Genomic DNA, 57,671 nt, shown 5'->3' with positions numbered 1-57,671 from the left:
TTTACTTACAACTGATCCCGCTGATTATCTCCGTAATGAATTGCAACCAGGACAGATCATTACATTTAAACCGGTAGTAGAAGGGCTCTCATAAAAGGGAGCTTCTTTTCTTTTATAGAGAACAAAAAGATAAAAATAAAGGAATTTTTATCATTATGTAGAACAGAATAATGTTAGAGGTGGTATGTTTTGCCTAAATGGTTGACACAGTTAACTCCTGAGTTAAGACATGAACTATTCGGCATTACGATGGTTACAGGAGGAATTTTAGCGTTAATCAGCCTGATAGGCCTAAACGTTGGCCCACTCGGGCTATTTATAGCAAAAATTCTCAAATATACGTTTGGAATTGGCGCCGTAGTCGTACCTGTAGTGCTTTTTGTCATTGGATTAAAGTACATTGTAGCAAAAAATTCAATTCGATATTCTGTTAAGTTTTGGGGGTTATTGCTATTCTATTTGGTTGCTTTAGCTATTTATCATCATATTAGAGTTCCGGTTGGATATGAAATTATGCCTGAGAGTTTGATTGCGGGCGGTGGCTTAACCGGCGGCATGATCCTTTTTTCATTGCGTAAACTATTGGGGGTACATGGCACGATTATTGTGCTCTCAGCCTTATTGCTTTGCGCAATATTGATGACTACAACATGGTCGCTGGCAGAAACAATTTTAATGGCTAAAAAAAGGACAGTGGATAGTTTAACTTCGGCAAGAGAAGCTATTGCTGCGTCGACAGAGACAATCTTCTCAGAGCAGGAAGAACGGCACCAACCGGTGTTTTATGATCAACAGCGTGATGATAAGCCTGAATTCACTGTTCAGAGACATAAAATAGAAAATAGTACAGCTGATTTTGGTTCAACGGTTGAACAAGCTTCCGCACAGACTTTTACGGTAGAAAATGAGACGCCTGCTGCCGATGCTAATTCTGATTATGGATTGCCGCCAGTGTCATTATTGAAAAAACCAAGCCGGCCTCGGCTGAACAAGGTTTCAAAAGAGGTTGCCGATAATAAGCACATACTTGAACAAACTCTTGACAGCTTTGGGGTTAGTGCCCGCGTTATTAATACTTGTCAAGGTCCGACGGTTACCCGTTATGAGTTAGAACCAGCGGCGGGTGTAAAAGTCAGCAAAATAGTCAATCTGTCTGACGACTTAGCGCTGAAACTAGCATCATCAGGGGTCAGGATTGAGGCTCCTATTCCCGGAAAGGCAGCTATTGGGATAGAGGTGCCCAATAAAGAATTATCTGGTGTTGCGTTACGGGAAGTTATAGAAACTGATGAGTTTCAACGCACTTCTTCCTGTTTAACAGTTGCTTTAGGCAAAGATATTGCAGGACAGCCAATCGTTACTGACCTTGCGAAAATGCCGCATTTACTAGTAGCCGGTGCTACTGGTTCCGGGAAAAGTGTTTGCATTAATACTTTGATTACCAGTATTCTATTTAAGGCTCGCCCCGATGAAGTAAAATTAGTACTGATTGACCCCAAAATGGTAGAATTGTCTAATTATAATGGTATTCCCCATCTATTAACGCCTGTAGTAACTGATTCGAAAAAAGCGGCTTCGGCCTTAAATTGGGCAGTACAAGAGATGGAACGCCGTTATGAAGTTTTTGCTACTGCGGGAGTACGTGATATTTCCCGCTATAATGACCTTAATCAGGATGGACGGCTGCCTTTGATTGTAATTATTATTGATGAGCTTGCCGATTTAATGATGGTAGCTCCTGTTGACGTCGAGGATGCTATTTGCCGACTGGCACAAAAGGCAAGAGCAGCGGGATTACATTTAGTTCTTGCTACCCAGCGTCCCTCCGTTGATGTCATTACCGGAACAATCAAGGCTAATGTGCCTTCGCGTATTTCTTTTGCAGTTTCATCGCAGATTGATTCACGTACTATTTTAGATATGGCTGGAGCTGAAAAACTGTTAGGAAAGGGTGATATGCTGTTTTATCCTGTCGGTGCGGCTAAACCTCTTAGGGTACAAGGAGCCTTTATTTCCGATAATGAGGTTGAAGACTTAGTCAGCTATATTAAAGAACAGGCCGAACCGGAATATAATGATGGGGTAACTACAGTTGAAAGCGGACATACTGCAGGCAAGGAGCAACAAGCTCATTTTGAGGATGAATTACTGGAAGAAGCTGTACGCATGGTTTTAGAAACGGGGCAAGCATCGGTCTCAATGCTTCAGCGAAAGTTTCGGGTGGGCTATACAAGGGCTGCGCGTTTGATTGATACCATGGAAGAAATGAAAATTGTAGGTCCTAATGTTGGTAGTAAGGCGCGAGAGATAATTATGACATCCGAGCAAGTTTATTCAAGGTATTTCAACAATAAATAGCTGTTAGGCCTATAGCATTTATTGACAGGGTAAAATAAGTAGTGGTGATTTTTATTGTAAATATAATTCGAGTTGAAGACGCAGTAGAGTTGGATAAAACGGTTTTTATAGATGTACGTTCACCAGTGGAATATGACGGCGGTCATATTCCCGGTGCCGTGAATATTCCGTTATTTAGCAATGACGAACGGGCCCAAGTGGGAACACTTTATAAGCAAGTTAGTGTCGAAGATGCTAAACAGATGGGACTTTCATTTGCTTCCACAAAGTTGCCGGCTATGATTGAACAAATTCGCCGGCTTTATAAGGAAAAACAAAATATTGTAGTATATTGCTGGCGAGGAGGTATGCGTTCTAAAGCCGTAGTGAGTGTGCTGGAAATGATGGGAGTACCGTCTCTTCAACTTTTAAACGGCTATAAGGCCTATCGTCAATATGTCTTAGACAGATTAAAACAATATGAAGTTAAACCGACAATTATAGTTCTTTGCGGTTCCACCGGAACTGGGAAAACCATGATTATCAGGCAGCTTGCTAAACGCAATTTTTCCGCAATTGATTTGGAGCATTTGGCTAATCACAGAGGATCAGTTTTTGGTCAAATTGGTTTAGGTAAGTCGGCAACAGCTCAAAATTTTGATGCAATGTTACTGCAGGAACTTGATAGGCTAAATAATCAGCCTTATATAGTAGTTGAGTGTGAAAGTAAGCGTATTGGGAATGTATATCTGCCTGAGTGTTTTTATAAGGCTATGAAGCAGGGCAAGCGATTATTGTTATCAACTAATATGGAAATAAGAATAGACAGATTAATTGAGGAATATTTGGATGTTTACCAAGATCAAGATAATGACGAGGCGATAATAAGCAGCATTAATTCCTTGCGTAAACGTCTTGGTAATAAAAAAACCGATAGATTGCTAAAAGATTTTAATTCAGGGCAAATTCGGACAGTCGTTAAGGATTTGCTCATAGAATACTATGATCCGATGTACGGTTATGAAAAATCGGATCTTGCAAATTATGAGTTATTAATAAGCGCTGATGAAGTGAATCAAGCGACAGAAACAATAATCCAATACTTACAACAGTTGGGGAGGTAGTTGTATTGCAAACAGTAGGGGAATTTTTGCGCGAAGAACGTTTAAAAAAAGCCCTGTCCGTCAAAGATGTTGAGAGTGCAATAAGTATTAGGGCGCTTTATCTTAATGCTATTGAAGAAGGTAACTATGCGATTATTCCCGGTGAAGTATATTTAAAGGGGTTTATTCGGAATTATGCTACTTTTTTGGGACTTGATCCACAGGCAGTAATGGAGTTGTACCGTCAAAATAAAGGCCAGACAAAGGAAGAAGTGCCTGCGGTAAATCCGCCGCAAGAGCCGGTACCAATGAAATCTCCGTCAAATGGTGGTGGGTTGACAAAATGGGTTGTGGGGATAGTTTTGGTAGTTTTGATTGCAGCGGGGTTAGCTTGGTGGTCAGCGGGAAGTGAGCAGCCTGCACCGACTCCTCCCGCCCAGAATCCTCCGCCAGCGGCTACCCAACAACAAACGCCGGCAAAAGTACAAGAGGGAACACAGCCGGCTCCGGCCAATCCGGTAGCTAACAAGGTGGTTGTTACCGCTAAATATAGTGCACAATGCTGGACACAAATCGTTGCCGATGGCAAAGAAATCTATGAAGGTACTCCTAAAAATGGTGAATCACTGACTTGGGAAGCAACCAATAAACTATCGATTAAATTTGGTAATGCCGGTGTAGTTGATTTAGTATACAATGGGAAACCAATGGGTAAAATCGGTAATAATGGTGAAGTCGTGGTCAAAACATTTACACAGGCTGGAATACAATAGGAATGAGGTAAATCTAGCAACATGACAGATTTCTTACCAATGACCAAAGAAGAAATGACAAAACGAGGCTGGCAACAATTGGACTTTTTATTTATAAGTGGGGATGCTTATGTTGACCACCCCAGCTTTGGTCCGGCTATTATTTGTAGGTTGCTAGAAAAGTACGGTTATAAGGTTGGGATAATTGCCCAGCCGAATTGGCGTTCAACTAATGATTTTAAACGCCTTGGGAAGCCTCGCCTGGGAATACTTGTTTCAGCAGGCAATCTTGATTCTATGCTTAATAAGTATACTGCAGCTAAAAAATATCGCAGTATCGATAATTATTCGCCCGGAGGCCGTCCTGGATTACGGCCAGAACGGGCGACAATTGTTTATTGCAACCGGCTAAAGGAAATCTGGAAAAATACGCCGCTTATTATTGGGGGGATTGAGGCCAGTCTACGACGTTTTGCTCATTACGATTACTGGTCAGATAGCGTACGACGGTCAATTTTAATTGACAGTAGGGCCGACTTATTGATTTATGGCATGGGTGAAAGTCAAATTAAAGAATTAGCCAAGCAGTTGTCCGTAGGTATGCCGATTAAAAACATCCGTGAAATACCGGGAACATGCTATCCTGCAGAATCAATAGAACATCTTTGGGATTATGTTGAGACGCCAAGTTATCAAGATGTTATTACCAGTAAAACGGATTTTGCGGAAGCTTTTAAAATCCAATATTTAGAACAAGATGCTATCAGAGGGAAAACCGTAGTCCAAAAACATGGAGACCAATATGTTGTGCAAAATCCACCAGCTATGCCTCTTTCCACTGCTGAAATGGATGAGATTTATGATTTGCCCTATGAGCGTACCTATCATCCTGCCTATGAAGCAGCCGGTGGTGTTCCAGCTATTCAAGAAGTAAAATTTAGTATTGTTAGTCACCGAGGATGTTATGGGAGTTGCTCCTTTTGTGCTTTATATGCACACCAGGGAAGAATAATCCAGAGCCGCAGCCAGGAATCAATATTGCAGGAAGCTAGACAAATTGTTAAATTACCAGATTTTAAAGGCTATATACACGATGTCGGCGGCCCTACAGCTAACTTTCGTCAGCCTGCATGTGAACAACAAAATGACAGAGGGACTTGCCGAAATAAACAATGCTTATTCCCTAGGCCATGCAAAAATTTAAACACGAATCATCATAGTTATTTGGAATTGCTTAGAGAAATCAGGAAAATTCCCGGAATCAAAAAAGTTTTTATTCGGTCAGGCTTGCGCTATGACTATCTATTAGCAGCTAACGACAGGGAGTTCTTGCGAGAATTATGCGAGTTTCATGTTAGTGGTCAACTAAAAGTTGCTCCTGAACATATTTCTCCCAAGGTTACCAATTTAATGGGTAAGTCTGGTAAAGAAACATATCTAAAATTTAAAACGCTTTATGAACAGATAAATAAAAAACTGGGAAAAAAGCAGTATTTAGTTCCCTATTTAATGTCCAGCCATCCTGGTTCCGGACTCAAAGAAGCGATTGAAATGGCCGAATTTCTCCGTGATACCGGCTATAATCCAGAACAAGTACAAGACTTTATTCCGACTCCTGGAAGTCTATCAACATGTATGTATTATACGGGTATACATCCCTTAACAGGCGAAAAAGTGTATATTGCAAAAAATTCTCATGATAAAAGTTTGCAGCGAGCATTATTGCAATACCGTAATCCCCAAAATTATCATTTGGTTTATGAAGCGCTTGTTAAAGCAAATAGGCAGGATTTAATTGGTTTCGGACCTAAATGTCTAGTTCGTCCGCCACGAAATAAGGATAATACTTATGCAAGACACAAGGAAATGGTAAGTAATGCCCGGAGTTTACATCCTTCACGGAGTAAAAAAACAAAAAAAAAGACTAGAGCTAAATTCTAGCCTTCTTTTTTTACCAACCCAAACGCACCACGGCAATCATTTGATAATAGATAGATGGCAATTAGACCGTGCGGAACTAGGGTCATAATCCCCATAGTCATATTGTAACCAAACATGATGACAAACCCGATTACTACAAAAATTATGGATAATAGTAATTCAAATAGGCGGGCCCAGCGTTTTAGACGCAATAACCCAAAAGCAGGGATAGCATAAAGTAGGAAAGCAAGGAAGGAATTAAAGGCAGCGGTGAAGTCATCATGAAGCAGTCCATCATAGATGCCAAATGAATAGCCAATAGCTATAAGTAATAGAAAGGCTACTACGATTAGCAAGCGTAATGTCAAATCCGGATGGAGGAAAGACCACAGTGAGGGCTTATCTGTCACAAAATCAACTCCTTTCACAGTTTTAATTCTATCATAATGAACTAACTTTTAAAATAAGTTGTTACTTCCCTGCTTTAGGAAGGGATTGGGACTTGCATAAAGAAGAAATTAAAGGTATAGTATATATGTTTGCCTTAGTTTTTAAATCTATTAACTAGATTATGCGGGGGTAACTTATGAAACGTTATCTGCCATTGTTGGTTATGTCATTTTTCGTCATAGTGATTATTACCGGGACTACTTACCTTATAGGCTATGCCGGCAGGCAAAATGAAAATAGCCTAACAACAATTACTGTTTATACGACATTGCCTGTTGAACAAATCTCTGTAATCGCTCAAGAATATGAAAAGATTGCCAATGTTAGGGTCAATATTACTCCTCTATCTGAAAAGGACTTGTTCGCTAGGCTGATAGAAGAATCGTCTTCCCCTAAGGCTGACCTTATCCTGGCTAACCGTAAAACATTAAAACAGGCCCGTAGCAGCGCATTGTTAGTACCTTACCAATCTGAATACACTGATATAATTCCCAATATGTTTCAGGATACGGATGGTTATTGGGTAGGAGTTTGGTATGATCCTGTGGTTTTTGCAGTTAATAAAGACTATCTTAAATCAACAGCAAAAAAACCAGCAAAATGGTCGGAATTACCGCAAGATGCCAACCAAAGATTTGGTTTAACAGATTTCGTAGCGGCCGATGCTGCTGCCAATTTATTATACACTCTTGTCGCGGCTAACGGTGAAGACCAAACCTTGGATTTCTTAAGAAAGCTTCACCCGCAAATTGTACAATATGCTAAATTTTTGGCAACGCCGGCCCGGATGGCCAGTATGGGAGAAGTTGATATTGCTATATCTGTGCAGAGTGAAGCTATGCGTTATGTTAAAGATGGTTTTCCTGTACAAATTATTTATCCTGAGGACGGAACCGCCTATTTATTGACTGGCGTAGGGTTAGTTAGAGGGGCTGTCCATTCAATGGCTGCTAGGCAATTTATTGATTGGCTTGCCCAGAATGAAGTTTTACCAGTTATGGCCGAGCATAAATTTTATTTTATGCCAACAAATCCGGAAGTACAAATGTATCGGGGATTTGCTACGAAAAATATTAAACTGCTTGACCATCATGATATGTATTCTCCTGAACAACAGAGTAAAATACTAGATAAATGGGTACAAGTACGTTTGGGAATAAAGTAGGAGGAACATATAATGGTTACAGCAGGCTTTGTTAGTTTGGGATGTGCCAAAAATTTAGTAGATACTGAGGTTATGCTGGGAATTTTAGCTGATAATGAGATCCGAATCACCGATAATCCCCAGGAGGCCGATATACTTATTGTTAATACCTGTGGATTCATAGATTCTGCAAAAGAAGAATCTATCTCGACTATTATGCAGATGGCTGAATATAAACATGGCAAATGCCGTGGAGTCATTGTCGCCGGCTGTTTAGGCCAACGTTATCAGCAAGAATTATTAGACGAGCTGCCTGAAATCTCAGCGATTATCGGCACCGGTGCATGGCATCGAATTATGGAAGCTGTTAACGCTGTATTGGCAGGTAAACGTGTTTTACTCATCGGCGAAACAGATACTATTTATGATGAAACTATGCGGCGTATTACCACTACTCCCGCTTATAGTGCTTATGTTAAAATAGCAGAAGGATGCAGTAACTGTTGTTCCTATTGTGTTATCCCGATGGTCCGTGGCAAATATCGAAGTCGACCTGTGGAATCGATTGTAAGTGAAGTAAAAAAACTTGCTGAGCGAGGAGTAAAAGAGATCAACCTGATTGCTCAGGACACTACCAGTTATGGACACGACCTTTATGATAAGCCACAGCTTCTAAAGCTGCTTGATGAATTGGTTAAAATTGAGGGAATTCTTTGGATCAGGCTGCTATATTGCTATCCTAAATATTTCAGTGATGAACTCATTGAATTCATTGCTGCTCAACCTAAAATTTGTAACTATATTGATTTGCCATTGCAACATGCTGATGACGAAATATTGTCAGCAATGAATCGTCGTGATACCCGTTCGGATATTGAAAATTTGCTTAAGAAAATTCGAAACGTTATTCCCGACGTAACAATTCGCACTTCATTTATTGTCGGTTTTCCCGGTGAGGCCGAACAACACTTTGAATCATTAAAGAATTTTATACTCGAACAAAAATTTGAACGGGTTGGCATATTTACGTATTCGCAAGAAGAGAATACACCTGCCGCACTGATGAAAAATCAAGTACCCGATCAGATCAAGGAAGATCGTTATCACGAATTAATGTCTTTACAATGCCGCATATCTGAGGAAATCAATCATAATATGGAGGGGAAAATACTAACAGTCCTGATTGAAGGACATAGTCCGGAAGAGCCCCGTGTAGCGTTTGGCAGGTCGTACCGGGAAGCGCCTGAAGTTGATGGACGAGTCTATGTAGAAAACGCTAGTGACTTAGCACCGGGAGATATCGTGCGGGCAGAAATCATACAAGGCTTTACTTATGATTTATTGGCGGAAAAAAAGTAAACGTAGTTGCATAATGCTATAATGTAAGCTTTAAAATAGTAGAGACTATTTGGCTCTGCTATTTTTTGTTAAATTAAAATTTGGCTTAGGCATTTCATGCTAAGTTCGGTAATAGAAGGAATTGCCATTTATGACGAGAATGAATTAGTATTAGGGGGTAACCAATATGATTGTTGAGTTAGTCAGCACAGGAACTGAATTGCTTTTAGGTCAAATAGTAAATACGAATGCCCCATTCTTAGCTGGCCGCTTAAATGAACTAGGATTTAGTGTACTATTTCAAACAACAGTTGGCGATAATCGGGATAGAATGCGCAAAGTTTTAGAAATAGCGATGGCGCGAGCAGACATAATTATTACGAGTGGAGGCTTAGGACCGACACAGGGTGATATAACTAAAGAAGTAACTGCTTCCTTACTGAATAAAGCGATGTTTTTACATGAAGAGAGTGTTGCGCACATCCAACGCTTTTTCGATGAACGCCGCTTATGTATGTCAGATAACAATTTACGGCAGGCGATGATGCCGGAAGGGGCGCAAGTTATTGAAAATACATGTGGTACAGCACCAGGGGTTATTATTGAAGAGACAACAGCGGGCAAAGTCATTATAAATTTGCCGGGACCACCACATGAATTGACGGCTATGTTTGAAAAGTCAATTGTTCCCTATCTTGTAGAACGATTTGGTATTCAAGGTGTAATTATGTCCAGAGTCCTTCGTACATATGGCCTTGGCGAATCATTATTGGAAGAAAAAATTAAAAAATATATTTTGACACAAGCGAATCCAACATTGGCTTTACTGGCCAGAAATGGTGAGATTCATGTTCGTATAACAGCGCGGGCTGCTAGTGAAAAAGAGGCCTTGCAGTTAATTAATGAACTCGAAGGGAAAATTCGTCCATTATTAGAAGAATATATTTTTGGTATTGATGATGAAACAATGGAACAAGCTGTAGGAAATCTTTTATTAAAACAGAATATGACAATAGCATTGGCTGAGTCGTGTACAGGTGGGCTTGTTACGAGCCGTATTACCGATATTCCAGGAAGTTCAGGTTATTTGGCAGGCTCATTCGTATGCTATAGTAACAATATTAAAATTTCGCAAGTGGGGGTACCGGAAGAAATAATAGCTGCAAAAGGTGCAGTGAGTCGAGAAACGGCTGAATATATGGCAGAAGGTGTTAGAAAGGAAATCCATACTGATATAGGGGTTGGCATTACAGGTATTGCCGGTCCTGGCGGGGCAACTGCAAATAAACCTGTAGGCTTAGTATATATTGCTGTTGACGGTTCGGCGGGAAAAGTTTGTTATGAGCATTATTTTAATGGAACACGTACTAACATAAAACACCGGACTGCTTTAGCTGCACTTAATCATGTAAGGCATTATTTGCTTACTATATAGGAGGTTTTTGTATTGAAAGATATTGTAACTTTATTTGGTAATATTTCATTAAGTAAAAAAATTGCGGCGGCAATAACTGAAATGGGATTTGAAGAACCGTCTCCCATCCAAAGCCAGACAATTCCACTGGTGTTGGCAGGTAAAGATGTTTTAGGGCAGGCCCAGACAGGAACAGGTAAAACCGCTGCTTTTGGCATACCGATTATGGAACGGATAACCGATGTTAGGCAAATTCAGGCGTTGGTTCTAACGCCTACGAGAGAACTGGCCATTCAAGTTTCAGAGGAATTAGCTAAAATTGGCAAATTTAAACGGATTAAAACATTGCCAATTTATGGCGGTCAAGCGATAGAACGGCAGATTAGAACACTCAAGTCGGGAGTTCAGGTGGTAATCGGCACTCCGGGACGATTACTGGATCATATTCGCAGAAATACCATTAAACTGGATCATGTAAAAGTACTGGTACTCGATGAAGCGGACGAAATGCTGGATATGGGCTTTATTGACGACCTGGAAAGCATTCTTCAGCATGTTCCTACCGAGCGTCAAACTTTACTATTCTCAGCTACCATGCCTTCGGAAATAATGACTTTAGCTAATAAGTATATGAAAGACAGAGTAACGGTAACGATTAGCAAAGAGCAATTAACCGTGCCGCTCATTGACCAAATTTACTATGAAACCCGTGACAAGTTGGACGGTTTATGCCGGGTACTTGACTCTGAAACAATTGGACGAGCCATTATTTTTTGCCGCACCAAAAAAGGAGTTGACGAATTAGTTGCCTCATTGTCAGCACGGGGGTATCTCTCAGATGGGTTACACGGCGATTTGAGCCAGGCCCAGCGTGACCGGGTTATGAAGAAATTTAGGGATGGGAAATTAGATATCCTAATTGCCACTGACGTCGCGGCGCGAGGACTGGATATAGAACATATTACCCATGTTATTAACTATGACATTCCTCAAGATCCTGAGTCATATGTCCATCGTATAGGCCGTACCGGCCGGGCGGGAAAAAAAGGCGTGGCTATTACATTTATTCAGCCGCGTGAATATCGACAATTAAAAATTATTGAAAGAGAAATAAAAACGCGTATTTTAAGACGACAATTGCCTTCTCCCGCAGATATTCTTGAACGACAGACGGAAGTTATTAAGAATCAGCTTACACAGACTATTGCACGAGGCGGGTTCGATGCCTATAGTGGCATAATTGCTGATTTGGCAGCCGACTACGATCCGATTGATCTGGCTGCAGCAGCTCTTAAGCTGTTTCAAGAAGGTTATAAAGAGCAAGTTCTTATTGAAAAAAAGCAGTTTGGCAATACTGGTGCTGAACCAGGTATGGTACGCTTATTTATCAATGCCGGGCGCGCACAAAAAATTCAGCCGCAGGATATTGTTCGCACAATTGCCGAAGAAGCAGATATTGAAGGCAGTATTATTGGCGTAATTAATATTTATGATAGATTTACCTTTGTAGAAGTGCCGGAAACTGTAGCCGAACGAGTTTTATCTGTTATGAATAAAAATACAATTAAAGGCTATCGCATTAACATAGAACCGGCAAAAGGACGATAATCCGGGGGCGTGTGAACCCGAACGGCAATGTAATGCATTGACAGATCGAACAAATGTTTGTATAATGTTACTATAGTTGTCGGGGGAGGTTTATAATTATTATGGATAAAGCCAAAGATTTTGAGAAAAATCGCGAAATGGATAAATTTAAAGCACTTGAAAATGCCATGCGCCAAATAGAAAAAGATTTTGGCAAAGGTGCGATCATGAAACTGGGCGAAGCTGCTGCCAAAATGAATGTTGAAGTTATTTCCACAGGTTCATTGCCGCTTGATATTGCCCTAGGGGTCGGAGGACTGCCTCGCGGCAGGGTTATCGAGATATTTGGGCCGGAATCGTCAGGCAAGACAACAGTAGCATTGCACGTTATCGCTCAGGCGCAAAAAATGGATGGTATTGCTGCATTTATTGATGCAGAACATGCTTTAGATCCGGTTTATGCGAAAAAACTAGGTGTTGATATTGACAATCTATTAATTTCTCAACCTGATAATGGTGAACAAGCTCTCGAAATTGCCGAGGCACTGGTACGTAGTGCGGCGGTAGATGTTATTGTTATTGACTCAGTGGCTGCTTTGGTTCCCAAAAGTGAGATTGACGGCGATATGGGCGATTCTCATGTTGGTCTGCATGCCCGTTTAATGTCCCAGGCATTACGTAAACTAACAGGTATTATCAGCAAATCCCGTACGACTGTGATTTTTATTAACCAAATCCGTGAAAAAGTTGGCGTTATGTTTGGTAATCCGGAAACAACGACAGGCGGCAGGGCTCTGAAATTTTATGCTTCAGTCCGTATGGATGTTCGCAAAGCCGAGAGCTTGAAACAGGGAAATGACGTTGTTGGCAGCCGTACCAAAGTTAAGATTGTTAAAAATAAAGTGGCACCTCCCTTTAAACAAGCCGAGTTTGATATTATGTATGGCGAAGGTATTTCGCGTGAAGGAAGTCTTGTTGATATTGGCGTCAATCTTGAAATTATCAATAAAAGCGGCGCTTGGTTTTCTTATAATGGGCAGCGGTTGGGACAAGGTAGGGAAAACGTTAAGGAATTTTTCAAAGAAAATCGAGATATTGCCGATGAAATTGATAAAAAAATTCGCGAGATTTTACTTGCCGGTGATACTAAACTCGATAACGCTATTAATTCAGGCAATGAATCTCTTGACGGGGATTTTGACTCAGATAACAATGGAGTTTTTGAAACAGAATGAATATGGATGCGGTGAAAGCTGCTATTAAAATTTTGCGATTCAGAACTTATAGTCGGCAGGAACTTGAGCAAAAGCTTTTGAAGCAAGGTTACGACGAAGCGACAGTCAAGGATACTCTGGAATATGCTACAAAGCGCGGTTATCTAAATGATACCGCGCTTTGTAATATGCTATTAGCACAATATTCTGAGAATAATAAATATAGTCTTAAGGAAATTTATTTAAGGCTAAAGCGTAGAGGATTGCCAAGTAATCTGATTAATGAAAAGTTGTCGAACTGGGACGCTGACCATGAATACCATGCTGCTTTGAAACTTGCAGTCAGATATTTCGATAATAATGGCCTTCGAGATAGACATAAAATAGTTCGCCGTTTATCGAACAAGGGATATAACGCGGCAACTGTCAGAAAAGTTTTGGAGTACCTTAGAGACATGTCTCCTTGACACCTATTTGAAAAACATTTACAATTAAATTATCCAATCGTGTAAACAAACAAAATCTACTTAGGTAAACTTTTAGGAGAGCTTAATGCTGTGAAGCAAATAAAAAGCTACTTTTAAAAGCCGAGTAATAACTCGGCTTTACCCTTGTTATTCGTATAGTAAAAGGAGGTGGAATAGATAGTAGAAATAATTATTACCGCAGTTTTAGTCGGGCTTTTAAGTGCCGGTGGAGGTTATTGGGTACGCAAGAATATTGCAGAAGCCAAGATAGCTTCCGCGGAAGTCGCCGCTAAAAGGATTTTAGAGGATGCGGATAAGGCTGGCGAATCTAAGAAAAAAGAAGCATTAGTAGAGGCAAAAGAAGAGATTCATAAGCTGCGGAGCGAACTAGAGCGGGAAATCAAGGAACGCCGTGCTGAGCTTCAACGTCTAGAGCGACGCTTGATGCAAAAAGAAGAAAATCTTGACCGGAAAATTGATTCTCTTGAAAAGAAAGAAGAGATTCTTAGCCGTAAAGAGGCTGAGGTGGATAAGAGTCAAGAAAAAATCCATGAGCTTTATGCTAAGCAACTGACTGAACTTGAAAGGCTTTCCGGTTTAACGTCAGAAGAAGCCCGCAGTTTGCTGCTTGCCAATGTTGAAGAAGAGATTAAACATGAGACGGCAATGCTCATTAAAGATTTAGAACAGCAGGCCAAAGAAGAAGCAGACAAGAAGGCTAAGGAAATTATATCGTTAGCTATCCAAAGATGTGCAGCTGATCATGTTGCAGAAACTACGGTATCGGTAGTTTCCCTACCAAATGATGAAATGAAGGGTAGGATTATCGGTAGAGAGGGACGTAATATTCGAACACTTGAGACACTTACCGGTATCGATTTGATTATTGATGATACTCCTGAGGCCGTTATTCTGTCAGGGTTTGACCCTGTTAGACGGGAAGTTGCCAGAATTGCGCTAGAAAAGCTTATTGTTGACGGCCGCATTCATCCTGCGCGTATTGAGGAAATGGTGGAGAAAGCTCAAAAAGAAGTTGAACAGAAAATTAAGGAGGCAGGCGAACAGGCAACCTTTGAAACTGGGGTTCATGGTCTGCATCCTGAGTTGATAAAACTTCTCGGACGATTAAAATTCCGTACCAGCTATGGTCAGAATGTACTCAAGCATTCAATTGAGGTGTCACACTTAGCTGGAGTCATGGCATCAGAACTTGGTGTCGACGTGATGTTAGCCAAACGAGCTGGATTGCTTCATGATATAGGCAAGGCTGTTGATCATGAAGTCGAAGGTCCTCATGTGACCATCGGTGCTGATTTAGCGAAAAAATACCGTGAAGCAGCCGAAGTTGTAAATGCAATTGCTGCTCATCACGGCGATGAAGAACCTAAAACTATCCAGGCGGTACTTGTAGCAGCGGCTGACGCTGTATCTGCCGCAAGACCAGGCGCTCGCAGAGAAACTTTAGAGAGTTATCTTAAGCGGTTAACACGATTGGAAGAAATTGCTGAGTCATTTGAGGGTGTGGAAAAATCATTTGCTATTCAAGCAGGCCGTGAAATTCGGATTATGGTTAAACCGGATAAAATTGATGATTTAACGGCTGTTCGTTTAGTAAGGGATATTGTCAAGAAGATCGAAAGTGAACTTGAGTATCCAGGTCAAATAAAAGTTACCGTTATCCGCGAAACACGTGCGGTTGATTATGCAAAATAAAGAATAAAATTGTAGTTAAAACGGCTTTACCTTTAGGTAAGCCGTTTTTTAGCTTTTTTCCCAACAATTTATAAGCAGGATTTAATTATCTTCTAGAGAATACTTAATCTGAAACTTTGCACGAAATCTTTCTTGTTATAATTTTATTGGACGGTGAAAAATAATGTCTGAACTTTCCCATAGAGATCAAGAAGTTTCTGATGGAGCCAACTTAATTATATCGATGCTTGTACGTTATCCTGAGATTGGTACTATAAATTTTGAGCCTGAGGATAATTTGTTAAAACTTACGTTTATGATATCTGGTATTCCTTCGTCTAACGATTTTGAAAGTAAAAAGCGATTCATAATTAATAGTATTTTGGCTTATCACATGATCGAGGGTATTACCAGCAGTCGTGTTGATATAGAATTAAGTTCCTATGAACAAGTGGCTATGTTAACAATTATTCGTGACGTTCATACCATGTCACGCGGAGAAATAAATTTGATGATAAAATTGTTGCGAGATCGCTTCAATGAGCGTTTAGTTACGGATCATAATGATGCTCTCCTCGAGGAAGACCTTTTATTTCAGGAAGAGGTAATTGAAAATATGCTAGAGAATATGCGTAAGCAATATAATGATCAGCATATCCTTATAGGCATTCGTGAAGATGGGCGTGTTTTTGTCTTTAATAAATAATGTGAATTTGTTGTAATTATTAGATTTTTTTGATGTGAAAAAAGGAATTTTTTCCCGTATCACGAATATATCTACTTAATAGGACTAATAACGTTTTTTTATCAAAGGAGGCACATATAAAAATGGATGTCTTGAAAGTATCAGCAAAATCTAATCCCAATTCCGTAGCAGGGGCTTTAGCTGGAGTGCTGAGAGAACGTGGGGGCGCCGAAATTCAGGCAATCGGTGCGGGAGCACTTAACCAAGCAGTAAAAGCAGTTGCGATTGCACGAGGGTTTGTAGCGCCGCATGGTGTTGATTTAATATGCATTCCCGCTTTTACCGATATTCTTATAGACGGTGAAGAAAGAACAGCAATTAAATTAATCGTTGAACCTCGTTAACAAATAGATAAATTGAAACCTGTTCGTTTGAACAGGTTTTAGTGTTTTTAATAGTTGATTTATGGCATAATAAAGGTATAAGCTATAACTAGGGAGTGACTCAATGAATATTAAAATCGTTTCTGGACAAATAACTGAAATATTATGTGATACCATTATTGTAAGTCTGTTTGAGGGTGAAACGGTTCCTGGTGGAGCTACAGGGGTTATGGATAGGGCGTTACATTCTCATATTAGCGAGATTATTCGTGATATTCCCGGCTGTGGTAAATATGGGGAAACTACGGTCATACATACATTTGCCGCCATTGGTGCTAAACGTGTCATTCTGCTTGGTATGGGAAATGAAAATGAGCTTACGGTAGATAAAGTACGAGCGGCTATGGCGGTGGCAATGCGGGCCGCCAGAAAAACACATTCTCAGATTGTAGCCACTACACTGCATAATGCCAGCAACAAATTAGAATCCCGGTTGGTTGCGCAAGCTGTTGTTGAAGGTGCTGTAATGGGTTTGTATCAATTTAACTATTATAAAACAAGCAAAAATGATATTCCGGATATTAAAAAATTATTGATAGTCGAAAATGATACAACAAAAGTTGAAGCAATTACTAATACAGTTCATATTAGCAGGGTCATTGCGGAAAGTGTTAACTTTGCACGGGACATGATTAACCATCCGGCTCAGTGTATGACGCCAACTAAAATGGCTTGGCTTGCTCAAACAATAGCTCAGCAAAATGGTCTGGAAATAACTGTACTTGATAGAGAAGAGATGCGGCAAAAAGGGATGGGGGCATTACTGGCTGTATCCCAAGGCAGTGCTGAACCACCAAAATTAATTGTCTTGAAATATCAGGGAAACGCGGAGAGCCGGGAGACGATTGCTTTTGTTGGCAAGGGCGTTACGTTTGACAGTGGCGGATTATCATTAAAGCCTAGTCAAAATATGGATGAGATGAAAGGTGATATGGCCGGTGGTGGAGCTGTTTTAGGAGCAATGATGGCAATTGGACAAATAAAACCGAAGGTAAATATTATTGCCGTTGTTCCGTGCACAGAAAACATGCCCTCAGGCGGGGCCTTTAGACCAGGGGATATTTTGACCTCAATGAGTGGAAAAACCATCGAAGTATTGAGTACTGATGCTGAAGGACGATTAATTTTGGCCGATGCCATTACCTATGCCAAGAAGCTTGGCGCGACCAAAATCATTGACATAGCAACTCTGACCGGGGCTTGTGTCATTGGTCTTGGAGCAATTTATTCCGGCGTTCTTACTAACAACCGGGAATGGTGTAAAACCATTATTACCGCAGCCCGGCAAATTGGAGAAAAAATGTGGGAATTGCCTAATGACGATGAGTACACTGAGCAAATTAAAAGTTCTGTAGCTGACTTGAAAAACACAGGTGGAAGACCTGCAGGAACGATTACCGCAGGGTTATTTATTGGACAGTTTGCCGATAAAACTCCCTGGGTTCACATAGATATTGCCGGAACATCTGATACCGATAAGGATAAAGGCTATAACCTGAAAGGCGCTACCGGGGTAGGCGTTCGTACCCTAGTTCAATTGGCGTCGACTTTGAGTAAAATATGATTGCTGATCTTCACATTCACACTACTGCTTCTGATGGGCGACTTTCACCTGTGGAGGTAGTCCATCAGGCTAAAATTGCCGGGTTAAGTCATATTTCAATTACTGATCATGATACTGTTGCCGCGTATGAAGAGCTGCGCGAAGCAGGAGGGCTTTTAAACACCAATGCTTCTGGTTTGTCAATTATTCCGGGGATTGAGTTTAGCACAGACCTGCCGCAGCATGAGGTACATATTTTAGGGTATTGTGTTGATATAGATAATGCTGAATTCCGAAGCCAACTAGAATCTATCCGTAATGACCGGCTAAAACGTTCAGCAAAAATAGTGGATAAACTCAATAAGTTAGGTTATTCAATTGATTATGCTCATGTGTTAACTATTGCTGGTCAAACTCGGGCGGTGGGAAGGCCGCATATTGCTCAAGCACTTGTTGAAAAAGGTTATTTTCCCACTGTGACGGAAGCATTTAAACATGTTTTAGATAAAAATTCCCCGGCTTACGTACCACATTATAAGCTTACTCCTGCACAAGTTATTAGGCTTATCGAGCAGGCTAAAGGTATGGCAATATTAGCCCATCCCGGGCTTGTGGGCGATGATAAACTAGTCGTTGATTTGATCAAAGCCGGTATTCACGGCTTAGAAGTATATCATCCAGAACACGATCAGGCAGCAACCAAAAGGTACTTAGCTATGGCTAATCAATATAAGTTAAAAATAACCGGTGGGTCTGATTTTCACGCTATCCCTGACCGCTATCCTGCAAAATTGGGGATTTTCACCATTTCCGCCACCCTTATAGATTTTTGTCAATGTAATAAAATTACTTGACAACACCTTTAAAGGTGTTTATTTTTATGCTATACCCTATTTATATTTTATCAGGAGGCTGCCTATGGACACTATTGCCTTGGTAGGTCCAAGTGGAACAGGCAAAAGCCATCGGGCATTAATCGTAGCACACGAACATAACGTTGATACAATTATTGACGACGGGCTATTAATAAAGGACAGTAAGATTGTTGCCGGTTATTCTGCTAAAAAAGAACCTAGCAAAATTAGAGCTGTTAAACGTGCCATATTTATGGAACCTGACCATTCTCGGGAAGTTAGAGAAGCTATTGCGAAAGTTAAGCCTAAACGTATTTTAATACTTGGTACTTCAAAAAATATGGTGGAGAAGATTGTTGATGTGCTGGGGTTACCGCCGGTTAGTAAATTAATCCGTATTGAGGATATTGCTACTAGAGCGGAAATTGCCAAGGCGAGGGAGAGCAGGTTAAAAGAAGGAAAACATATTATTCCGGTACCAACGATTGAGCTTAAACCGCATTTTTCAGGTTATTTGATCGATCCACTTGAAATTTTTTTTAAAAAACCCCGTTCAAAACAGCGGCGTAAATTAGGAGAAAAGTCAATTGTCCGGCCAACGTTCAGCTACTATGGAAAATTGCTTATCTCCGATGCAGCGATTGCAGCCATTGTCGATTATGTTGCAACAAGTGATGGAGGGATTACTAAAACCGGTCAAATTACTATTAAAAATTCGCATGACAGAGAAAAGGGAATTTCGATTTCACTTGATGTAATCATTAAGTACGGACAGTTTATCTGGCAGGTTGTACATGATGCGCAAATACGTATAAAGCAAGTAGTTGAGTATATGACAGGTATGGTTGTAAGAGAAGTGAATATTGCAGTTAAACGGTTAAGTATTGAATAATTATACGATAAGGACGGGGAACTTCATGGGTGACAAGGGCAAACGGATTCTGTTTTCTGGTTACGCGAAACTTCCTACTGGGATTACGGCCAGTGAAATTTACAAGGTTATTGGTGTAGTTCTAAGTATTGATGAAGATACCGGTAATATCGTAGAGGCAGATTGTACACTAGCCACAGCTGTGGCCCGTAAACATGTTTCTTCCATTCTGGTAGGTAATTCGATAACCGATCCGGATCACCTAGTGCGAATTGTGGATAAGACTTATCAGGGGAGTGCTAAAAGGGCAATTATTACAGCTATTCGCATCATTTATGATAAATATCGGAGTTATAAAGATGGGCTAGCTCCCAGTCTAATTGAGTAAATAGCGGGGTGCCGGAAATTATGTCTAAGCAAATTAAATTTGGGGCCGCAGGATTTATAGTAGGTATTCTTAGTGGTTTATTAGGAGTCGGCGGCGGTATTTTTCTTGTTCCGATCATGGTAACCTATTTTAACCTGACCCAACATGTTGCTCAGGCAACATCAATGGCAATAGTAATTCCTACGGCTTTTGTAAGCAGCCTTATCTATGGATTTCATGGCAATATGGATATAAGCCTGGCTATGAATTTAGTTATAGGCAGTGTATTAGGAGCCAGTATTGGGGCACGGGTGATGAAAAGAATTCCTGCTATTCGATTGAAACAATTATTTTCTGGGTTACTTATTCTAGTTGGCTTAAAGATGGTGCTTACATTATGACAGCAGTACTTATTATTTTTGCTATGGGACTTATTGTTGGCATTTTAAGCGGAGTTTTGGGTATTGGCGGCGGGGTAGTTCTGGTGCCCATGATGGTTTTACTATTAGGGATTGCTCAGCATATGGCTCAGGGAATCTCGATGCTTGTTATCATTCCCACTTCGATTGTTAGTGTGTGGTATTTTTATAAAGAACGGCTAATTCATGTTCAAGCTGCTCTTTATATCGGGGGAGGAGCCGTTTTAGGGGCCCTAATCAGTGCTAATTTTGTTCAAGCTGTGCCTGCAAACGATCTTAAACGGATTTTTGGTATTTTTGTGATTTATTCCGGCGTTAAAATGATGTGGGGAACACGTAAACGGCGAGAAAAATAGCAGTATGTCATGAAGAAATCCCTGGTGCTTTTGTGCCGGGGATTTCGTTATCGCTCTGATTTGTGTAAGCTTTAAATATACGTTATAATAATTGGCATATATAACTTTTGTTATTGGAGCTGATCTATAGATGGGTTTGGACCAGATAAAGCAAGAAAAAAAGCTTTTTCATACCATTACTTTCGGATGTCAGATGAATCTTAATGACTCTGAGCGACTGGCCGGTCAATTGCGGACTATCGGGTATGAAGCTACAGAGGATATTGAACAGGCGAATCTGATTTTGATCAATACATGCTGTGTCAGGGAAAGCGCGGAAAAGAAAATTTATGGCAAGATCGGCGAAATGAAAAGGCTTAAACGCGTTAACCCCAATGTAATTATCGGTGTTGTTGGCTGTATGGCCCAAAAAGATAAAGAAAAAATAGTAAAGAAGTTTTCTCATGTCAGTCTGGTTATGGGTACGTATAATATTCATCAACTTGTTGAACTGATACGGCAGATAGAAAGCAGCAGGGAACCTGTATTGGCAGTATGGGATCAGGCTGAACAACTGGCACCGGAAGTGCCAACCGTACATAAGGGAAAAATTTCGGCATGGGTACCGATTATGTATGGGTGCAACAACTTTTGCACATATTGTATAGTCCCCTATGTCAGAGGCCGTGAACGCAGCCGCCCACTTGAAAATATTCTGTCAGAAATTCGGCAGCTAGGTGCAGATGGTTTTAAAGAAATCACTTTGCTGGGGCAAAATGTTAATTCTTATGGTAAAGATCTTGCATCACAGGTAGATTTTGCAAATTTGCTGCAAGCTGTGGATCAAATTGATACAATAACACGGATACGTTATATGACGTCACATCCCCGGGATATGAATGACAGACTGATTACGATTATCAAAAACAGTAAAAGAATTTGTGAACACTTTCATCTGCCTGTTCAGGCGGGAAGTGATGCTATTCTTGCACGTATGAATCGCGGTTATACGACACAGTATTATCGTCAATTAGTGGACCATATTCGTACAGCGATTCCTAATGCCAGTATAACCACAGATCTCATAGTTGGCTTTCCCGGTGAGACAGAGGGAGAATTTTTAGAAACTCTTGAGTTTATTAAGACTATCAGGTATGATGCGGCTTATACTTTCTTATATTCGCAGCGTTCGGGAACACCGGCAGCTCAATATGAAGGCCAACTGCCATTAGCAACGAAAAAAGAGCGACTGAACCGGTTGATGGCCGTACAAAATGAGATCAGTCTTGAGATTAATAAACAGTTAATTAATGAAGTTGTCGAAGTATTGGTTGAAGGCCCCAGTAAAAATGATGAGAGTAAGCTTATGGGGCGGACACGTACTAATAAAATTGTATTATGGGATAAGACCGGAAAAGAGAGTATCGGTGAATTGGTCCATGTAAAGATTGACACCGCACAAACCTGGGTTTTAAAGGGTCATTTGGTTTAAAATGTTGAGACCCACGGAGGAGAATTTACAATATGGCAACAAATTATACCCCGATGCTGGAGCAATATCGGGAAGTAAAGAGTAAACACAGCAATGAAATTTTATTTTTCCGTTTAGGCGATTTTTATGAAATGTTTTTTGAGGATGCCGAAGTAGCTTCACGGGAGTTAGAGATTACCCTCACATCACGTGAAGGAGGAAATAATTTACGAGTCCCTATGTGTGGCGTACCTTATCATGCTGCTGACAATTATATTAGCCGATTAATCAATAAAGGCTATAAGGTAGCCATATGTGAACAAGTCGAAGACCCGAAGCAAGCAAAAGGAATTGTGCGCAGGGAAGTCATTAAAATTGTTACGCCTGGTACAATTCTTACGGAAGCAAGTTTGCCGGATAAGGCAAATAATTATTTAGTTTTACTTTATGAAGAAGATGATGAATTGTGTTTGGCAGCAACCGATATTTCAACTGGCGAATGCATCTGGGCGGTGTTTGCCGGCAATTCACGAACAAATAATGTGTGTGACCAAATCTACCGCTTATTGCCTGCAGAGTTAGTTATTTTGGGTAAGCTGGAGGGGATAGCGGTTATAACTTCCTTTCTTGCGCATAGAGTGCCTGTTTGTGCAGTTACGAATTTATCTGATGCCGATACTAACCTTGCTGCCGAATTGCCGTATAAGCATTTTGCCGAAGAAGAGCTTCCAGGTACTCCTGCCGCGCAAGCGGCGGTTGGTTACTTGTTGTATTATCTGCACTACACCTTAAAAAGCCCGCTTACGCACATTAATAAACTGACGAAAATTAATACGCAAGACTATTTAGTATTAGACGCATCCACTTTACGCAATTTAGAGGTTACCCGTAATATGCATGATGGCGGACGAAAAGGGACATTATTGTCAATAGTGGATTTTACTAAGACGGCAATGGGCGGAAGACTACTTAAAAAGTGGTTGGAGTTTCCGCTGTTAAATCCGATTGCCATTACAAAACGTCAGGATGCAATTGCGGAGTTGCTTGATAAAAGAGTGGTCAGAGAAACGTTAAAAGAGCTTCTCGACAATATCTATGACTTTGAACGCATTCTAACCCGAGTCGAGCTAGGCAGTGCCAACGCCCGTGATTTAGCGGCCCTTAAAACGTCACTTGCGGTTTTACCTGATATAAAAGTTCAATTGCAGGAATGTCAGTCTCAGTTGCTTGCCGATATTGGCATGACAACCAAAACCCATGTTGATGTAGCTAATATGATTGAGGCTGCTATTATTGATAACCCGTCGTTTAGTATTCGTGAAGGCGGCATTATCAGAACAGGCTACAACTTAGAACTGGACGAACTTAGAAGTATTGCCCGTGACAGTAAACAATGGATTCAAGAACTTGAAACGCGTGAACGTGAATCTACCGGCATTAAGTCTCTTAAAATCGGGTATAATAAAGTATTTGGCTATTATATTGAAATAACCCATGCCAATACCGGCGCAGTTCCACCAAACTACGTGCGCAAGCAGACGCTGGTCAATGCTGAACGATATATTACACCTGAACTTAAGGATTTTGAGACTAAAGTGCTTGGTGCTCAAGAGAAGATCATCAATATCGAATACCAATTGTTTACCGTAATCAGAGAATACATAAAAGAGCGTATTGGTCAAATTCAGCATACGGCCCGAAAAATTGCTCAACTGGATGTTCTTCTTTCTTTGAGTGAAGCGGCTGAACGCTACAATTATGTCAGACCAATCCTCAATCAAAACAGAGAGCTTATTATCAAAGATGGGCGGCACCCTGTGGTTGAACGCCTATTACATGGTGAAATGTTTGTGCCTAATGATACTGAACTGAATCATCGCGATAGTGAAATTTTAATCATTACCGGCCCTAACATGGCGGGAAAATCCACCTATATGCGACAAGTGGCATTATTAACGATTATGGCCCAGACAGGAAGTTTTATCCCTGTGCGCGAAGCTTCTATTTGTCCTGTTGATCGAATTTTTACCAGAGTTGGGGCCAGCGACGATTTAGCAACCGGGCAGAGTACCTTTATGGTCGAAATGAATGAGGCCGCTCAAATTATCAAATATGCTTCCGCCAACAGTTTAATCATATTAGATGAAATCGGCCGTGGTACAAGCACCTTTGACGGGATGAGTATTGCCCGGGCAGTAGTCGAATATATTAAAGACAAGGTTAAGGCTAAAACCTTATTTGCCACTCATTACCACGAACTTACCGATATGGCCGAAAACAGTAAAGTAATCAAAAATTATTCTGTAGCTGTAAAAGAACGTGGCAATGACGTTGTGTTTTTGCGCCGTATTGTGCCCGGTGGCGCTGATAAAAGCTACGGGATCCATGTTGCTCAGCTAGCCGGCCTACCTAAACGGATTATTGAACGGGCTCAGCAAATACTAACTGAATTAGAACAAAACAAAGCAGCCACCCCTGCCGCAATAACCAGCACGAATGATTGCGGGGTAGGACAAACAACAACTTCCGCCATTTCGTTATTTGGTTCAAGTGTAATTAATGAATTACTGTCCGTTGATATCATGACACTTACCCCGATAGAGGCTCTTAACACACTATACCGTCTGCAAAATCAAGCTAGAGAGGAAAACGGAAGCTTATGAGTAGTCAGCAAATCATTCATATACTTGATGAGAATACGGCTAATAAGATAGCGGCCGGCGAGGTTGTGGAGCGGCCGGCGGCTGTTGTTAAAGAACTTATCGAAAACGCAATTGATGCCGATAGCAAAAATATTGAAATTGAAATCGAAGACGGCGGCGTCAAGGCGATCCGGGTTACCGATGATGGAACAGGTATGAGTTACGAAGACGCTCAGCTTGCGGTAAAGCGGCATGCTACCAGTAAGATCCGTATTGCTGAAGATTTAGCTGCCATAAGTTCATTAGGTTTTCGTGGAGAAGCTTTGCCCAGTATTGCCGCTGTGTCTAAATTCACGCTAACTTCCCGCCTGCAGGACGATCCGTTGGCCACCTATGTTGAAATAAACGGCGGTGTTATTGGCGATATTCGGGAGGCTGGGGCCGGCTGCGGCACAACGATAACTGTGAATGATTTATTTTTTAATACGCCGGCCCGCCGTAAGTTTTTGAAAACGCCGTCTACGGAAAGTGGCTATATTAGTGATATTGTTACAAAGTTGTCGTTGTCCCATCCGCAAATTAGTTTTAAATTAATTAGCAATCATCGTTTAATTTTTTCTACAGGCGGTAACGGACGGCTGGCAGATACGATTACCGATATCTATGGACACAAGGTTTCGCCGGAATTATTACCGGTCGAATATTGCAGCGAGGATATTACCGTATCAGGTTATATAGCGAAGCCGGTATTGCTAAAAAGCACTCGTCAGTGGCAGACTTTTTTGGTTAATCAGCGGGTGGTAAACAGTAGGATGCTGGCTAAGGCTTTGGATAACGCTTATTTTTCGTTACTGCCCAAAAACGGTCATCCGTTAGCTGTACTTAATCTTGGCATTCCTGTTGACTCTGTTGACGTTAATGTGCATCCTCAAAAAAAAGAAGTTAAATTCAGTGATGAGCAAAAAATTTACAGGGCGGTATACAAAGCGGTTTCTTCCTGCCTTGCTTCGCCTTCATCCCATATGCAAGCCGCTGGCACGGTTCAGCCCCAGCCGGTATTAAAAGTAAATCAATATATGTCTGACAGTACCGGCAGGGATAAGTATAATAATACGCATAAGTATATTGCCGCCAATACTGGTGAAACAATGCAACCTTCTTTACCGGCATTGTGGCGTGAAGAAAATGCTTCTTTTTCCGAGGTTAGACAGGCGATAGTCCAAGATGAGCAATTGCCGGAATGTAATGAAGCTAATTCCATAAATTCCTGCCCATTGTATCCACTGGGGCAGATTGCGGAATGTTACATTGTGGCCAAGGGGCCGGACGGTCTGTATATTGTTGATCAGCATGCCGCCCATGAACGAATTCTCTATGACCGCATGAGTCGCTCTAAGGAGCGTGTACCGGCTCAACAGATATTGGTAGCACAATACCTTGAATTTACCAAAGATGATTGCGATATGATTACGGAAAATCAAAAAACCTTATATCAGCTGGGATTTACCCTTGAACAAATAGGTCCCGATACCATGCGACTCATTGAGATGCCTGTGGATATTCCTTTGACTGATGCAGGACCCGTACTGCGGCAGGTTTTACAAATCATTACGGATATGCACCAGCCATCAGCTCAGGAATTGCGGCATGCTTATTTGCAAATGGCGGCATGCCGTAGTGCCATTAAAGCGGGTGAAACGCTCAATATGCGGCAAATTCAGGCACTATTAAATGAACTTTATACTACCGATTTGCCCTATACGTGTCCACACGGCCGACCTACTATTGTAAGATTTGGTCCAGATGAGTTGGCAAAAATGTTTAAGCGTACTTAGGGGATGATAGCTATCGATTTGATTGTAACAACAGCACAACACGCGACTTCCAGCATAATTAAGCAGGCTGAAGCTACTGCAGATAAACTTTCTGTACCGTTTATTCCGCGTAAAGGGCTTTCGTTAGCCGCCATAAAACAAGAATATCAAATATCCGAGCTTCTTGTGATCACTGGCAATGGGCCCGTCATACACACGGCGGCAGGCGAGTACTTCTTTCATTTAAGTATGGCTGAGTTACGAATAAAAAACCTAAAAAGTGGAAATCATGACCATATGACAACTGCGATGGGGCTTACAGCTGGCATGTCGGTCCTTGACTGTACACTAGGCTTAGCAACAGATGCCATTGTCGCTAGTTTTGTGATAGGTGAACACGGGCTGATTACCGGATTAGAGAGTTCACCGCTCATTGCTTTCATTACGGGATACGGACTCCAGAACTTTGTCGTTGCTTCGGATCCTGCGCTCATAAGTGCTTTGCGGCGCATAAAGGTACATAATGCTGATTATAGTGAGCATCTTAAAGCTTGTGCTAACAATAGTTTTGACGTTGTTTATTTTGATCCCATGTTTCGTGCGCCAATTCAGAAGAGTTCTAATGTAAAACCTATTAGATCATTAGCAAATAAGCAACCGATTACAGTTGAAGCAATTAGGCAAGCATGCCGGGTGGCCAGAAAAAGGGTGGTAGTCAAAGAAACTACGGGTAGTGGTGAATTTGTGCGCTTAGGAATTAAGACAGTGGTTGGCGGTAAATATAGCAGTATTCATTATGGAGTTATTGATTGCGGACCCTGGCAGACTGGCGGTGACCAACCATAGAACGCTTAATTGTGGTGATTGGACCTACTGCTGTTGGCAAAACTAAGATAAGTATTGATCTGGCCAAACGTCTGAATACGGAGATTATTTCCGGTGATTCTATGCTTGTATACCGTGGGATGAACATCGGTACGGCTAAACCTGACCTGGTGGAACGTGATGGTATTGTTCACTATCTGATCGATATTTTAGATCCATGTCAGGAATTTAATGTGGTCGATTTTCAGCGTTATGCACAAAACATAATTACACAAATTAATAATCATGGGTATATCCCTATTTTAGCAGGCGGTACAGGTCTTTATGTCCGGGCATTGCTGGAAGGGTATCAATTTAATAAAGCCCCCAGTGATGAAAAGCTGCGGCAGGAACTGATGAAACAAGCAGAACAATATGGTAATCAATATTTGTATGATAAGCTGAGGCAAATTCAAGCGGAAACGGCGGCTAGGCTGCATCCTAACGATCAGCGCAGGATAATCAGAGCGCTTGAAGTATACTACTTGAGCGGTGAGGTAGTTTCGCAGAAAAAAAAAGCGGTAAATGACTTACTGTATGATGTTGCGGTAATCGGTCTTACGATGGATCGCGCCTCCTTATACGCAAGGATTAATCAACGGGTTGACAGTATGATACAACAGGGCTTAGTTGCCGAAGTAGCGGAACTTTTACAGCAGGGTGTACCGCCTGATTGTCAGGCGATGCAGGGAATCGGCTATAAAGAAATTGCCGAATACTTGCTTACTGGCAAAGATTTGGAATTTACTATTGACCAGATAAAACAGGCTACTCGGAATTTCGCTAAAAGGCAATTAACTTTTTATCGCCGCATGTCCTATATAACCTGGTTCCGGGTTGACGAGTTTGAATACTATGATCAGTTATTGGAAACGATTTACAAGTATGTTGCAGGAAAGTTTTGTGTAAGGTAAAATAGAAAAGAGTAGAACATGATACGGAGGGGTTTCAGTTGACTAATAAAGTCATTAATCTGCAAGACAGTTTTTTAAATCAAGTGCGAAAAGAAAATGTACCAGTAATCATATATCTGGTTAACGGCTTCCAATTGCGCGGGGCGGTAAGGGGATTTGATAATTTTACGGTAATCATTGAAAATGATGGGAAACAGCAATTAGTTTACAAGCATGCGATTTCGACGATAACTCCTTTTCGTCCTTTGGCTGCCAGTTTGCACGAAAAAAAGGATGAGATTGCTAAACCTGAAAAATAATAACTGTTTTGCAGTGCTCCAGGCCAGCAACCTGGAGTACTTTTTTGGCAATAAGATGAATCACCATTTGGCATTGTTGGCGTATACTATATAGCACAAAGCCTGCGGTGAGGTGAAAATTATGACTTACCAGTGGCCTGAAGATATCGTTTCAGCAGTTAGTACGGGGAAAATATCTCCGCTTGACGCCTTTAAAAAACTTCGCGAGCTTGATCATGCGGCTATTGCCTGTGCTCAATCTAATGGTCTCCAGTTTAGTTTAGAGCAACGTGTGGAAAATACATTGCGCGAGTTAGATAATCTTATTGGACTTAACGAAGTAAAGAAACTTGTAAGGGAAATATATGCATTTATTGAAATCCAGAAACGTAGAGAAAAGGAGCATTTAAATACTGAACCGATGGTCTTGCATATGATCTTTAAAGGAAACCCGGGTACCGGAAAAACGACGGTCGCAAGAATTATGGGTAAAGTATTCCGGGAGATGGGCGTATTGTCACGGGGCCATCTTATTGAAGTTGAGCGTGCGGATTTAGTTGGAGAGTATATCGGTCATACTGCTCAGAAAACACGTGAACAACTAAAAAAAGCCTATGGCGGCATCTTATTTATTGATGAGGCGTATTCTTTGGCCAGAGGTGGCGAAAAAGATTTTGGAAAAGAAGCAATCGACTGTATGGTGATACTCAGTTAACAAATCGGCATAAAAAACTATAAAAAAAATCCTTTCAATTTCAGCTGAACATTAATTTCAGGCCGGCTGCCGCGCCCACGAGTCTTGTCAATTCGTTCGGCGCTAACCGTTTCCAGAATTGCCCGTAGCGCCGCTCTTTTTTCTTGAGCGGTAAAACAGCCTTTATTGAAGCTAAATTGGGCGGCAGCAGTGATTTCGGCAATTGAATTGACAGAAGAATTTGTTGATAATGTTGATAATTCAGATTCATAAATTTTTTTTGCTTGGCTAATATCAGCCAATTTTCCACAGATATCATTTAATTGATTCTCAACTTCAGCTTCTGTCAGTTTCTTTTGCCGAAACCAGCGTAGCACACTAGCCTTTTGTTGCAATAATTCTTTTTCAATATGTAAGATTTGTTTAAGTGTTTTATTATGTTTTTCTATTTCCTGTTTGGGGAGGGCATATCGAATATATTCTGGAATTTTATCAGGCTGGTAGCAGAGTTTCATTACATAATCAAAAACATATTTATCTAATATTTTTGTGGGAATCTGCCTTGCTGTACATGCTTTCTGCCTGGAGTGATCATAGTTCGAATTTTTTTGACTGATACATACATAGTAACTAATAGGGTCTTTATAACCGGATTGAGAAACAACCATAGCCCGGCCACACTGTGAACAGGTAACTAAGCCATTTAATAGATAGTCTCGTTTCAGATTACGTTTGGCGCGTGCCTTGTTTTCCTGCAGTTGCTTTTGCGCAGCTTGCCAGGTCACTTCATCAATGATGGCAGGAACATGTATCGGTATCCATTCTGATTCTGGTCGTAGTGTTCGTTTTTTTTTATTTAAGCCAATTTTTTCATAACGGTATTTCATAGAATAGATAATACCTTTATAGATGGTATTCGTTACTATATGGTGAATACTTGAAACAACCCAGGTATTTTTAGTACGGGGGGAAGGGATACATCTTTGGTTAAGCTCTTTGCATATTTTTGTCATGCCCATTTTTTCGTTAACGACAAAATCAAAGATCATACGAATGAATTCTGCTTCCGTGTTATTAATGACATAGGTGTTTTTTTCTCTGTCAAAGATATAACCAAACGGCTTGGCATCACTAATAACCAACCCTTTTAATGCTTTTCCGCGTTTTCCACGCATCGTGCGTTCTTTAATTTTTTCTTTTTCATACTCCGCTACTATTCCTTGAAACTTATACATTAATTCGCCTTCACTTGTTGCTTCAAAATTTACGGAAGCAAATTTTCTTTGTGCACCGGCTTTGGCTATTTCTTCCGATAATATCAATAAATGTATTGTTTTACGCGCTAACCGATCTGGCGCATAAGCAATTACCACTTCAAATTCTTTTCTTGCCAGAGCCTCACGCATCCGGGTTAATTCTGGCCGATCGATAAATTCTCCGGAATAACCGTCATCAATAAATTCTTCTATTTGTGTTGCTCCTAATTCAACAGCATATTTTCTGCAAGCAGCTAATTGAGTATCGATTGAGTATCCTTTTTCAGCTTGCTGATCGGTCGATACACGGATATATATGGCAGCATTCATGTCAACACATCCTTAACTTATATTAATTGCGGTTGACTGAATTTTTCTGTTTTAGGATCTCCTGAAACAGGGGTAACATAAACTTCTGACTATAGTTATCCTGTAATACGGGCGTATAATTTAAGAGAGATATGTTGACGACGGGTTGCACTTTTTTTTTAAGTTTGTTCTTAGCGGCCATTTCCATCACCTCGATAATTCGTATGCAAATGATGGCAGTCCTATCCGAAAAAATTTGTATATAGTGTCAAGAACATAAAAAACACCCCGGTTAGTTGGCTACTACCGAAATATCGGCACCCTTACCGGAGTGTTTTAATATTGTTATAGTTACTTATAGGTTATTCAGATTATCCTTTCAGCACAGGTACTGTATTGGCTGCGTGGGGCATTACAGTTATAGTATAATCTTTGCGACCCAGCTTCTTTTCAGCAATAGCCATAGCCTCTTCTATTGATGAGGCGGGGATTAACCCAGCGTTGGCCACAAATTCTTTGTTTTGTGGCAGAGTAACAATGATAAGCGAAACCTGTTTGGCAATTAAGCCACATTTAAGCGCAATAAACCCTGGGACGGTGAATCCTTCACGCAGTTTAATTTCCCGTTCATGAAGCGATACAAAATCAAACCAACCGCTGAAATCGGGTGGCTCTTTGATATCGCGGCATTCTAGCAGTAGGATAACTACACCGCCATCTTTTGCAGCCATAAAGGCATTATCTATGGTTTTAGAGCCTTGATATAGATTGATATCTTTTGGAAAGCCACCGGCTGAACCAATAACCAGGTCGGCTTTTTCCTTAATAGGTACTCCAAAGATCTTTTCAACTGCCTGGCAACCTTCCAGCCATGCGTCATACCAATGACCGGCAACAAATTTGGCGAATTTACCTTCCGGTGTTATAACGGCATTGAGCAGGAACGCAGGCTTCACCATTGATGCCATTTCCGTCATGTTTTCGTGCATGGTATTGCCGTTAAGTTTGCCTGAAACGCAGTCAGCACTGATTCCTTGCCCGACCACATTGTGCAAACAAAAGCTGTGGTTGCCTTGAATGCTGTTGTAGGCTGAAACGCCGGGCATGATTGACTTGCGGCCACCCCCGAAGCCGGCCATCAGATGATAAACGATGCCACCAGTTAATATAACTTTGTCGGCGTGAGCAACCGTTTTGTAAACACAGGTATCCACTCCGTGGCTAGTGGTACCAATCTTCACAAAATTTTCAGTGTCCAGTGCGCAACTTTGTTCAATAGAAACCCGTTTAACCACTTCCGCACCGTATGTAGAAAGATTTTCTTCAGGAGTATGGTGACGATGCGCGCCAAGAGCAACAACCAAAGTAATATTGCTGTCCGGTACACCACATGCATTAAGTTCGTCAAGTAACGGGGGAAGGAAAAGATCATTTCGGACCCAGGCGCGAGTAATATCACTAGCAATAATACATACTTTGTCATTTTTGCTTACAATTTGATTAAGACGCGGGCTGCCAATGGGATTGGCAAGGGCTGATTTAACGGCAGCAGGAATATCAGTTAACGGTTCAACATGATTACCTTCGATAATTTGCAAGACTTGTTTTTTCGGGAGTTTGAGTTTGATTTCTTCGTTCCCATACCCCAGGTTAATTTCTGTGTACATAGAAGTTCCTCCTTATGAAGAGATCATCTGTTTACAATTATTTTAAATATGTATTAATAGCATAACCTAAGATGAAAACTATAGCAAGTGCAGGAAGATAAAGAAAGATGGAGGAAATCTCTATTTATTATGCAGGAATTTATGTTTTTGTGGCAAATATTATAGAAAACAGTATATTGTATACTTGTAACATATTGTTCAGATTTTTATGAAGATGGATAGCGTGTTTTATATTTGCTATCGCGGTGCTATTAATGGGAGGTGAATAGTAAAATTTTGCCCGGTTGATCAGGTATTTATAGTAAAGAGGTGGATTATTTGAAAAGAACAAATTTCCGATGGTTTATGGCAGTACTCATTTTTTTAATTACTTTTATGTCTTATATGGATCGTGTTAATTTATCGGTGGCTACGCCGACAATTATGCAAGAATTTGGGTTTACTAAAGTAGATATGGGATTTTTGCAGACCGCATTTTTTACAGGTTATGCATTTATGCAGATTCCAGGCGGAATGATGGCTGAGTATTTTGGGCAGCGCATTGCATCCACGCTGGCGGTTACCTGGTGGTCAGTATTTACGGTTCTTACTGCATGGGGAAACAGTTTTACTTCCTTGGCGATAATCCGTGCTTTGTTTGGATTAGGGGAAGGACCTATCTTTCCGGCTATGAATAATTTTATTTATCGCTGGTTCAATAAGGCTGAAAAAGCAACAGCTTCTTCCTTTATGCTGAGTGGAGCTTTTGTTGGGCCAGTGTTTGGTCCCGCAGTAACAGTTGCATTAATGCTGGCTTTCGGTTGGCGTTCGGTATTTATAATTTTTGGTGCGGCGGGGCTGGTTCTTGCTTTAGCCTGGTGGTTTTTAGCGAAAAATGATCCGCGCCAGTGCCCGTTTGTTAATAAGGCAGAAGCCGATCATATTGAAAGCGGGATGGTGCTGAACAACTCGAAAGCAGCTAAGGAGATTGCACCCTGGGGGAGTTTTATTACTTCAACACAGTTTTGGGCTATTGGCTTGCAATATTTTATTACTGATTATATTATGTATGTTTTTCTTGCCTGGCTTCCTCTTTATCTGATGGAAGCTCAGGGATTTTCATTAGCTAAAATGGGTATAGCTGCTTCATTTCCCTGGGCCGCCTTATGTCTTATTACTTTTCTTACAGGTTATGTCAGTGACAAGCTTATTGCTGCAGGAGTATCTAAGCATAAAGCCCGGACCTTATTTGGGGCAAGTGGTCTTTTAATTTCTGGGGCTGCTCTTTACATGGCTGCCATTGCGACTACTCCAACTATGAATGTATTTTGGCTTACAATTTCATTGGGGTCATTGGGCTTCACGTTTAACGCGTCTTGGGCTGCTTCTATGGATATAGGCGGTAAGTTTTGCGGTACAGTTTCAGGCTGGATGAACTTTTGGGGCAATATCGGTGGTGTTGTAGCGCCGGTAGCAACTGCCTGGGTAGCTACTCATTATGGATGGCAGGCTGCTATTTCCATGACTGCATTTTCCGCGATTTTAGGTGTAGTGTGCTGGCTTGCTGTCAAACCTGACCAAGTTATTCTGAAAGATCAGATCTAATAATAGGAGATACAAGTTCGTAATTCAAAAAGTTTATAAAAGTCGTTTATTAGAGATGGCAGCTTTCAGCGTTTGTTTGCTGAAAGCTGTTTTTTATGAGCATTTGTATACGGAGTTTTGTGAAAGCTATGGAGGATCATAAAGATGAACTTATTTTAATATTAGCCGGATATCAAAAAGAGATGGAAACTTTTTTACAGACAAACCCGGGACTTAGATCACGTTTTCCGATACATATTAATTTTCCTGATTACAATAAAGACGAATTATTATTAATTGCTGAGCAATTATGTGTTAAGCGTCAGTATCAGCTTACCAGCCAAGCTAAACTGGCATTGCTCACTTTGCTTAATTCCCCAGAAAACAGTACGGATGATAATTTTGGTAATGCCCGTACAATACGGAATATTATCGAAAAAGCGATCAGAAGACAGGCTGTTCGGCTAATCAGCAAACAAGCTACTACTAGAGAAGAGCTGATGGCCATAGAGCCACATGATTTAATGGGGGTGAGTAAATGAGAGAATGTCTAATAGTGGGCCGTCCTAACTCAGGAAAAACTATGTTTGCCCTAAATTTTGCTGGCTATCTTGGAGCAAAAAATATTGATTTGACATTTCGCAATTATGAGGGCATAATAACTTGCCGGCATCTTTCTATTGAAGACGCTAAACGCGAATTATGTGGGTATACTTTACATAAAACTCGTTCATTGCAATCCATGATTTTAAATATGAAAGTCGGAAAAGCAACGATAAATTTTAAGCTTACCGACACATGTGGTGTAAGTGAGAAAATTCATGCTGATGAAGCTATTCGCAAGGGGATGGCTCAGACAATTAGTTTGCTGCGTTCAGTTGATTTGATTTTACACATAGTCGATTTATCTTTTATCAGCCAGGATTTTTCTAATCAATCTCCCATTGATCTTGAATTTTATAAATATGGAATGGTCCGTAAATCGTATTTACTGCTAGGCAATAAATACGATTTGCATTCGGCTAAAGCGAATTTATCACGTCTGGCGAATACCTTTCCTAAAGCAACGATTATTCCTATTTCCGCTTTATATAATCAAGGCTTTAGGGAGGTGAAGGCTTGTGTGGCCAGAAGTATTTGATTTTTTGTCAACTATGGTAGCAGTTGCCTGTTGTTCGGCTGCTGTAAAACTAGCTGACGATTACTTAGACAAAGAATATGATACGTTAGCGGGGAAAACTAACTGGGCAGGCTTTTTTGACAAAGGAACGATGTTGTATGCTATGTTTTTGTTAGCTCTCGCCGCAGGTATTAATGCGTCTTTGAGTCTGTCATTGTTTTTAGGCAGCTATATTGTCGGTATGTTTAACAATATGCGTGATAAATTTCCCAGTCACCTCAATGGATTTCAGGAATCTTTGATTGCTTTTATCTTTGGGCTTTTGCTCTTTGGCTGGAGCTACATGCTATTTTCGCTGACCTTTATATTGGCCTTACAATTATTTGATGATTATCTGGACGCTGCCAGTGATTTTTTGACTGGACAACGTAACTTAGCTAATCGTTATGGGAAAATGGAGTGCCTGCTTGCAGCCCTGATTTGCACACTCGTTGCCTGGGCATGGGATGATAAGCTATTTGTTCCTGCCTTTATTGGAACAACGGTAGTGTATCTAGCATCACTTTATTTTGCGAAGGTGCGAATATGATGATATTTATCATGTTAGGGATCTGTATTGTTTTTTTAATAGGATATATTCTGGGAAAACGTCATGGTTGGAAGGAAGGGTATCGTGAGGCGGAATCAATAGTGCCATTAGCTATTCGCCAACAATCGTTGGCGAAAGGAAAGTGTATGATTTGTGACGAAAACTGGATAGAAACGGCGACTTTTGAAAATAGCAACAGGGATTTGGACATTTTGTAACAAAAATATTGTAAAATATAAAATGATGGTATTTATATTTTGTAGGGGTGGTTAATGATTGCCTGAGGTATATGGAGAAAAGAACGGCCTAAAAAAAATCATTATTGATAACTTAGAACAATTATATGAATTCACAATTCCATTTGGTCAAACAATTACTGCTGAGTTAGCACAGGCTATGGCCGTTATTGCTGCGCAACTCAACAGAGAAATTGCTGTCTATATTAATCGCCGGGGAAAGGTTGTGCGAGTTGCAGTCGGGAATACAAAGACAGTCCCGTTACCGGCAGCAGACGGGAGGCGAGCTTTAAACCGTTTAAGCGGCATTCGCTGTATTCATACACATCCCGGAGGAGATAGCCAGTTAAGTAATGTCGATATTGCATCTCTGAAAAAAATGAGATTTGATATAATGGTTGCTCTCGGTATCAGGGAGGATATCCAGGAAATTAGCCTCGGTTTTATTGCAGGACATAAGGATAATAGTTATACCGTACAGACAGTCGGTCCTTTGACCTTGACTGAGTTTATGCAAATAGATTTAAACTATCTCACCAATCAAATTGAACGTTTATTAGAGGTTAATGATATAGCAACAAATGTTGCCCCCAAAGAAAAAGCACTGTTAGTTGGCATTGAACGGCAAGAAGAATGGGAGGTTGGTGAATCGCTACGTGAGCTAGCACAATTGACCCAGACGGCGGGCGCTGAAGTTGTAGGTTCAATTTGGCAAAAGCGTAGTCGTACGGATGCGGCCTTTTATATTGGACGTGGTAAGGTACAGGAGATTAGTCTTATCCGTCAGGAGTTAGGAGTAAATATTATCATTTTTGATGAGGAGTTATCACCAGCACAACAACGAAATTTGGAACAGGCCTTGGGTGTTAAAGTAATTGACCGTTCCGCGTTAATCCTGGACATTTTTGCACAACGGGCGCGGTCCCATGAAGGAAAGTTACAGGTCGAACTTGCTCAATTGAAATATAATCTCCCGCGTCTAGGCGGTCAAGGTTTGGTACTGTCGCGGTTAGGTGGAGGCATTGGAACCAGAGGACCTGGTGAAACAAAGCTTGAAGTTGACCGGCGACGGATAAGAGCCAGGATTAGTGATATTGAGAAAGAAATTGAAAATTTAAAAACGCATAGATATTTGCACCGGGAACGACGTCAGGCATCAAAAATTCCTACATTAGCATTAGTAGGTTATACGAATGCGGGAAAATCGAGTTTGCTAAATAAACTTACAGATGCGGGAGTATTAGCAGAAAATAAATTGTTTGCAACACTAGATCCGACAACACGCCGGATGAAATTACCGGGTGGTAAAGAAATACTCCTTACGGATACGGTTGGTTTTATTCAAAAACTTCCGCATCAGCTAATTGCGGCTTTTCGAGGCACATTGGAAGAGGTGGTTCAAGCCGATCTGTTATTGCATGTGGTTGATGCCAGCCATCCGCAGTACGAAAAACAGATGCTGGCCGTATATCAAGTTCTCAGGGAACTTGGAGCTGATACTAAGCAGACGATAACCGTATTTAATAAAATAGATAAGGTTGACAGTGAGTATATAATTGAACGAATGCTGCGGCAAGCAAGTGCTATTGCGGTATCGGCGGTTGAAGGAACCAATATTAATAAACTGCTTACAATGATGGAGGATACTATTAAGGCGGCAAATATTGATATTAGGTTAGTCATACCTTACGATGAGAGTGGGGTCATGGCTAAACTATATGATATTGCTGCGGTAAATTCAGTAGAATATAGTGCGGAGGGTATTCATGTATTTGCTTCACTGTCGCAAGAATATGTGGAGCGCTATAGAAAATATGTGATAGGAGACGAATAAGTAATGAGATTATTTTCTGATAAAATTATGGCATTAAAAACAAAAACCCTAGAACAGGCACGTCCACTTTTTGCAAAAATTGATGAGACAGCTGAGCAAAATACAGCCAGGGTACTTGCCGCGTTTCGGAATCAACAGATATCCGAATATCTTTTTCGTACAACGACCGGCTATGGGTATGGTGATAGTGGGCGGGAGCGCCTTGAAGCGGTTTGGGCAGAATTATGCGGAGCAGAGAAAGCTTTAATGCGAACCCAATTTGTATCCGGGACCCATGCGTTAGCTTGCGTTTTATTCGGTTTGCTGCGCCCTGGAGATGAATTGTTGGCAGTTACGGGTGCTCCATATGATACTATGCAAACCGTTATTGGACATGCAGTTCATACACCAGGGTCATTAAAAGAGTGCGGTGTTAGCTATCAAGAAATACCGATGAATCAAGGTGGTGTAAATCTCGACTTAATTGCTCAAAGTATAAACAGTAACACTAAAATAGCACTAATACAACGTTCACGGGGATATAGTTTACGCAAACCATTATCAATTAGTGAAATCAGTGCGGTATGTGCTGAAATTAAGAAACACAGGAGAGACTGTATTTGTTTTGTTGATAACTGTTATGGTGAATTTGTCGATACGGTTGAGCCAATAGCGGCTGGTGCCGATATTATGGCAGGATCGCTGATCAAAAATCCAGGTGGCGGATTAGCACCGTCAGGTGGATATATTGTAGGTAAATCAGATTTAGTGGAGATGGCGTCATATCGTTTAACAGCACCAGGACTGGGGGGGAATTTAGGCGCCAGTCTTGCCGACAGCCGGTTATTGTATCAAGGATTATTTTTAGCGCCTCATGTTGTGGCTCAGTCGTTAAAAGGAGCTATATTTGCCGCCATATTATTTGATTTGTTAGGCTATAAAACATTACCGCGCTTTGATGAATTGCGAAGTGACATTATTCAAGCCGTAGAACTGGGGTCACCGGAGAAAATGCTTGCATTTTGTCAAGGCCTGCAGGAATATTCACCAGTGGATGCTCATGTGCGGCCAATACCAGGACCAATGCCCGGATATACAGATCAGGTAATAATGGCAGGCGGGACCTTTATTCAAGGTTCATCCATAGAACTTAGTGCCGACGGTCCGCTGCGTCCACCTTACATTATTTATTTGCAGGGTGGATTAACCTTTGAACACGCTATGCTTGGCATATTAGGGGCAGCTAATGCTATTGACAGTATATAAGCAAGACATTTCTTTACATATTTATTAAATAGAACTATTTTTAACAGGAAAAAAAGTAAAAATGTCGAATACAGCAGAAGTATGGCTGTCTGTAGCTTGAAAAAAAATGTTTTTTGGTGGTTCGTGTGGAATATATAATTGCCAGTTTGATTGCTATTTTTGTCGCAACATTCATTGTTTATAAGGTAGCAAACAACATATTAGGGCTTAACTTGCATATAAAGCCACTTCTGCTATGCGCAGTATGTGCTATGTTTATCAGTTTAGTCTTACCCAAGATTATTGTTGGGTTTGCTGGTTTACCTGGAACGTTAGCTGCATTAGCAATTGTCGCGGTTACTTTTGCTTATTTTGTTGCAAGGTATGAAAATAAGACTTTACTGCGACAAGAAACTCGAGAAATTAATGCTGAAACGCTTCCTTCTGTTGCCATGGAAGAAGGGAAAAGTGTTGATAGCGTTGCAGCTAGCGATCAAGTAGTTGAAACAGAAGAGGATAAGCTAAAAGATACTCTATCAATGGCCAATATAGAGTCTGAGTTAGCGGAGGCGGAAATTAGTGTCTCTATTTCAGTTAATGAAACTATTGAAGATGAAAATCAATTTGCAGGCCAACAATATTCAAATGGTCAGGTTGACTCAGACGAGCAAATAAACAAAGAAATAATTAAAGAAGAAATAGCTGCTAGTGAAGTTATCGCCTCTTTTAAGACTGACGCTGGTGATAGTGATAGGGAAGAAGCAATTCAGCTTTTAAAAACAACCACTGAGGATAAATTAGAACTATTTTCTCATGAAACAGATGAAAAAGTTGAGATACAAGAACAAGCCGCATCAGAACCGTTGCTTTGGCAGGAGGATCGTAGATCAAATATGAATGATAGTGAGTCAACCGAAAGTGTACAATTTCAATCTGAACAATTAGATGATCTAATTGAGTTTGCTTTTTCGAGTAAAGAAAATCAGGATTACCGCACTGCTTTTAATGCTTTTAGCAGAGCGTTAACCTTGTATCCCAATAGCCAGGCAGCACCGTTCCTTGTAGTTGAAATAGGCAACATACTCAAAAATAAAGGAGATTATGATGAAGCCATCAAAGTATTTTCAAATGGTCGTAATTTTCTACAAACCAAGCAAGATGTGATGATAGAACAAGAGTTTATTAGTACTATTGCTTATTTGCGGATTATCAAAAATATTTTACTTCAGAACAACTTAGGAGATGTTCCATTTTCGAAGATACCGCCAGAAATAATAAAGCTAATAGACGAAGAGTTCAGAGAATGGCGTAATGTAAGTAATTTCTAATTAATTTAATTTAGAGAATAGAGAAGATGGAGGTAATATGATGAAAAAGAGTGTAGACATTATTGGACAACCAGTTATCAGCATTACTGAAGGTAAAGAGTTGGGTAATGTTAAAGAACTGCTTATTAACCAAACCAATGGTACAATAGCTGCATTGGTTATTGATGATGGAAAATGGTATTTAGGTGCTCGGCTATTACCGTTTGAAGGGATAGCGGGTCTGGGCGAGTATGCAGTTACGGTCAATACTAGTGAGGATATTATAGCGGTTGCTGATCGGCCGGAATTCGAAAAAATGTTTGAAGCTGGTGTAAAAGTTATTGGTACTAAGGTACTTACTAGAGGCGGTAAAATTTACGGAAAAATAATTGAATTAAGAATCGATAATTCCGGCAAAATTGTTACCTGCGATATGGAAAAAGAAGATAGTGAGGTAGTAGAAATTCCTGCACAGAGTATCGTAACCTTTGGTAAAGAGGTATTAATCATAGCTGACAGTTCTGATAGTAATGAAGTATCTAATAAGAATTCTGCAGATGTAAATGTTGAAGCGGCACCGGTGAAGCCTGTTATAGATACTGTTGCTGCTTCACAACCGGAGGTAATTGAGACTCCACAACCTGAAGAAATTATAGAAGAAATTAAAGCAGAAAATAAGGAAGACGTTAAAGAACAAGAGCAACAGCCTGTTGATGACTCAGCTAAAAAATTTGACGATAAACATCGGAAATTTTTACTCGGTAAGAAAGCCGCTCGCCGCATTGAGACTGACAATGGAATGCTAATTATTGAGCAAGGCGCCGAAATAACAGAAGAAGTGTTACAAAAGGCTAAGCTTGCAGGAAAATTTGTTGAATTGTCAATGAACATTCAGTAGAAATATAAAAACGATGATATATTGCAAGTCCCCCGCCACTAATTGTAGCGGGGGCTTGCTTACTTAATTGAAATAAAAAATAGAGTTTTATTTACAACTACTAATGATGCAGTGAAAGGATTAAGTGGGGTCTTGTGCAGACTGTAACTTTAAAAAATACCAACATAATATTATTTTTAATAATTATCATGTTATTCAGTTCGGTAAGCATGATTGCAGCTAACACAGCTTTTATGGTTACGGATGGAATTTATCAAGGAGTTACTGTGGGAGATATTCCTGTCGGTGGGTTATCGGTAATTCAAGCCCAAGCAAAAATTGCAGCTATTGTTGAAGAGCGAATTGTAAAATCACCGGTGATTATACTAGTATACCACGAACAAAAATGGATAATATCTGCACAAGACATCGATCTGAATATTGAAGCGGACAAGCTAGCTCAGCAGGCATACGCTGTTGGGCGAACCGGGAATGTTGTTAATCGTTTAAAAGAAAGATATTTAGCGATTAACCAAGGGCAGGAATTACCGTTAACTGTTCAATATAATCAAGATAAAATTTATGATATTTTGACTAAAATTGCGAAAAGTGTTGACCAAAAGCCGCAAAATGCAATGTTAAAGATGACCGAGAATTCTAGGATTGAAATAGCTCCGGAAATAGTTGGTCATAAAGTTGATCTAAATAAAACATTGTTAAATATTGTAGAAAATCTTAATACGAAACTTACATTTTCATTAAGCCTGTCAGTAGATGATCTTCAGCCTTCAATTTCGGCGTATGATCTCAAAGATATTGACGGACTAATTGCTTCCTATATTACACAGTTCAACCCTTGGGATCAAAATCGTACTCAAAATGTACTATTAGCAGCTCGTAGCATTAACGGTGTGCTGGTTAGAACCGGAGAAATATTTTCATTTAATGATGTGGTGGGATTAAGATTACCTAAGTATGGGTATAAAGAAGCCCCTGGATATATCAACGGGGTGTTAGTGCCAGATTGGGGTGGGGGAGTGTGCCAGGTCAGTAGTACATTATATAATGCTGTTTTATTAGCAGACTTAGGCATTGAAGAACGTACATCCCATTTTTATCCACCTGGCTATGTACCTATTGGACAAGATGCAACAGTCGCTGACAATCAACTAGATTTTAAATTTAAAAATACATCACCCTATAATATTTATATTGCAAGTGAAATATTAGGGAATAGACTTGTTGTTACTATTTTTGGCAGGCAAGTAGAAAACTCCCCGGAAATCTCCGTAATATCTACTGATAAAAGAGTTTTGGAGCCTAATACTATTATTCAACAAGATCAAAACTTAGAATTAGGTCGAGAAGTCATAGAATCCGAGGGGCAAAAAGGTTTTCAGGTAACTACCTATCGGATTAAAAAAATTAACGGAAAAGTAATTAATAAAGAACTTCTAGCCACAGATGAATTTAAGCCGGTCGATAGAGTAGTACGTATTGGAACTAAAATGCCGGCACAACAATCTAAAAAATAAGCACTAGTTAAATGTTTATAAATATAAAAACTAAACCCAAAGCAGCTTAACGGAGTTGCTTTGGGTTTAGTTTTTATTATTGCAGCCGACGAAATACGCCGATGACTTTGCCCAATATGCTTACATTGCGAGAGCAGATAGGATCCATAGTCGAGTTTTCAGGTTGCAAACGAATATAATCTTTTTCTTTATAAAAGCGTTTGACAGTTGCTTCTTCTTCATCAATAAGGGCAACAACGATATCACCGTTGCGGGCTGTGTTTTGAGAACACACTAAGACATAATCACCGTCTAGGATTCCGGCTTCAATCATACTATCACCCTGAACCGTAAGCATAAATACGTCATTATCGCCAACAAGTTCTGTTGGGAGAGGATAAGTTTCTTCAATGTGTTCCACAGCTAAAATAGGCTTGCCAGCAGTTACACGTCCGACTAATGGCACGGGGGTCATTTGTTTTTGTCGCCAAGGTGCTTCATCCAAAACGTCAATCGCACGTGGTTTGGTAGGGTCTCTTCGAATAAACCCCATATCTTCAAGCTTTGATAGGTAACTATGTACTGTGGAGCTAGAACTTAGACCAACCGCTTCACCTATTTCTCGTACAGATGGAGGATAACCTTTAATCCGGAGATTGGTCTTAATATATTCGAGTATTTGTTTTTGTCTGGTATTAAGTAATGCTTCTTTATTAATGCTAATATGAATCACCACCAATTAATTTTGTGTATGTATATATCATTATTATAATTATATCATTATAATAAATATTTGCAAACGTTCGTTCGAGTTTCTATAGGCTGGTAATTATATTTTTTATGTCCGATAATATCTATTATGTAAAGTAAACGCAAAAAGAGAGGGTCAGCCTAAAAAATCCACGTTATTTTTTATTTTTTGGTTCTAAAATCACGTGGCAATTTAATTGAACCATTATTGGGCTTAGTTTCCCCTGGCTTAAAAGCAATACATCGCATTACTTTGCCATCTTTATATTTTCCGTTACCGTTAATAAATGTATGTTCAAAATGGGTACAAAGATTCTCATTTTTAAACCGACAATCCGGACAATCTATTGTAGAAGCAACAAATCCTTTTTTAGCTGTACGTATAAACTGCTTTGAGCGTATAAAACTGTCTAAATATTCATTAATTATTCTACTTATTCCTTCTGTTTGCAGGTTATTTAATTTTTGCAGGTTTTTTATGACTCTATCTATTTCCACTTCATAAGGGAAGACATCAGGGATTTGTTCTAACAAAGCTATATCATCTGTAAGCGTTTTGAGTTTATTTTTGGCCTGTATCGGATTAGATCCGAGGTAAATAGATGTATTCTTGGGAAGCTTTGTTGCGGGATTATAAGTGCTATGCTTTAGATAAAATGTCCCATTTTTGCGTATTTCAATATTCATTTAATCACCTCACTAAAATCATTTTATTATAAATAAAATATACTCACATATTAAATGTGCGTAAAGAATCCAGGCAAATCAGTAGACTCACATTAAATTTATGAGTATATTATAAAGCATCCATACTGAACTCACAAGTATAAAGTGAGTTCAGTATGGATGCTTTTTTATTAATTAATTCCATAATCGCGAATATCGCGATTATGTTGCGGTTATAATCGCAACTATCAGATGGGAATTTCAGCAAAGGATTTAATTACCAGATATCCATTGCTATATTTTTGCATAGCGGGGTGAAATAAATAAAATACTATTTTTACGCTAGCTTTTGAATAAAAAATTAGAATCAGAAATGGAAAGGTATGGTGATTTATATCGTAAAATCCTCCTATAAGTCCAGATCTACGGCTAATCTTTACGAATTTGCTGCTGAAGATTTGGGCAGCTTTGATAAAAAATCTGATAAATCCAAACAGGACTTAGCAGCAAATTCAATGGATGATAATTTTAGTTACTCAATGGAGTTTCCGACTAATGCTTATGTTCATAATCATAATGGCGAAGCATACGATATTGTTGACTAAACAACAGTGCAGTTAATCTCTTTCGGAGGTGGCAAATTATGGCTCATTACGGTAATCAATACTCTCAAGGACCAACCCAAAAAGAAAAAATGTATTTAGAAGATGCTTTGCAAATGGAAAATCTCGCAATTTCTAAGTATAATGTTTATGCTGATCAGTGCCGGGATAGTGAGATTAAAAGTTTGCTATTTAGTATTTCTAAGAATAAACGTCAGCATGCAGACAGAATAAAACAACTGATTAACAATAGAAAGAGTCAACAATATCAGTAAATTTTGTGATGAGGTGATTCTATGGCTTTTAATAGGCGTTATGGTAATAATACCACCACTACTAGCCGAAATAGGCTTTCTGATCGTGATATGATAGTTGATTTAATCAATACCGAAAAACACCTTTCTCACCTTTATGAACATGCAATTATGGAGTCAAGTTCTAGTATGGTTCATAATACAATGGAAGAATTTCAACATGATGAGCATGAAAATGCTTATACTTTGTATAACGTCATGCAGGGACGAGGCTGGTATAATCCCGCGGGCGCGGGGCAGGAACAAAGGCACAATTTTAAAAAAGTAATGACTACTACCAAAATGAATAACAATCGCCACTATAATAATTATAATGGCACTAGTACTAAAGGCAAGTCGTATGACAATCGATATCAATTTACCTGATACATAAACACCAGGATAATGCTCCTGGTGTTTATTTTCTAAGTTACACTAAAAAGTAATGTCCAGTTGTTCAAGCACATGTCCAATTTTATTTAACATAGTTGCCTGCTCAGAACCAGCAAATAATAAACCAACGGCAAAATTGTCATTGGTTAGCACTAATGAGCCGCTATCACCTGGCATACTCATGGGACCGGCTAAGATTTGATCGGTAAAGATGCCATATTCATGATGATTCATACTGACTTTGAAGGTGACATTTGTAGCTAATATTTGGCTTGTAGTTACACCGGTTGTACGTCCGCTTTTTTTCACAACTAAACCTAATGTTGCTTCTTTAATGCCAGCAACAGTGCCCAAATCTAATATTTCAGCATTTATATCCTGAGGATTTAGTGGCATTGCAACTGCGCAATCTACGAAATTTAATTTTTTACTTTCACGGAATACGCGTACTTGATATTCAGGTCTGAAAATTTGAATGCATTTATTCAGAATGGTTTCAAACTTTTGGGCGATTTTGCAATGGGGTGAGTCTACTTCACGATGCACCGGAACAAATCGCCATAAATGTGCAAACGTATCATTCTCCAATCTACCTCCATCGAATATACCTGGCTGAATAATTGGATCTCCGATATTCGCACGATCATCGTTTCCATTCGAAATGTTCGCTAATACGTGATTGTTAGATAAAATTAGCAGTTTTCCTGTGTCTTTATCTTTTACGACTGCTCCAAAGGTACCTGCCGAAACCCTATAGTGACTAAGGCTGATACCAGGTTGAGCCGGACGTCTAAACTGCAATCTGTCTTGTAATAATTGTATGTCCCCCACTTCTATTATGTCTGTAGGAACGTCCTCTATGACTTTTGGCACTATCGTATCACCTCTTAATGATGCTGGCTTAAACTTTTTTCTGACAAGTACTGTTAATGCTTTTTTACCGGTATTTTCACCACGTACATATTTATGGCCCTGCCCAATACCTATTATGTTGTTAGTACAGTCATTATATTTTAGAAGCTGATAAAAGATTTCAAGCATATCTATTTTGTTCATTTTCTAACCTCCCTCTTGTCAGAACTTTCCCTGAATAAGTAATTTTGTATTGAACAGTAGACAAGAGAAATAAGTAGGAGTTTATATCCCAATTAGAAATTAGAGTAGTAGCATCTTGATTTCATTTATTTTTTCAACAGTTGCATGATAACCGCGCTTAATAAAGTCATTGGCTTGCTTAAAGTCTTTATGATCCAAATCAGATACTTGTGGTCTGATGATGATATCAGCATATTGTTCAGACTTCATTAAAGTGACTTCGCGGCCCATAATTTCTATACATTGCATTAAGATTTCACCGACAGAATTGATTTCATTATTGGCTTGACCGGTGTAACCTAAATCAACGGCAATAATTTTCTCAGCACCCATATGATTTAAAATGTCTGTAGGGAGATTATTTTTAACTGCACCGTCTACTAAGGTCATTCCCCGATATTTTTTTGGAAAAAAGACTCCAGGAATTGAGATGCTTGCTCTAACGGCTTCATAAAGTAAGGCATTATGATAGTAACGTGCATTAAGAATAGTTCTGGTTCGCGGTAAGGGTGATGTGAAAAAGACTGTATCGGCCGAGTTTAAGTCGACTGCAGTTATCGCTAACGGTATTTTAGTATCACGAACAGTTCTTTCATGCCAAAATTTTCCCAAAACAGCTTCGATCTTATCCCCTTTTAATAGCCCAGTGGGCAGTACAGACCAGAAGCGGAATCTTCCACTTAGCATCCACTTTAAACCATGTTTAAATAGGTCCGATGTAGTTACTTTTAGATCTATAAAATCAGAAATATGAATATCCCGGATTATTACTTGCATTTGCTGTGGTGAATAACCACAAGCATACATGGTCGCGACTATGGCACCGGCACTAGTTCCTGAGATATAGTCGATTGGTATGTTGTGATCAACTAACGCTTTAAGTACGCCAATATGCGAAGTTCCTTTTAGACCGCCGCCACTTAATGCAACTCCTATTGTAGGGCGAGAACCGCGCGAGAGATTATTAATGGTAACAATCATTGCTATTCACCCCGCCATTCCTCTTCATATTATGTTATGAAAGAGCAGTGCAGTGTGATAGTAATAAGGTACAAAAAAAAGAGACTTTGCTGTCTCTTTTTTTGTTACGGATTTTTTTTTGCAAGAATAATCATTCTTGGAGTTTCGGAACTATAGGAACGACCATCAAATCCGCCATAAGTTGATAGGACGGATAATCCGCTGCTACGGAATATTTTAACCATTTCGGGTAGTGAATAGGCTCTTAAAACAAATTGATACTGAGTTTTTGTACCAGTAACCTGGTTGATTAATTGACGTTTCATGGTTACGATACCCTTCTCTAGTTCAACTTTATAGGTGAGAACATATTCTCCGCTAGGGTGCCGCCAATAACGGTTTAAATTATTGTGAACCATCCAATCTCTATTTAATAAATCAATCAGAAATAAGCCATTTGGCTGTAATGCCTTAACAACCAGTTTTATTATATTTGCATTTTCATCATCGGTAAAATATCCAAAAGCAGCAAACATATTGATAACGGCAGCAAAATTTTGAACATAGTTAAGCTCTCTCATATCTTCTTTAGTAAAGGTAATATTTACATTGGCTTCCTGGGCTTTTTGGGCGGCGATATCTAAAAAATCCTGTGTAGCATCTACGCCTGTAACTTCAAAACCCTGTTTAGCAAGTTCTATTGCATGGCGGCCATAACCACAATACAAATCTAAAATAGATTGGCCAGGACTTAAGTTTAGCACATTAGTAATAAATCGTACTTCCTGGTCTGTGCCAGCCAAGGAATACGTCTTGTAATCACCGATTTCATGAGTCACATTTGACACCACCAGTACATACTTTTCATTTTTAACTCTGGCTATACAAACTGCCGACTATTACTACGGACCTCCGGCTTTGAAAAACGGATATTCAGCAATAGCCTTCCTTATTCGTTCAGCAATTATGTGAGCCGGTGTTAATATTGACATTGGAAGCAACACTACAAATACTTATCATCTTATTAACGTAATACACTCAGCAGTATTAGTGTTTCTGACATTTTAAATGAGATTCTTGAATTCATCATCATAGTTCACTCTGTTTTTAAATATTTAATAAAAGTTCTCTATCTACAGCATAAATTCCTGCCCTATTTTAGTTTAAATGAATCTATAAAACTATGTATTCTAGTATTCTTGCATCGTATACCCGCACATAGTAACATAGTATACGTTTAGCAGCAGCACATGTAATAAAGCTACCCCCATGTCGTATTATATAATACGACATGGGGGTAGCTTTAAAGTTCTTATTTTATAAGTTCAATCGTACCGCCAGTACCAATTTTTGCGGCATTACCTTCATCTGTGTCAAGGTGACATTCAAGTTTAAATTTGTCGCTGACCCTGATTAAAACATTGTCGAATATAAGTCCTCGTTCACCGTCACAGCGTGCTTTAACAATATCTTTATCCTTTACTCCATATTCGGCAGCGTCTGCTGGGGTCATGTGGATGTGGCGGCAAGCAGCAATAACGCCTTCTGCCAGCTTAATTTCGCCTTTAGGACCTACTATAGTTAGTCCAGGTGAACCCTTTACGTCACCAGAATCACGAACAGGTGGTTTAATTCCAAGTTTTAAAGCATCAGTCAGAGCGATTTCAACCTGAGTTTGTTTGCGTTCAGGTCCAAGGATACGAACCTTTTTAAAGGCCCCTTTTTCAGTGACTAAATCCACTTGTTCTTCACTAGCGAATTGACCTGGTTGTGAAAGGTCTTTTTTTACTGTTAGCTGATATCCCTTACCAAACAAGATATCAAGGTGTTCACGCGTTACATGCACGTGACGAGCGGAAATACCTACGGGGATTGGTTTAGACATTGGAAAATGCACTCCTTTATTTAATTTATATTCTACCTGCTATTCGATGATTTCAGAAAAGTATACCACAGTTACAATATCACTGTTGGTTAAGGTCTTATCATAAATAGACTCTAAAAAGACCATTAAATCATCGATGCTGGTAAGATCCGGATTTTCACCTTGTAAATCATCCATTGTCAGTTGAGAAATAGGTTTAACTAAAACCCGATCAATGGCAGCTGTAAATATTCTTTTCTTTTGGGAAAAACGTTTGCCAACCGTTACCCAGACGATATCACCCTCTGAGTATTTGGTGGTCTTATCACCAAGCCGGATGGTACATATTTTACGACGACAAACCAGTTGACTGTGGTAATTAGACGAATAAAAATTCAATGCCTTCATCACAAAGTCCTCCTATTTCCTCCTATAGTTTTAGCCACTTTCTTATTCTAGTTACAGCTTCTGCTAATCGACCTTCAGGCTGAACTAATGCGATGCGCACATACCCTTCACCACAAGTGCCAAAGGCACTGCCGGGTATGACGGCGACTCCGGTATTTTGTATGAGTGACACGGTAAAATCAAAGGACGATTGTTTGGTAGGCACAGGCGCCCAAACATACATGGAAGCTTTGGGGCGGTCTACCTTCCAGCCAAATTCGTTGAATCCGTCAACAATAATATCGCGGCGTTTTTGATAAGTGGCAACTGTTTCCCTAACGCAATCCTGCGAACCTGTAAGAGCAGCAATCGCAGCTTGTTGTAGCGGATAAAAAATTCCATAGTCAAAATTAGATTTCAAGCGTCCTAAAAGTGATATAATTTTTGCATTACCTACCACGTAGCCTACCCTGCAACCTGCCATATTATAGGTTTTAGATAGAGAATTAAATTCTATGCCGATTTCTTTGGCACCCGGGATGGATAAAAAGCTATCCGGCTTATAACCGTCAAACACTAAATCACTATAGGCAAAATCGTAACAAACTAAAATATTGTAATGCTTGGCAAAAGCAACAACCTGCTCTAAAAAACTACGGGGTGCCGTTGCGGCTAATGGGTTATTGGGATAATTTAAAATCATCATTTTGGCTCGCTTCAGCACGGATTCTTCGATTGTGTTTAAATCTGGCAGATAGTTGTTGGCAGCGATAAGCGGCATGCGATAGAGTTCAGCGCCAGCAATGAGAGGACCTGCGCTAAAAATGGGATAGCCGGGATCTGGTACAAGTACAACATCCCCCGGATTTACAAGGCATAAAGCAATATGAGCCAGGCCATCCTGTGAGCCGATAAGTGAATGAATTTCAGTTTCCGGGTCTAATTCAACATCAAATTTGCGGTACCACTGAGAAATAGCGTCTAATAGGTCAGGTACTCCTTTAGACAAGGTATAACCATAATTAAAGCAGCAATTGGTAGATTTTTTTAGAGCCTCCACAATATGCGGTGCCGGTGCCATATCAGGACTGCCGATACTTAAGGTAATCACATCTTTTCCTGCGGCAATTTCGGTTTTGCGCAAATCATCCACTTGTGTGAAAATCGCAGAAGCTAACGTTTGCATACGATTAGCTTGCTCAAACATGGGGCTGCCCCTCCCATTATCAGATAATTATTTATGTAATAAAATTAGTTTATTTTAAGTAATTCAATATAATTAGGGCAAATCCTGTTAGAAAGTTAAAAAAAGCACATATTTTTATTATGATTTGTGGTTTACTAAACGTATTCCTCGGTGGTCAACTTCAGCTATCAGTCGTTCTTGGTCAATGGTGGTAAGCTGATGATTATCTAGCAGGATTTTACCATCAACAATTACGGTATGAACATCACGGGAACTGGCGGCATAAGTCAGAAGTGACAAACGTTCGTGGCGGGGATGCCAATATGGCTCCTGCATATCAAAGATCGTTATGTCTGCTTTGTAGGAAGTTTGAATTTTACCGGTTAGGGTGCCCAGACCCACCGCTTCTGCCCCGGAAACGGTTGCCATGTCTACTGCTGTTTTGGTAGGAACAGACAATGGGTCTAAACGGTGAACTTTATGGAGCATTGCTGCCAAACGTAGTTCTTCAAGCATATCGAGATTATTATTGCTAGCCGCGCCATCTGTGCCTAGACCGACACAAAGGCCTGCTTTTTGCATATCCGGAACAGGTGCAACGCCACTGGCCAACTTCATATTGCTGCCAGGATTATGTGCTACTCGTACGCCTTTTTCTTTCATAATGGCAATATCATTTGGTGATATGTGAATACAATGGGCGGCTAAAACACCGTGATCCAGCACGCCTAATTCCTCCATCAAAGCAATAGGTGATTTACCATATTGTTTTTGACAATCAGCGACTTCACCAGCTGTTTCTGATAGATGAATATGAATTTGCGCTCCAAGTTTTGCCGCCAATGCCGTTACTTTTTTTAGGTAGTCCGGCGGACAGGTATATGGTGCATGTGGGCCAAGCATTACGGTAATTCTGCCGTCAGCTGTATTGTGCCATTCCTTATAAAAGTTTTCACTTTCAGCAAGTGCCTGATTGGCAGTAGGTGCAACCCCTGCCATTCCTCTTGCCAACACTGCCCGGATGCCACTTTCCGCTACTGCCCGGGCCACTTCCGGCATAAAAAAGTACATATCGGCAAAACAAGTTGTGCCGGATTTGAGCATTTCGGCAATCGCTAAAAGCGTTCCCCAATAGACATCTTCGGCGGTCAGGTTTTCCTCGGCAGGCCAAATTTTAGTCTGTAGCCAATCCATGAGCATCATATCATCAGCGTAACTGCGGAATAATGTCATAGCCGCATGCGTATGAGTATTAACAAACCCCGGAATAATTAGTTTATCATGGCAGTCGATAATTCGATCAGCCTGACCTTCGACAGTGCCAATTTGGGTAATAAATGAACCGCTGATGGCAATATCCTGTTGACGTACTTGACCGTCAGCGCAGAGAACATCGCCATCTTTGAGTAATATATTGTTCATCAGTAGGGCCTCCCTTTTCTTCAGGATTAGGCTTTATGCAGATAGGCTTCCTGTTCAGCGCTAAGTTGGTCAATCTGAAAGCCCATAGCTTTTAGTTTGAGTGCAGCAACACGATTATCCATTTCATTTGTTACGGTATATACTTTATTCTCTAGTTTTGCATGGTTTTCAGCAATGTGAAGTACGGCCAAAGTCTGCATTGCAAAGGATAAATCCATAATCTCTGTTGGATGACCGTCGCCGGCAGCCAAATTGACCAGCCGGCCTTCAGCTAATAGGTATAATTTACGTCCATCCGCCATAACAAATTCTTCTATATTTTTACGTACTGTTTTACGACTTTGAGCGAGAGCAGCCAAATCATCTTTGTTGATTTCGACGTCAAAGTGACCTGCATTTGCCATGATAGCACCCGGTTTCATGACCTTCATATGCTCACGGCGAATTACATCTTTGCAGCCGGTTAACGTAACAAAAATATCACCACGTGAGGCGGCCTCCTGCATAGGCAATACAGTAAAGCCGTCAAATACGGCTTCAATAGCTTTAATTGGATTGATTTCTGTAATAATAACATTAGCTCCCAATCCTTTGGCGCGCATAGCTACCCCGCGGCCACACCAGCCATAACCGGCCACAACCACCGTTTTACCGGCTACCGTAAGATTAGTCGTTCTCATAATTCCATCCCAGGTAGACTGTCCGGTACCATAACGGTTGTCAAATAAATATTTACAATAAGCATCGTTTACAGCAATCATAGGGAATTTCAAACGATTAGCTTCAGCTAACGCCCGCAAGCGTAGTACGCCTGTTGTTGTTTCCTCGGATCCACCTAAAATATTACTCAGCATATCACTGCGGTCACCATGAAGCAGTGATACTAAATCGCCGCCGTCATCAACAATGATATCAGGTTTAGTGTCAAGGGCTTTATGCAAGAATCCTTCATATTCTTCGGCCGTAGTATTGTACCAGGCAAAGACTTTGACACCTTGCGAGGCTAAGGCAGCCGCTACATCGTCCTGTGTGGACAGCGGGTTGCTGCCGGTAACCGCCACATTTGCACCGGCATTTTTAAGTACAAGCGCCAGATAGGCTGTTTTTGCCTCCAGATGCATGGTTAAAACCACATTCTTGCCGGATAACGGTTTTGTCTGAGAAAGTTCATCATTTAATACATTCAGAACAGGCATAAATTCCTTAACCCAGTTGATTTTATCCATACCTTGCGGTGCTAAGCTGATATCACGAATTATTGATTCCATAAGTGAAAAGCTCCTTCCTTACCTACATTATTATAGTTTAAAGCCACCATATTCGGCTAAAGCATGTTTGCAAGTACAGTCAAGTTCTGGTTGTAAGTTTTCTAAAGCCGATAAAATTAACTGTTTAATATTCTCCGTATTAGCTTGCATTGTTTCCAAAACTTCATGATGGGTTAATGGTTGTGGCGAGATACCTGCAGCATAATTAGTAACCATCGAAACAGTCGCATAGCACATTTCTGCTTCTCTGGCTAAAACAACCTCAGGAACATTCGTCATACCGACAACATCGCCCCCTAACTTTGCAAACATTTTAATCTCAGCCGGTGTCTCAAAGCGGGGACCATCAGTGCAGACATATGTTCCTTGTTCATGAATGGGAATGTTTAATTTCTGGGCAAATTCACAGAGTGTTTTGCGAATGGAAGGACAATAAGGTGTGGTTACATCTACATGAACAACGCCCCGTTCTCCCCCTTCATAAAATGTTGTTACCCTGTTTTTAACAAAATCGAGAAACTGATCAATAAGTACGAAGCTACCTGGTTTCATGTCCAGGTTAAGTGAACCCACGGCCGTTGTTGCAATAATATTTTGTACGCCAAGCTTTTTCATAGCCCAGATATTGGCCCGATAGTTGATTAAGTGTGGCGGAATTGAATGAGTACTGCCATGACGCGGGATAAAAGCGATTTGCTCTCCCGCATATTCGCCGCTTTTGAAACGTACAATGCCAAATGGCGTGGCAACGCATTCTTCACGAATATTATTTAAGATTTTCGGATCATATACACCTGTCCCACCAATAATGGCGATTTTCATAGCTTATCACCCTGCCTATTTATTTTCTACTTCACATATTGTAAGTAAATCTTCAATTGTAGTGAGCTCATAGTCTGGCTGTTCAGCTAGTAGCAATTCCCAATCAACTTGCGTCCAACGAACGGCGGCTGTTTTTGTTCCGGCTGCACGTGCACTCGCCAAATCAAAAGGACTATCTCCCACCATCAAGCAATCTGTAGGCTCAAGCTTGATAGCTGCAAGTGCCCGCAGCACAGGTTCAGGTTTTGGTTTATGGGTTTGACATTCTTCATGACCAATAACAGCAAAAAAATATTTATCCATATCAAATAGTTTTAGACCGCGAATCGCCGTACCTTTCGTTTTTGAAGTTACTATGGCCATACGTACACCGTTATTATAGAGTTTTTGAATCGTTTCCGGTACCTTAGTAAAACCAGTCGTTAATTCGTCATGGTGGGCCAGATTGAATTCTCTGTAAGTCCTAATCAATTCGTCCACTTTATCCGGACCATAGAACTCCATGGCATCCCTAAGGGGTTTACCAAAAAATGCATATACTTCTTTAGGGGTTAATGTCCGTCCATAGTGTTGGTGAAACGTATGTTGGAAAGAACGGATAATTAAATCTGAAGTATCGATTAGTGTACCATCAAGATCAAATAAGACGCCCTTAAATCCCAATTGTATCCTCCTGTAAAAAATTTCTGTTGGTTCATAAACCCAGGAAAATGATAGATCTCCTGGGCTGAATGTATTTGATAACTCAAAATAACTATCAAGTTAAGGAAAACTAGCTTGTCCGCGATATGTTCACAATTAATATATAGTCCATATTTTATTTTGAACATATGTTCGTTTTTATTGCGATCAAAGCTTTAATGTAATAATTCAAGCTTATAAAAAGAATCCCTGCTTAGCCAATTAGTGTAATTTATAAATTTACACCAATAAACCCGCCAAGTGCTCCCGCTAGACTGCCGGCAGCGAATTTATTAACCAGCATAAGCACAGAGATTTGTTCATGACCTAATTCAAGTCCTACTCCTATTGAGAACAGCACATAGATAATACCGACAGTGCAGCCAATAAACAACCCTTTGGCTGCTATTTGTTTTGTTGCGAAAACGCTACCGGCAAAAATACTGGTCATTGTTACCGCTACCATTATGTATTCAATGTAGTTATCAATAAACTTATTATCAGATAGCAAACTAATTATCGAAAGAAAAACAGCAGATATAAGTGAGATAGCAATGCTAAACGCGACTCCTTTGAAAATAGCCATAGAAATGTTAGTATTCCGTGAAGTTTGGGGGTAGTTTTTTATCCGACGGGAAATTTTGGCCATATTGCTCCCTCCTGACACCTTTTACAGTAAATTTATGCAAATAACGGCCAAATATGCCGGAATTGTAGGATAAGTTTATAGTCCCCAAGTTTCTAAAATATTCATTATTCCATAATTTGTTAAATCGAAATGGATCGGTGTAATGGAAACTTTACCGTCTTTGAGTGCAATAATATCACTATCGGGGGAGTTTTCTGTTTCGGAGACATGACCGCTCATCCAATAATAGGTACGTCCACGGGGATCTAAACGTCGCTCAAAAGTGTTTTCGTAGTTACGAACCCCCAGCTTAGTAATAGCTATACCTTTTAACTGGTTTTCAGGTAATGCGGGAACATTGACGTTAAGGAGTGTATTGGGGGGTAAGCTTTTATTTATCATTGTTTCTATAATTTTTTTTGCCAATCTGGCGGCTGGTTTATAATCATATTCTTGCCAGCTGTCTAATGACATAGCAATTGCCGGTAGACCGTGCAACGCTCCTTCAATGGCAGCACTTACCGTTCCTGAATATAAAACATCGGTACCTAAATTTGACCCTTGATTGATTCCAGATACAATAATATCTGGTTGATCACTAATTAACAGCGACTCCAACGCAACTTTAACGCAGTCAGTGGGTGTTCCGCCAACCCGCCAGGCGCGAATATCCTTATTTATATAATGTTCATCTACCCAAATGGGATGGTGTACAGTAATTGCCTGACTGGATGCACTTTTTTCACTATCTGGGGCGACGACGGTAATTTTCGCAAATGGTAAGAGTTCTTCCCAGAGTGCTTTTATCCCCGGTGCAAGTATGCCATCGTCATTCGTTAATAATATATGCAAAAAAATAACCTCCTAACGCTATAAATACCCCATAAATTTATGGGTTTGCGGTATAACCCGGACATCGTTAAGCAAGGTTAACGCTTTTTCCTGATAAAAAAGTAAAACATCAGGCAGAACCGCTTCACAGCCATTTACCGGTGTAACTGGCTGAAGAATTACCGGTATATGATGATCTACAGAAGCTACCAGCTCAAACGCCTGTTGCAATTCGGTCTGCTGACTTTTTCCAGTGACAACAATTTTTACAAAGACATTTTTGCGTGCGGCCAATAATAAAAACTCTTTATGCTCTTGCCAATAGGGTTTATCTGTAACAGTTGGTAGTTTTATATCCATGCTGATTATATCAATATATGGTAAAACTAAGGCTAATTGCTGAAATAAAGTTCCATTTGTTTCAAGATATAGGGGAGCTTTGAGCTGGGGTAATAATTCAGCAATCATCTTTGCCTGACAAAGTGGTTCACCACCTGTCAGACTAATAGAATGATGCGGAACTGCCAATAAAGAATTAATATGCCGTGCAAGGTTATCAATTGAGAATTGCATGGGCAGCTGGGCAAAATCGCGCTTTCCAGGAGTTCGCTCAACTAAAGCATTTTTTACCGTATGATGAGAGTTAGGCGTGTCGCAGTAAGTACAAGCCAGATTGCAGCCAGCCAAGCGTACAAATACCTGCCTGGTTCCCACA

Annotated in this window: 58 protein-coding genes (2 of these 58 running past the window's edge); 40 read left to right on the top strand and 18 right to left on the bottom strand. The window is 40.2% G+C overall.

Annotated features, from left to right (window positions below; genetic code table 11):
* The 5 genes from BLR65_RS01230 to BLR65_RS01210 form a co-directional block, all read left to right on the top strand.
* Positions 1–94: the end of a YlzJ-like family protein gene (locus tag BLR65_RS01230; RefSeq protein WP_169716860.1), read on the top strand. Its footprint begins 140 nt before the window's first position; the window shows 94 of its 234 coding nt (coding positions 141–234); the start codon falls outside the window, past its left edge; it ends in the stop codon at positions 92–94.
* 155 nt (positions 95–249) lie between these two features.
* A complete protein-coding gene (locus BLR65_RS01225) occupies positions 250–2,358 on the top strand; it encodes an FtsK/SpoIIIE family DNA translocase (protein WP_093792027.1) in 2,109 nt (702 codons plus the stop codon).
* A 41-nt stretch (positions 2,359–2,399) separates the two neighbouring features.
* Complete coding sequence (gene mnmH / locus BLR65_RS01220) at positions 2,400–3,461, top strand: tRNA 2-selenouridine(34) synthase MnmH (RefSeq protein ID WP_245692273.1); 1,062 nt, start codon at positions 2,400–2,402, stop codon at positions 3,459–3,461.
* Between the two features lie 5 nt (positions 3,462–3,466).
* Complete coding sequence (locus tag BLR65_RS01215) at positions 3,467–4,213, top strand: helix-turn-helix domain-containing protein (RefSeq protein WP_093791629.1); 747 nt, start codon at positions 3,467–3,469, stop codon at positions 4,211–4,213.
* 21 nt (positions 4,214–4,234) lie between these two features.
* Positions 4,235–6,133, top strand: a complete 1,899-nt coding sequence (locus tag BLR65_RS01210; protein ID WP_093791628.1) for a YgiQ family radical SAM protein — start codon at positions 4,235–4,237, stop codon at positions 6,131–6,133.
* Here BLR65_RS01210 and BLR65_RS01205 read toward each other — a convergent pair.
* Positions 6,130–6,522, bottom strand: a complete 393-nt coding sequence (locus BLR65_RS01205) for a hypothetical protein (protein ID WP_093791626.1) — start codon at positions 6,520–6,522, stop codon at positions 6,130–6,132. The two genes, BLR65_RS01210 and BLR65_RS01205, sit on opposite strands and share 4 nt — an antisense overlap.
* 176 nt (positions 6,523–6,698) lie before the next feature.
* On the opposite strand from BLR65_RS01205, the gene BLR65_RS01200 reads away from it, so the two are divergent.
* From BLR65_RS01200 to BLR65_RS01095, 22 genes are all read left to right on the top strand, one after another.
* Positions 6,699–7,727: an ABC transporter substrate-binding protein gene (locus tag BLR65_RS01200; RefSeq protein WP_093791624.1), complete on the top strand. Its 1,029-nt coding sequence runs from the start codon at positions 6,699–6,701 to the stop codon at positions 7,725–7,727.
* Positions 7,728–7,739: 12 nt separating this feature from the next.
* Positions 7,740–9,065, top strand: coding sequence for a 30S ribosomal protein S12 methylthiotransferase RimO (rimO, locus tag BLR65_RS01195; protein ID WP_093791622.1), 1,326 nt, complete (start codon positions 7,740–7,742; stop codon positions 9,063–9,065).
* A 166-nt stretch (positions 9,066–9,231) separates the two neighbouring features.
* A complete protein-coding gene (locus tag BLR65_RS01190) occupies positions 9,232–10,479 on the top strand; it encodes a competence/damage-inducible protein A (RefSeq protein ID WP_093791620.1) in 1,248 nt (415 codons plus the stop codon).
* A 12-nt stretch (positions 10,480–10,491) separates the two neighbouring features.
* Positions 10,492–12,066, top strand: coding sequence for a DEAD/DEAH box helicase (locus tag BLR65_RS01185; protein ID WP_245692271.1), 1,575 nt, complete (start codon positions 10,492–10,494; stop codon positions 12,064–12,066).
* 137 nt (positions 12,067–12,203) lie between these two features.
* Positions 12,204–13,280: a recombinase RecA gene (gene recA / locus BLR65_RS01180; protein WP_093792021.1), complete on the top strand. Its 1,077-nt coding sequence runs from the start codon at positions 12,204–12,206 to the stop codon at positions 13,278–13,280.
* Positions 13,281–13,282: 2 nt separating this feature from the next.
* Complete coding sequence (locus BLR65_RS01175) at positions 13,283–13,726, top strand: regulatory protein RecX (protein WP_218130610.1); 444 nt, start codon at positions 13,283–13,285, stop codon at positions 13,724–13,726.
* Between the two features lie 177 nt (positions 13,727–13,903).
* Positions 13,904–15,439, top strand: coding sequence for a ribonuclease Y (rny, locus tag BLR65_RS01170; protein WP_093791616.1), 1,536 nt, complete (start codon positions 13,904–13,906; stop codon positions 15,437–15,439).
* Between the two features lie 163 nt (positions 15,440–15,602).
* Complete coding sequence (locus tag BLR65_RS01165) at positions 15,603–16,124, top strand: hypothetical protein (protein ID WP_093791614.1); 522 nt, start codon at positions 15,603–15,605, stop codon at positions 16,122–16,124.
* Positions 16,125–16,246: 122 nt separating this feature from the next.
* Complete coding sequence (locus BLR65_RS01160) at positions 16,247–16,507, top strand: stage V sporulation protein S (protein WP_075755210.1); 261 nt, start codon at positions 16,247–16,249, stop codon at positions 16,505–16,507.
* 103 nt (positions 16,508–16,610) lie between these two features.
* On the top strand, positions 16,611–18,110 hold the full coding sequence (locus BLR65_RS01155; protein ID WP_093791612.1) for a leucyl aminopeptidase: 1,500 nt from the start codon (positions 16,611–16,613) through the stop codon (positions 18,108–18,110).
* Complete coding sequence (locus BLR65_RS01150; RefSeq protein ID WP_093791610.1) at positions 18,107–18,943, top strand: PHP domain-containing protein; 837 nt, start codon at positions 18,107–18,109, stop codon at positions 18,941–18,943. The genes BLR65_RS01155 and BLR65_RS01150 overlap by 4 nt, the downstream gene beginning before the upstream one ends.
* A 64-nt stretch (positions 18,944–19,007) precedes the next feature.
* Positions 19,008–19,835, top strand: coding sequence for an Asp23/Gls24 family envelope stress response protein (locus BLR65_RS01145; RefSeq protein WP_093791608.1), 828 nt, complete (start codon positions 19,008–19,010; stop codon positions 19,833–19,835).
* Positions 19,836–19,860: 25 nt separating this feature from the next.
* Positions 19,861–20,202 carry a DUF3870 domain-containing protein gene (locus BLR65_RS01140; protein ID WP_093791606.1) on the top strand — a complete coding sequence of 114 codons (342 nt, stop codon included), beginning with the start codon at positions 19,861–19,863 and terminating at the stop codon, positions 20,200–20,202.
* Between the two features lie 20 nt (positions 20,203–20,222).
* Positions 20,223–20,582 (top strand): sulfite exporter TauE/SafE family protein, encoded by a 360-nt coding sequence (locus tag BLR65_RS01135; protein WP_093791604.1) that lies wholly within the window; start codon positions 20,223–20,225, stop codon positions 20,580–20,582.
* A complete protein-coding gene (locus tag BLR65_RS01130; protein ID WP_093791602.1) occupies positions 20,579–20,956 on the top strand; it encodes a sulfite exporter TauE/SafE family protein in 378 nt (125 codons plus the stop codon). The genes BLR65_RS01135 and BLR65_RS01130 overlap by 4 nt, the downstream gene beginning before the upstream one ends.
* A 130-nt stretch (positions 20,957–21,086) precedes the next feature.
* The gene (gene miaB / locus BLR65_RS01125) at positions 21,087–22,427 is read left to right on the top strand and encodes a tRNA (N6-isopentenyl adenosine(37)-C2)-methylthiotransferase MiaB (RefSeq protein ID WP_093791600.1); all 1,341 of its coding nucleotides are present in this window, start codon (positions 21,087–21,089) and stop codon (positions 22,425–22,427) included.
* Between the two features lie 32 nt (positions 22,428–22,459).
* Positions 22,460–25,069, top strand: coding sequence for a DNA mismatch repair protein MutS (gene mutS / locus BLR65_RS01120; RefSeq protein WP_093791598.1), 2,610 nt, complete (start codon positions 22,460–22,462; stop codon positions 25,067–25,069).
* Positions 25,066–26,883, top strand: coding sequence for a DNA mismatch repair endonuclease MutL (gene mutL / locus BLR65_RS01115; RefSeq protein WP_093791596.1), 1,818 nt, complete (start codon positions 25,066–25,068; stop codon positions 26,881–26,883). Before mutS ends, mutL begins: the two co-directional genes overlap by 4 nt.
* A gap of 3 nt (positions 26,884–26,886) precedes the next feature.
* Positions 26,887–27,708: a class I SAM-dependent methyltransferase gene (locus BLR65_RS01110; protein ID WP_245692270.1), complete on the top strand. Its 822-nt coding sequence runs from the start codon at positions 26,887–26,889 to the stop codon at positions 27,706–27,708.
* The gene (gene miaA, locus BLR65_RS01105) at positions 27,705–28,640 is read left to right on the top strand and encodes a tRNA (adenosine(37)-N6)-dimethylallyltransferase MiaA (protein WP_093791594.1); all 936 of its coding nucleotides are present in this window, start codon (positions 27,705–27,707) and stop codon (positions 28,638–28,640) included. The genes BLR65_RS01110 and miaA overlap by 4 nt, the downstream gene beginning before the upstream one ends.
* A 38-nt stretch (positions 28,641–28,678) precedes the next feature.
* Positions 28,679–28,939 carry an RNA chaperone Hfq gene (hfq, locus tag BLR65_RS01100; RefSeq protein WP_093791592.1) on the top strand — a complete coding sequence of 87 codons (261 nt, stop codon included), beginning with the start codon at positions 28,679–28,681 and terminating at the stop codon, positions 28,937–28,939.
* Positions 28,940–29,060: 121 nt separating this feature from the next.
* Positions 29,061–29,633, top strand: coding sequence for an AAA family ATPase (locus tag BLR65_RS01095; protein ID WP_093791590.1), 573 nt, complete (start codon positions 29,061–29,063; stop codon positions 29,631–29,633).
* Positions 29,634–29,650: 17 nt separating this feature from the next.
* Here BLR65_RS01095 and BLR65_RS01090 read toward each other — a convergent pair whose 3' ends face one another.
* Both BLR65_RS01090 and larAH10 read right to left on the bottom strand, forming a co-directional pair.
* Complete coding sequence (locus BLR65_RS01090) at positions 29,651–31,198, bottom strand: recombinase family protein (protein ID WP_093791588.1); 1,548 nt, start codon at positions 31,196–31,198, stop codon at positions 29,651–29,653.
* 350 nt (positions 31,199–31,548) lie between these two features.
* Complete coding sequence (larAH10, locus tag BLR65_RS01085; protein WP_093791586.1) at positions 31,549–32,844, bottom strand: NPN-dependent 2-hydroxyacid racemase, LarAH10 family; 1,296 nt, start codon at positions 32,842–32,844, stop codon at positions 31,549–31,551.
* A 345-nt stretch (positions 32,845–33,189) separates the two neighbouring features.
* On the opposite strand from larAH10, the gene BLR65_RS01080 reads away from it, so the two are divergent.
* The 10 genes from BLR65_RS01080 (at position 33,190) to BLR65_RS01035 (ending at position 43,129) form a co-directional block, all read left to right on the top strand.
* On the top strand, positions 33,190–34,428 hold the full coding sequence (locus tag BLR65_RS01080) for an MFS transporter (protein WP_093791584.1): 1,239 nt from the start codon (positions 33,190–33,192) through the stop codon (positions 34,426–34,428).
* A gap of 128 nt (positions 34,429–34,556) precedes the next feature.
* Positions 34,557–34,949 (top strand): AAA family ATPase, encoded by a 393-nt coding sequence (locus BLR65_RS01075; RefSeq protein ID WP_093791582.1) that lies wholly within the window; start codon positions 34,557–34,559, stop codon positions 34,947–34,949.
* Positions 34,946–35,548 carry a GTPase gene (locus BLR65_RS01070; protein ID WP_093791580.1) on the top strand — a complete coding sequence of 201 codons (603 nt, stop codon included), beginning with the start codon at positions 34,946–34,948 and terminating at the stop codon, positions 35,546–35,548. The genes BLR65_RS01075 and BLR65_RS01070 overlap by 4 nt, the downstream gene beginning before the upstream one ends.
* The gene (locus BLR65_RS01065) at positions 35,529–36,116 is read left to right on the top strand and encodes a hypothetical protein (RefSeq protein ID WP_093791578.1); all 588 of its coding nucleotides are present in this window, start codon (positions 35,529–35,531) and stop codon (positions 36,114–36,116) included. The genes BLR65_RS01070 and BLR65_RS01065 overlap by 20 nt, the downstream gene beginning before the upstream one ends.
* The gene (locus BLR65_RS01060; RefSeq protein ID WP_143122464.1) at positions 36,113–36,334 is read left to right on the top strand and encodes a hypothetical protein; all 222 of its coding nucleotides are present in this window, start codon (positions 36,113–36,115) and stop codon (positions 36,332–36,334) included. Before BLR65_RS01065 ends, BLR65_RS01060 begins: the two co-directional genes overlap by 4 nt.
* Before the next feature lie 58 nt (positions 36,335–36,392).
* A complete protein-coding gene (gene hflX, locus BLR65_RS01055) occupies positions 36,393–38,186 on the top strand; it encodes a GTPase HflX (RefSeq protein ID WP_093791574.1) in 1,794 nt (597 codons plus the stop codon).
* Between the two features lie 3 nt (positions 38,187–38,189).
* Positions 38,190–39,431: a methionine gamma-lyase family protein gene (locus BLR65_RS01050; protein ID WP_093791572.1), complete on the top strand. Its 1,242-nt coding sequence runs from the start codon at positions 38,190–38,192 to the stop codon at positions 39,429–39,431.
* A gap of 125 nt (positions 39,432–39,556) precedes the next feature.
* Entirely contained in the window at positions 39,557–40,738 is a 1,182-nt protein-coding gene (locus BLR65_RS01045; RefSeq protein ID WP_093791570.1) for a hypothetical protein, read from the top strand.
* Positions 40,739–40,775: 37 nt separating this feature from the next.
* Positions 40,776–41,615, top strand: coding sequence for a PRC-barrel domain-containing protein (locus BLR65_RS01040; protein WP_245692269.1), 840 nt, complete (start codon positions 40,776–40,778; stop codon positions 41,613–41,615).
* Positions 41,616–41,749: 134 nt separating this feature from the next.
* Entirely contained in the window at positions 41,750–43,129 is a 1,380-nt protein-coding gene (locus BLR65_RS01035) for a VanW family protein (protein ID WP_093791566.1), read from the top strand.
* A gap of 76 nt (positions 43,130–43,205) precedes the next feature.
* On the opposite strand, the gene lexA is transcribed toward BLR65_RS01035, so the two are convergent.
* The gene (gene lexA, locus BLR65_RS01030) at positions 43,206–43,826 is read right to left on the bottom strand and encodes a transcriptional repressor LexA (protein WP_093792017.1); all 621 of its coding nucleotides are present in this window, start codon (positions 43,824–43,826) and stop codon (positions 43,206–43,208) included.
* 194 nt (positions 43,827–44,020) lie between these two features.
* Positions 44,021–44,545 carry a hypothetical protein gene (locus tag BLR65_RS01025; protein WP_093791564.1) on the bottom strand — a complete coding sequence of 175 codons (525 nt, stop codon included), beginning with the start codon at positions 44,543–44,545 and terminating at the stop codon, positions 44,021–44,023.
* Positions 44,546–44,907: 362 nt separating this feature from the next.
* Between BLR65_RS01025 and BLR65_RS01020 the strand changes: the two genes are divergently transcribed.
* Genes BLR65_RS01020 through BLR65_RS01010 form a run of 3 tightly spaced genes read left to right on the top strand, consistent with a single transcriptional unit; the run spans position 44,908 to position 45,806 of the window.
* Positions 44,908–45,129, top strand: a complete 222-nt coding sequence (locus BLR65_RS01020; RefSeq protein WP_143122463.1) for a hypothetical protein — start codon at positions 44,908–44,910, stop codon at positions 45,127–45,129.
* Between the two features lie 38 nt (positions 45,130–45,167).
* On the top strand, positions 45,168–45,401 hold the full coding sequence (locus BLR65_RS01015) for a ferritin-like domain-containing protein (RefSeq protein ID WP_093791560.1): 234 nt from the start codon (positions 45,168–45,170) through the stop codon (positions 45,399–45,401).
* A gap of 21 nt (positions 45,402–45,422) precedes the next feature.
* Positions 45,423–45,806, top strand: a complete 384-nt coding sequence (locus BLR65_RS01010) for a spore coat protein (protein ID WP_093791558.1) — start codon at positions 45,423–45,425, stop codon at positions 45,804–45,806.
* A 48-nt stretch (positions 45,807–45,854) separates the two neighbouring features.
* Here the strand turns inward: BLR65_RS01010 and BLR65_RS01005 are convergent, their stop codons facing one another.
* From BLR65_RS01005 to BLR65_RS00945, 13 genes are all read right to left on the bottom strand, one after another.
* Positions 45,855–46,868 (bottom strand): chymotrypsin family serine protease, encoded by a 1,014-nt coding sequence (locus BLR65_RS01005; RefSeq protein ID WP_245692268.1) that lies wholly within the window; start codon positions 46,866–46,868, stop codon positions 45,855–45,857.
* A 99-nt stretch (positions 46,869–46,967) separates the two neighbouring features.
* Positions 46,968–47,888, bottom strand: coding sequence for a patatin-like phospholipase family protein (locus BLR65_RS01000; RefSeq protein ID WP_093791556.1), 921 nt, complete (start codon positions 47,886–47,888; stop codon positions 46,968–46,970).
* A gap of 104 nt (positions 47,889–47,992) precedes the next feature.
* Positions 47,993–48,706 (bottom strand): class I SAM-dependent methyltransferase, encoded by a 714-nt coding sequence (locus tag BLR65_RS00995; RefSeq protein ID WP_093791554.1) that lies wholly within the window; start codon positions 48,704–48,706, stop codon positions 47,993–47,995.
* A 473-nt stretch (positions 48,707–49,179) separates the two neighbouring features.
* Complete coding sequence (gene pduL, locus BLR65_RS00990) at positions 49,180–49,752, bottom strand: phosphate propanoyltransferase (RefSeq protein WP_093791552.1); 573 nt, start codon at positions 49,750–49,752, stop codon at positions 49,180–49,182.
* A gap of 39 nt (positions 49,753–49,791) precedes the next feature.
* Complete coding sequence (locus tag BLR65_RS00985) at positions 49,792–50,139, bottom strand: ASCH domain-containing protein (protein WP_093791550.1); 348 nt, start codon at positions 50,137–50,139, stop codon at positions 49,792–49,794.
* Positions 50,140–50,161: 22 nt separating this feature from the next.
* Positions 50,162–51,325, bottom strand: coding sequence for an aminotransferase class I/II-fold pyridoxal phosphate-dependent enzyme (locus BLR65_RS00980; RefSeq protein ID WP_093791548.1), 1,164 nt, complete (start codon positions 51,323–51,325; stop codon positions 50,162–50,164).
* A 117-nt stretch (positions 51,326–51,442) separates the two neighbouring features.
* Entirely contained in the window at positions 51,443–52,726 is a 1,284-nt protein-coding gene (locus BLR65_RS00975; protein WP_093791546.1) for an amidohydrolase, read from the bottom strand.
* A gap of 26 nt (positions 52,727–52,752) precedes the next feature.
* On the bottom strand, positions 52,753–53,994 hold the full coding sequence (locus BLR65_RS00970; protein ID WP_093791544.1) for an adenosylhomocysteinase: 1,242 nt from the start codon (positions 53,992–53,994) through the stop codon (positions 52,753–52,755).
* A gap of 30 nt (positions 53,995–54,024) precedes the next feature.
* On the bottom strand, positions 54,025–54,816 hold the full coding sequence (mtnP, locus tag BLR65_RS00965; RefSeq protein ID WP_093791542.1) for an S-methyl-5'-thioadenosine phosphorylase: 792 nt from the start codon (positions 54,814–54,816) through the stop codon (positions 54,025–54,027).
* Between the two features lie 15 nt (positions 54,817–54,831).
* Complete coding sequence (gene ppaX / locus BLR65_RS00960; protein WP_093791540.1) at positions 54,832–55,479, bottom strand: pyrophosphatase PpaX; 648 nt, start codon at positions 55,477–55,479, stop codon at positions 54,832–54,834.
* 250 nt (positions 55,480–55,729) lie between these two features.
* Positions 55,730–56,146 carry a TIGR04086 family membrane protein gene (locus BLR65_RS00955; RefSeq protein WP_093791538.1) on the bottom strand — a complete coding sequence of 139 codons (417 nt, stop codon included), beginning with the start codon at positions 56,144–56,146 and terminating at the stop codon, positions 55,730–55,732.
* 75 nt (positions 56,147–56,221) lie between these two features.
* On the bottom strand, positions 56,222–56,977 hold the full coding sequence (surE, locus tag BLR65_RS00950) for a 5'/3'-nucleotidase SurE (RefSeq protein WP_093791536.1): 756 nt from the start codon (positions 56,975–56,977) through the stop codon (positions 56,222–56,224).
* Positions 56,978–56,995: 18 nt separating this feature from the next.
* Positions 56,996–57,671: the 3' portion of a 7-carboxy-7-deazaguanine synthase QueE gene (locus tag BLR65_RS00945; RefSeq protein ID WP_093791534.1), read on the bottom strand. 50 nt of this gene lie beyond the right edge of the window; only the last 676 of its 726 coding nucleotides appear in the window; its start codon lies beyond the right edge, outside the window; it ends in the stop codon at positions 56,996–56,998.

The sequence above is a fragment of the Sporomusa acidovorans genome, from assembly GCF_900101845.1.
GTDB classification, from domain to species: Bacteria; Bacillota; Negativicutes; order Sporomusales; family Sporomusaceae; genus Sporomusa; species Sporomusa acidovorans.
Note: the sequence above shows the minus strand (reverse complement) of the source record. Positions and strands in the feature narration are given on the sequence as shown.

Bases quoted from the DNA above. Each gene is read 5' to 3' on its own strand.
- BLR65_RS01225 (WP_093792027.1), top strand. From the start codon at position 250: ATGGTTACAGGAGGAATTTTAGCGTTAATCAGCCTGATAGGCCTAAAC.
- BLR65_RS01210 (WP_093791628.1), top strand. From the start codon at position 4,235: ATGACAGATTTCTTACCAATGACCAAAGAAGAAATGACAAAACGAGGC.
- BLR65_RS01200 (WP_093791624.1), top strand. From the start codon at position 6,699: ATGAAACGTTATCTGCCATTGTTGGTTATGTCATTTTTCGTCATAGTG.
- rimO (WP_093791622.1), top strand. From the start codon at position 7,740: ATGGTTACAGCAGGCTTTGTTAGTTTGGGATGTGCCAAAAATTTAGTA.
- BLR65_RS01190 (WP_093791620.1), top strand. From the start codon at position 9,232: ATGATTGTTGAGTTAGTCAGCACAGGAACTGAATTGCTTTTAGGTCAA.
- recA (WP_093792021.1), top strand. From the start codon at position 12,204: ATGGATAAATTTAAAGCACTTGAAAATGCCATGCGCCAAATAGAAAAA.
- BLR65_RS01175 (WP_218130610.1), top strand. From the start codon at position 13,283: ATGGATGCGGTGAAAGCTGCTATTAAAATTTTGCGATTCAGAACTTAT.
- BLR65_RS01165 (WP_093791614.1), top strand. From the start codon at position 15,603: ATGTCTGAACTTTCCCATAGAGATCAAGAAGTTTCTGATGGAGCCAAC.
- BLR65_RS01160 (WP_075755210.1), top strand. From the start codon at position 16,247: ATGGATGTCTTGAAAGTATCAGCAAAATCTAATCCCAATTCCGTAGCA.
- BLR65_RS01155 (WP_093791612.1), top strand. From the start codon at position 16,611: ATGAATATTAAAATCGTTTCTGGACAAATAACTGAAATATTATGTGAT.
- BLR65_RS01150 (WP_093791610.1), top strand. From the start codon at position 18,107: ATGATTGCTGATCTTCACATTCACACTACTGCTTCTGATGGGCGACTT.
- BLR65_RS01145 (WP_093791608.1), top strand. From the start codon at position 19,008: ATGGACACTATTGCCTTGGTAGGTCCAAGTGGAACAGGCAAAAGCCAT.
- BLR65_RS01140 (WP_093791606.1), top strand. From the start codon at position 19,861: ATGGGTGACAAGGGCAAACGGATTCTGTTTTCTGGTTACGCGAAACTT.
- BLR65_RS01135 (WP_093791604.1), top strand. From the start codon at position 20,223: ATGTCTAAGCAAATTAAATTTGGGGCCGCAGGATTTATAGTAGGTATT.
- BLR65_RS01130 (WP_093791602.1), top strand. From the start codon at position 20,579: ATGACAGCAGTACTTATTATTTTTGCTATGGGACTTATTGTTGGCATT.
- miaB (WP_093791600.1), top strand. From the start codon at position 21,087: ATGGGTTTGGACCAGATAAAGCAAGAAAAAAAGCTTTTTCATACCATT.
- mutS (WP_093791598.1), top strand. From the start codon at position 22,460: ATGGCAACAAATTATACCCCGATGCTGGAGCAATATCGGGAAGTAAAG.
- mutL (WP_093791596.1), top strand. From the start codon at position 25,066: ATGAGTAGTCAGCAAATCATTCATATACTTGATGAGAATACGGCTAAT.
- BLR65_RS01110 (WP_245692270.1), top strand. From the start codon at position 26,887: ATGATAGCTATCGATTTGATTGTAACAACAGCACAACACGCGACTTCC.
- BLR65_RS01095 (WP_093791590.1), top strand. From the start codon at position 29,061: ATGACTTACCAGTGGCCTGAAGATATCGTTTCAGCAGTTAGTACGGGG.
- BLR65_RS01090 (WP_093791588.1), bottom strand. From the start codon at position 31,198: ATGAATGCTGCCATATATATCCGTGTATCGACCGATCAGCAAGCTGAA.
- larAH10 (WP_093791586.1), bottom strand. From the start codon at position 32,844: ATGTACACAGAAATTAACCTGGGGTATGGGAACGAAGAAATCAAACTC.
- BLR65_RS01080 (WP_093791584.1), top strand. From the start codon at position 33,190: ATGGCAGTACTCATTTTTTTAATTACTTTTATGTCTTATATGGATCGT.
- BLR65_RS01075 (WP_093791582.1), top strand. From the start codon at position 34,557: ATGGAGGATCATAAAGATGAACTTATTTTAATATTAGCCGGATATCAA.
- BLR65_RS01070 (WP_093791580.1), top strand. From the start codon at position 34,946: ATGAGAGAATGTCTAATAGTGGGCCGTCCTAACTCAGGAAAAACTATG.
- BLR65_RS01060 (WP_143122464.1), top strand. From the start codon at position 36,113: ATGATGATATTTATCATGTTAGGGATCTGTATTGTTTTTTTAATAGGA.
- BLR65_RS01050 (WP_093791572.1), top strand. From the start codon at position 38,190: ATGAGATTATTTTCTGATAAAATTATGGCATTAAAAACAAAAACCCTA.
- BLR65_RS01040 (WP_245692269.1), top strand. From the start codon at position 40,776: ATGATGAAAAAGAGTGTAGACATTATTGGACAACCAGTTATCAGCATT.
- BLR65_RS01025 (WP_093791564.1), bottom strand. From the start codon at position 44,545: ATGAATATTGAAATACGCAAAAATGGGACATTTTATCTAAAGCATAGC.
- BLR65_RS01020 (WP_143122463.1), top strand. From the start codon at position 44,908: ATGGTGATTTATATCGTAAAATCCTCCTATAAGTCCAGATCTACGGCT.
- BLR65_RS01015 (WP_093791560.1), top strand. From the start codon at position 45,168: ATGGCTCATTACGGTAATCAATACTCTCAAGGACCAACCCAAAAAGAA.
- BLR65_RS01010 (WP_093791558.1), top strand. From the start codon at position 45,423: ATGGCTTTTAATAGGCGTTATGGTAATAATACCACCACTACTAGCCGA.
- BLR65_RS01005 (WP_245692268.1), bottom strand. From the start codon at position 46,868: ATGAACAAAATAGATATGCTTGAAATCTTTTATCAGCTTCTAAAATAT.
- BLR65_RS01000 (WP_093791556.1), bottom strand. From the start codon at position 47,888: ATGATTGTTACCATTAATAATCTCTCGCGCGGTTCTCGCCCTACAATA.
- pduL (WP_093791552.1), bottom strand. From the start codon at position 49,752: ATGTCTAAACCAATCCCCGTAGGTATTTCCGCTCGTCACGTGCATGTA.
- BLR65_RS00985 (WP_093791550.1), bottom strand. From the start codon at position 50,139: ATGAAGGCATTGAATTTTTATTCGTCTAATTACCACAGTCAACTGGTT.
- BLR65_RS00980 (WP_093791548.1), bottom strand. From the start codon at position 51,325: ATGTTTGAGCAAGCTAATCGTATGCAAACGTTAGCTTCTGCGATTTTC.
- BLR65_RS00975 (WP_093791546.1), bottom strand. From the start codon at position 52,726: ATGAACAATATATTACTCAAAGATGGCGATGTTCTCTGCGCTGACGGT.
- BLR65_RS00970 (WP_093791544.1), bottom strand. From the start codon at position 53,994: ATGGAATCAATAATTCGTGATATCAGCTTAGCACCGCAAGGTATGGAT.
- mtnP (WP_093791542.1), bottom strand. From the start codon at position 54,816: ATGAAAATCGCCATTATTGGTGGGACAGGTGTATATGATCCGAAAATC.
- BLR65_RS00955 (WP_093791538.1), bottom strand. From the start codon at position 56,146: ATGGCCAAAATTTCCCGTCGGATAAAAAACTACCCCCAAACTTCACGG.